The sequence below is a fragment of the Marinicella rhabdoformis genome, assembly GCF_009671245.1.
Classification (GTDB): domain Bacteria; phylum Pseudomonadota; class Gammaproteobacteria; order Xanthomonadales; family Marinicellaceae; genus Marinicella; species Marinicella rhabdoformis.
In genome coordinates, this window is sequence record NZ_VTFS01000001.1 from 519,041 (window position 1) to 576,711 (window position 57,671).

The 57,671-nt window shown below is 41.6% G+C and carries 45 protein-coding genes (2 of these 45 running past the window's edge); 8 read left to right on the forward strand and 37 right to left on the reverse strand.

All coding sequences use genetic code 11. From position 1 onward, the window contains the following. The 3 genes from FET73_RS02325 to FET73_RS02335 form a co-directional block, all read right to left on the reverse strand. Window positions 1–748: the beginning of an OsmC domain/YcaO domain-containing protein gene (locus FET73_RS02325; RefSeq protein WP_154222296.1), read on the reverse strand. 1,433 nt of this gene lie to the left of the window's left edge; 748 of the gene's 2,181 nt are visible here — the first part of the coding sequence; the start codon lies at window positions 746–748; its stop codon lies off the left edge, out of view. A 129-nt stretch (window positions 749–877) separates the two neighbouring features. After that, window positions 878–2,053 carry a putative bifunctional diguanylate cyclase/phosphodiesterase gene (locus FET73_RS02330; RefSeq protein WP_179952060.1) on the reverse strand — a complete coding sequence of 392 codons (1,176 nt, stop codon included), beginning with the start codon at window positions 2,051–2,053 and terminating at the stop codon, window positions 878–880. A 266-nt stretch (window positions 2,054–2,319) separates the two neighbouring features. Beyond that, window positions 2,320–3,672, reverse strand: coding sequence for a hypothetical protein (locus tag FET73_RS02335; protein WP_154222298.1), 1,353 nt, complete (start codon window positions 3,670–3,672; stop codon window positions 2,320–2,322). A gap of 323 nt (window positions 3,673–3,995) precedes the next feature. On the opposite strand from FET73_RS02335, the gene FET73_RS02340 reads away from it, so the two are divergent. After that, window positions 3,996–4,754, forward strand: coding sequence for a hypothetical protein (locus tag FET73_RS02340; protein ID WP_154222299.1), 759 nt, complete (start codon window positions 3,996–3,998; stop codon window positions 4,752–4,754). Window positions 4,755–4,846: 92 nt separating this feature from the next. Here the strand turns inward: FET73_RS02340 and FET73_RS02345 are convergent, their stop codons facing one another. The 3 genes from FET73_RS02345 to FET73_RS02355 all read right to left on the reverse strand — a co-directional run bounded on the left by FET73_RS02345 (window position 4,847) and on the right by FET73_RS02355 (window position 8,820). Beyond that, on the reverse strand, window positions 4,847–5,674 hold the full coding sequence (locus tag FET73_RS02345) for a nitrilase-related carbon-nitrogen hydrolase (protein WP_154222300.1): 828 nt from the start codon (window positions 5,672–5,674) through the stop codon (window positions 4,847–4,849). Continuing rightward, complete coding sequence (locus tag FET73_RS02350; RefSeq protein WP_246172660.1) at window positions 5,671–6,795, reverse strand: methionine aminotransferase; 1,125 nt, start codon at window positions 6,793–6,795, stop codon at window positions 5,671–5,673. The genes FET73_RS02345 and FET73_RS02350 overlap by 4 nt, the downstream gene beginning before the upstream one ends. 234 nt (window positions 6,796–7,029) lie before the next feature. Then, a complete protein-coding gene (locus tag FET73_RS02355) occupies window positions 7,030–8,820 on the reverse strand; it encodes a serine hydrolase (protein ID WP_179952062.1) in 1,791 nt (596 codons plus the stop codon). Between the two features lie 396 nt (window positions 8,821–9,216). Here FET73_RS02355 and FET73_RS02360 point away from each other — a divergent pair, with 396 nt between their 5' ends. Continuing rightward, entirely contained in the window at window positions 9,217–10,323 is a 1,107-nt protein-coding gene (locus tag FET73_RS02360; protein WP_154222303.1) for a Fic family protein, read from the forward strand. Window positions 10,324–10,524: 201 nt separating this feature from the next. Here FET73_RS02360 and FET73_RS02365 read toward each other — a convergent pair whose 3' ends face one another. The 11 genes from FET73_RS02365 to FET73_RS02415 form a co-directional block, all read right to left on the reverse strand. After that, window positions 10,525–11,403: an HNH endonuclease gene (locus FET73_RS02365; RefSeq protein ID WP_154222304.1), complete on the reverse strand. Its 879-nt coding sequence runs from the start codon at window positions 11,401–11,403 to the stop codon at window positions 10,525–10,527. Then, complete coding sequence (locus tag FET73_RS02370; protein WP_154222305.1) at window positions 11,404–11,973, reverse strand: hypothetical protein; 570 nt, start codon at window positions 11,971–11,973, stop codon at window positions 11,404–11,406. It abuts the gene before it with no gap. A 7-nt stretch (window positions 11,974–11,980) separates the two neighbouring features. After that, the gene (locus FET73_RS02375) at window positions 11,981–12,817 is read right to left on the reverse strand and encodes a GIY-YIG nuclease family protein (protein ID WP_154222306.1); all 837 of its coding nucleotides are present in this window, start codon (window positions 12,815–12,817) and stop codon (window positions 11,981–11,983) included. 15 nt (window positions 12,818–12,832) lie between these two features. Then, window positions 12,833–13,744, reverse strand: a complete 912-nt coding sequence (locus FET73_RS02380; RefSeq protein WP_154222307.1) for a hypothetical protein — start codon at window positions 13,742–13,744, stop codon at window positions 12,833–12,835. 130 nt (window positions 13,745–13,874) lie between these two features. Continuing rightward, window positions 13,875–15,017 (reverse strand): hypothetical protein, encoded by a 1,143-nt coding sequence (locus tag FET73_RS02385; protein ID WP_154222308.1) that lies wholly within the window; start codon window positions 15,015–15,017, stop codon window positions 13,875–13,877. Window positions 15,018–15,021: 4 nt separating this feature from the next. After that, on the reverse strand, window positions 15,022–17,046 hold the full coding sequence (locus tag FET73_RS02390; protein WP_218944249.1) for an N-6 DNA methylase: 2,025 nt from the start codon (window positions 17,044–17,046) through the stop codon (window positions 15,022–15,024). A 54-nt stretch (window positions 17,047–17,100) separates the two neighbouring features. After that, the gene (locus FET73_RS02395) at window positions 17,101–20,136 is read right to left on the reverse strand and encodes a type I restriction endonuclease subunit R (protein WP_246172632.1); all 3,036 of its coding nucleotides are present in this window, start codon (window positions 20,134–20,136) and stop codon (window positions 17,101–17,103) included. Next, window positions 20,076–21,230: a restriction endonuclease subunit S gene (locus tag FET73_RS02400; protein ID WP_179952063.1), complete on the reverse strand. Its 1,155-nt coding sequence runs from the start codon at window positions 21,228–21,230 to the stop codon at window positions 20,076–20,078. The genes FET73_RS02395 and FET73_RS02400 overlap by 61 nt, the downstream gene beginning before the upstream one ends. A 10-nt stretch (window positions 21,231–21,240) precedes the next feature. Continuing rightward, window positions 21,241–22,701 (reverse strand): type I restriction-modification system subunit M, encoded by a 1,461-nt coding sequence (locus FET73_RS02405; protein ID WP_154222311.1) that lies wholly within the window; start codon window positions 22,699–22,701, stop codon window positions 21,241–21,243. Then, window positions 22,698–23,318, reverse strand: a complete 621-nt coding sequence (locus FET73_RS02410; protein ID WP_154222312.1) for a hypothetical protein — start codon at window positions 23,316–23,318, stop codon at window positions 22,698–22,700. The genes FET73_RS02405 and FET73_RS02410 overlap by 4 nt, the downstream gene beginning before the upstream one ends. Continuing rightward, the gene (locus FET73_RS02415; RefSeq protein WP_154222313.1) at window positions 23,315–24,799 is read right to left on the reverse strand and encodes a type I restriction-modification system subunit M; all 1,485 of its coding nucleotides are present in this window, start codon (window positions 24,797–24,799) and stop codon (window positions 23,315–23,317) included. Before FET73_RS02415 ends, FET73_RS02410 begins: the two co-directional genes overlap by 4 nt. A gap of 985 nt (window positions 24,800–25,784) precedes the next feature. Here FET73_RS02415 and FET73_RS02420 point away from each other — a divergent pair. Further along, window positions 25,785–26,621: a crotonase/enoyl-CoA hydratase family protein gene (locus FET73_RS02420; RefSeq protein ID WP_154222314.1), complete on the forward strand. Its 837-nt coding sequence runs from the start codon at window positions 25,785–25,787 to the stop codon at window positions 26,619–26,621. A gap of 87 nt (window positions 26,622–26,708) precedes the next feature. On the opposite strand, the gene FET73_RS02425 is transcribed toward FET73_RS02420, so the two are convergent. The 8 genes from FET73_RS02425 to FET73_RS02460 all read right to left on the reverse strand — a co-directional run bounded on the left by FET73_RS02425 (window position 26,709) and on the right by FET73_RS02460 (window position 34,262). Beyond that, window positions 26,709–27,149 carry a hypothetical protein gene (locus FET73_RS02425; protein ID WP_154222315.1) on the reverse strand — a complete coding sequence of 147 codons (441 nt, stop codon included), beginning with the start codon at window positions 27,147–27,149 and terminating at the stop codon, window positions 26,709–26,711. Further along, entirely contained in the window at window positions 27,149–28,528 is a 1,380-nt protein-coding gene (locus tag FET73_RS02430) for a DUF1501 domain-containing protein (protein ID WP_154222316.1), read from the reverse strand. Before FET73_RS02430 ends, FET73_RS02425 begins: the two co-directional genes overlap by 1 nt. Window positions 28,529–28,543: 15 nt before the next feature. After that, window positions 28,544–30,223: a DUF1800 domain-containing protein gene (locus FET73_RS02435; RefSeq protein WP_154222317.1), complete on the reverse strand. Its 1,680-nt coding sequence runs from the start codon at window positions 30,221–30,223 to the stop codon at window positions 28,544–28,546. A gap of 134 nt (window positions 30,224–30,357) precedes the next feature. Next, a complete protein-coding gene (locus FET73_RS02440) occupies window positions 30,358–31,260 on the reverse strand; it encodes a TraB/GumN family protein (protein ID WP_154222318.1) in 903 nt (300 codons plus the stop codon). Between the two features lie 23 nt (window positions 31,261–31,283). Next, window positions 31,284–32,456: a 2-methylaconitate cis-trans isomerase PrpF gene (gene prpF / locus FET73_RS02445; protein WP_154222319.1), complete on the reverse strand. Its 1,173-nt coding sequence runs from the start codon at window positions 32,454–32,456 to the stop codon at window positions 31,284–31,286. After that, window positions 32,453–32,773, reverse strand: coding sequence for a type II toxin-antitoxin system RelE/ParE family toxin (locus FET73_RS02450; protein WP_154222320.1), 321 nt, complete (start codon window positions 32,771–32,773; stop codon window positions 32,453–32,455). Before FET73_RS02450 ends, prpF begins: the two co-directional genes overlap by 4 nt. Continuing rightward, on the reverse strand, window positions 32,760–33,002 hold the full coding sequence (locus tag FET73_RS02455) for a type II toxin -antitoxin system TacA 1-like antitoxin (RefSeq protein ID WP_154222321.1): 243 nt from the start codon (window positions 33,000–33,002) through the stop codon (window positions 32,760–32,762). The genes FET73_RS02450 and FET73_RS02455 overlap by 14 nt, the downstream gene beginning before the upstream one ends. 282 nt (window positions 33,003–33,284) lie before the next feature. Continuing rightward, window positions 33,285–34,262 carry a M28 family peptidase gene (locus FET73_RS02460; protein ID WP_179952064.1) on the reverse strand — a complete coding sequence of 326 codons (978 nt, stop codon included), beginning with the start codon at window positions 34,260–34,262 and terminating at the stop codon, window positions 33,285–33,287. 449 nt (window positions 34,263–34,711) lie between these two features. On the opposite strand from FET73_RS02460, the gene FET73_RS02465 reads away from it, so the two are divergent. Then, window positions 34,712–34,918: a cold-shock protein gene (locus FET73_RS02465; protein WP_154222322.1), complete on the forward strand. Its 207-nt coding sequence runs from the start codon at window positions 34,712–34,714 to the stop codon at window positions 34,916–34,918. A 75-nt stretch (window positions 34,919–34,993) separates the two neighbouring features. Here FET73_RS02465 and acnD read toward each other — a convergent pair whose 3' ends face one another. The 7 genes from acnD to hppD all read right to left on the reverse strand — a co-directional run bounded on the left by acnD (window position 34,994) and on the right by hppD (window position 46,010). Continuing rightward, complete coding sequence (gene acnD, locus FET73_RS02470) at window positions 34,994–37,582, reverse strand: Fe/S-dependent 2-methylisocitrate dehydratase AcnD (protein WP_154222323.1); 2,589 nt, start codon at window positions 37,580–37,582, stop codon at window positions 34,994–34,996. A gap of 184 nt (window positions 37,583–37,766) precedes the next feature. Continuing rightward, window positions 37,767–37,922, reverse strand: coding sequence for a hypothetical protein (locus tag FET73_RS02475; protein ID WP_154222324.1), 156 nt, complete (start codon window positions 37,920–37,922; stop codon window positions 37,767–37,769). A gap of 26 nt (window positions 37,923–37,948) precedes the next feature. Next, window positions 37,949–40,219 carry a TIGR03032 family protein gene (locus FET73_RS02480; RefSeq protein ID WP_154222325.1) on the reverse strand — a complete coding sequence of 757 codons (2,271 nt, stop codon included), beginning with the start codon at window positions 40,217–40,219 and terminating at the stop codon, window positions 37,949–37,951. Between the two features lie 126 nt (window positions 40,220–40,345). Continuing rightward, a complete protein-coding gene (locus tag FET73_RS02485) occupies window positions 40,346–42,616 on the reverse strand; it encodes a M36 family metallopeptidase (protein ID WP_154222326.1) in 2,271 nt (756 codons plus the stop codon). A 212-nt stretch (window positions 42,617–42,828) separates the two neighbouring features. After that, window positions 42,829–43,809: a fumarylacetoacetate hydrolase family protein gene (locus FET73_RS02490; RefSeq protein WP_154222327.1), complete on the reverse strand. Its 981-nt coding sequence runs from the start codon at window positions 43,807–43,809 to the stop codon at window positions 42,829–42,831. Window positions 43,810–43,848: 39 nt separating this feature from the next. Next, the gene (locus FET73_RS02495; protein WP_154222328.1) at window positions 43,849–44,979 is read right to left on the reverse strand and encodes a homogentisate 1,2-dioxygenase; all 1,131 of its coding nucleotides are present in this window, start codon (window positions 44,977–44,979) and stop codon (window positions 43,849–43,851) included. Beyond that, complete coding sequence (hppD, locus tag FET73_RS02500; RefSeq protein ID WP_154222329.1) at window positions 44,979–46,010, reverse strand: 4-hydroxyphenylpyruvate dioxygenase; 1,032 nt, start codon at window positions 46,008–46,010, stop codon at window positions 44,979–44,981. Before hppD ends, FET73_RS02495 begins: the two co-directional genes overlap by 1 nt. A 181-nt stretch (window positions 46,011–46,191) precedes the next feature. Here hppD and FET73_RS02505 point away from each other — a divergent pair, with 181 nt between their 5' ends. Then, window positions 46,192–46,614, forward strand: coding sequence for a MarR family winged helix-turn-helix transcriptional regulator (locus tag FET73_RS02505; protein WP_154222330.1), 423 nt, complete (start codon window positions 46,192–46,194; stop codon window positions 46,612–46,614). Between the two features lie 29 nt (window positions 46,615–46,643). Here FET73_RS02505 and FET73_RS02510 read toward each other — a convergent pair whose 3' ends face one another. Continuing rightward, a complete protein-coding gene (locus tag FET73_RS02510) occupies window positions 46,644–47,189 on the reverse strand; it encodes a hypothetical protein (protein WP_154222331.1) in 546 nt (181 codons plus the stop codon). 478 nt (window positions 47,190–47,667) lie between these two features. On the opposite strand from FET73_RS02510, the gene FET73_RS02515 reads away from it, so the two are divergent. Continuing rightward, entirely contained in the window at window positions 47,668–50,058 is a 2,391-nt protein-coding gene (locus FET73_RS02515; protein ID WP_154222332.1) for a S8 family serine peptidase, read from the forward strand. Between the two features lie 304 nt (window positions 50,059–50,362). Here FET73_RS02515 and FET73_RS02520 read toward each other — a convergent pair whose 3' ends face one another. Next, window positions 50,363–52,243, reverse strand: a complete 1,881-nt coding sequence (locus tag FET73_RS02520; RefSeq protein WP_154222333.1) for an ATP-binding cassette domain-containing protein — start codon at window positions 52,241–52,243, stop codon at window positions 50,363–50,365. A 158-nt stretch (window positions 52,244–52,401) separates the two neighbouring features. On the opposite strand from FET73_RS02520, the gene FET73_RS02525 reads away from it, so the two are divergent. Next, window positions 52,402–54,873: a bifunctional serine/threonine-protein kinase/formylglycine-generating enzyme family protein gene (locus FET73_RS02525; protein WP_154222334.1), complete on the forward strand. Its 2,472-nt coding sequence runs from the start codon at window positions 52,402–52,404 to the stop codon at window positions 54,871–54,873. On the opposite strand, the gene FET73_RS02530 is transcribed toward FET73_RS02525, so the two are convergent. Together FET73_RS02530 and FET73_RS02535 are read right to left on the reverse strand one after the other, a co-directional pair. After that, a complete protein-coding gene (locus FET73_RS02530; protein WP_154222335.1) occupies window positions 54,870–55,856 on the reverse strand; it encodes a serine/threonine dehydratase in 987 nt (328 codons plus the stop codon). The genes FET73_RS02525 and FET73_RS02530 overlap by 4 nt on opposite strands. Next, a complete protein-coding gene (locus FET73_RS02535) occupies window positions 55,850–56,470 on the reverse strand; it encodes a DUF938 domain-containing protein (RefSeq protein ID WP_154222336.1) in 621 nt (206 codons plus the stop codon). The genes FET73_RS02530 and FET73_RS02535 overlap by 7 nt, the downstream gene beginning before the upstream one ends. A gap of 53 nt (window positions 56,471–56,523) precedes the next feature. Between FET73_RS02535 and FET73_RS02540 the strand changes: the two genes are divergently transcribed. Beyond that, window positions 56,524–57,396 (forward strand): NHL repeat-containing protein, encoded by an 873-nt coding sequence (locus FET73_RS02540; protein WP_154222337.1) that lies wholly within the window; start codon window positions 56,524–56,526, stop codon window positions 57,394–57,396. Here FET73_RS02540 and FET73_RS02545 read toward each other — a convergent pair. Next, window positions 57,393–57,671, reverse strand: partial view of an MFS transporter gene (locus FET73_RS02545; RefSeq protein ID WP_154222338.1) — the 3' end only. Its footprint extends 957 nt past the window's final position; the window shows 279 of its 1,236 coding nt (coding positions 958–1,236); its start codon lies beyond the right edge, outside the window; it ends in the stop codon at window positions 57,393–57,395. The two genes, FET73_RS02540 and FET73_RS02545, sit on opposite strands and share 4 nt — an antisense overlap.

The window sequence follows — 57,671 nt, forward strand, 5'->3', positions numbered from 1 at the left end:
GATAATGCACGTATTCAGCATTGGCAATTTCTTCACCAAAATACTGGTCGTTGTAAAAGAAATTACAATTCAAACGCTCAATGAACTCACCCAAAGCCGAACATAAGGCGCTTTCTTGGGTCGAACCTTTGCCATTGGTGAAACACAAGGGCGATGCCGCATCACGGATATTCAAAGACCACACATTCGGCACGATATTCCGCCATGAAGTGATTTCTATCTTCATGCCCAGTTCAGCCAAAACACCCGTCATGGCTTCAATGGTTTTCTCAAGCGGCATGTCCTTGCCCAATATAAAGGTTTCATCGCCGTCACCTGTTGCATTCATCAACATGGCTTGGGCATCTTCTTCTAAGTTCTCAACCGTTTCCACTTTGAACTCTGGTCCTGTTTGTACCACTTTTTTAACCGTACAGCGGTCAATAGAACGCAAGATTCCAGCACGGTCTTTTTCGGAAATGCTTTCAGGCAACTCGACTTGAATTTGGAAAATTTGGTTGTAGCGGTTCTCAGGATCAACAATGTTATTCTGAGACAAGCGGATGTTTTCTGTAGGAATATCACGGCCATTACAGTAAACACGAACAAAATACGCCGCACACAAAGCAGAAGATGCCAAAAAATAATCAAACGGACTGGGCGCAGAACCATCGCCTTTGTAACGAATTGGTTGATCAGTCACCACCGTAAAATCATCAAACTTCGCCTCAAGTCTGAGGTTCTCAAGAAAATTGACCTTGATTTCCATAATTTGTCTAGTATCCTACACTTAGCTTAGATGCAATCATATAAAGCGGGTATTTTAACCTGTAATAATCAAAAGGGTTTTCAATTGGGGCTAATTAAATAATTTATCCAGATTTAACAGAAGCCATTCTTAATTTATTTGAGCTTCTAAATAGTTTTCAAACTCAGTTTTGGGGACTGGCTGGCTGAAAAAGTAGCCTTGAAATAATTTGCAGCCGATGCTTTGTAGAAATTTCAATTGCGCTTCAGTTTCTACACCTTCTGCAATGACCTCTAAACCCAAATCTTGACCCAATAAGATGGTCGATTCTACAATTTTGGCCCCTTTCCGACTTTTTGTCATGTGTGAAACAAAACTGCGATCAATTTTTAACTGACTGATGGGCAGTGCTTTTAAATAACTCAATGATGAAAAACCTGTACCAAAATCATCCAAAGAGAAAGTCACACCGTGGTTTTTGAGCACCTGTATTTTTTTGATGGTTTCTTCCGCATGCTGAATCAATATACTTTCAGTTATTTCTAACTTCAGTTTGGCTGCATCGATGCCAGTTTGCTTAATTGTGGCAAGCACATTGTCAACGAAATCGGCTTCATTGATTTCCTGAACACTGACATTAACAGACAACGACAATTCAGCCGTTGATGCTTCTGTAGACCATGTAGAAATTTGCTCACAAGCCTTGAAAAGCACTTGCCGACCCAAAGAAACAATTAAACCGGTTTTTTCTGCCAGCGGGATAAATTCAGTAGGTAAAACAACACCCAATTTAGGGTGCTTCCACCTGAGCAAAACTTCAGCCCCCTTCACCACCCCAACATCATTAACTTGGGCTTGATAATAGAGCTCCAATTGATTTCGAGGCAAAGCCAGACTTAAGTCTTTTTCAACCTGTGTTCTGAGTGAATAATCTGAGTAAAAAACATAAATAACCAAGCCAACCAGAACAGTAGCCAATATGCTGTTTATCCAAGCACCAACAACCCGACCAGCCTCAGCATCGGCAGTTTCTAGACTATCAATTGGAAACCCTATCAGTGAACTTGCAAATACAATAAATGCCGCCAAACACATCATGAGAATCGAAATTCTCAACAGTTTATGTTCACCCAACAACAGCCAATAAGACAAAATACCGATGGACAGGAAGTAATTATGCGCGGTACGTGGTGCAACATTGTTCGGAAGGTCAAGGAAAAGGCACAATATTAAAGTGCAAATAAACAAGCTAGATAACAACAAGTAAATCGCACAGCGTGTATATTTCTTGGCATTGAGGATTAAAGTGACAACCCCAACTGACATCAAAAATACTTCAAGCCATATAAATTTCCATGCGCCGTGATAGGCAAGAAGCACACTCCAAATAACAGCAATACCGATTAAAGCTTTACTAATTATCGATAACGCATTATGAACTCTGGTTTCATGTATTTGTTGTGGGGAGTGACTGGCGGTTCTATTGAGCATCTAGTGATTGTAGGGCTTAAACTCTATAAATTTCAAGAGAAAAATAGTCACTACATCGAAATCTAAAAAACCAGATTGTGTAGATCCATTTTGCTAAAAACTCAATCAAAACCATCCTCAAAAATCAAATCTGACATACTGACATCGACAGTCAGTGTAGCCGCTTCATCATCTGCACTGACATTACTCCAGCGGATTTTTTGTGTGCTTGATGGGTTGAGTCTGGGTGAAGTAAAAAACAAGGTTTGCGTTGATGAAGCAGTCGCAGGAACGGTAAGCACCACGCTGTCACCTGGTTTCAGTGTTGATAAATCGCCTGAACAGCCTTCGTTTGTACAGACTTCTATTTTATAAGGGCTGAAAGCGGCACCGGTGTTTTCTACCGTGACCTTGACGTGGCTCAAATCATGTCTGGTGACTGAGGTTGCTGTAAATTTATACCCTATGAGTTGCGATGCTGTGAGTAGGGTCGCTGCTGTGATGTTATTGTTATCAAAGGCAGGCGAACCCAACATGTAATTCAGCCCTATGCGCTGTGCTTGGTCACCAAGGCTTTCTCCATTGCCACAATCGTTCGGTGGTGTCGTCCATGAGCCATTGCTGTTACATCCACTCCAGTAAGCCTCCCCACCCCAGCCATGCTGCTTGTGTAAGGCCAGTTGCATGGCGGGTGCCAGGTCTTGTCGCCAGTTGTTAATTCCACCGTGGTTATTGGTGAGTAAGCTGTCATCGAAGAACCCAAATCGCAGGTTATCCAGTGAAGTATCTGCTGAACTGAAAAAGCCATGATCCTGTGCCGAATCAAGTGACAATGAAGTCTGTATATCAGATGGTGTGTGACCAAAGCCATCAATGAAATGTTCAATCATGGTTTTCTGGAACGTTTTAGTCGGAAAATTGACGGCCGTATAATTGGCGCCATCCAAGTGATGTTCACCCCACAATCCAGCCAAGCCCATTTGAACATATGCCACCCTTTGATCACCTTTATATCGCACCGCAAAAGCATCAATAAACTTCAAGATACATGCCTGCACGCTGGCTTCATTCCAAGCAGGATTGTCGTAAGTTGAAGAATCATAAACAAAAGCATTGACCAAAAGATCACTCGGTGCGAAATTTTCTTGGCCATAACCAGGCCCAAAAATAACCGGCCTGAGTATGCCTTGATGGCCACGCGCATCCACTGCTGAAAGGAAATCCTCAACAGAAGTCCAATCAAAGCCACCCGAACACAAAGGCAAGACATCACTCAGCCCAATAAAAGCCCATTCCATCGACATCACATCAGGATGATTACTTGTTTCCCAAGCCACACCACCTGTAAAGGGATTCACATGACCATGGTCAGCAAAAGTCAGTACTGGGGAATTGCCCCTGGCCTCAACAAGAATCACGTAACAACTGAGTGCGGTGAGTATAAATATTTTGAAAACCTGAGTGATAGACATCATGGATGTGACTTAAAAATAATGAAATCAAAAGCTTATCATGGAAAACAGTCGATTTTTGTAATCCTGTTTAAAAGTGTACACTGAATGAGTCTCAAACAGCCAACAACTCCGTTCCTAGTATGCTCAGATTTTATTCATTAAAAAGCATTTCATTTTGTGAAAATAATTGTCATATCACTAAGCTTAAATCTGATGTTCATACGTTTTAATGGACTTTTACCCTGAATGAGAAACTACTTTCTGGTCAAAAAAAATAATGCTTGTTGCTGAAATACCTTACTCCCTAAAATCATATGTTCAATTTATTAATCAGGGGAATGTGTGTGAAATTTAAAAACTATGTATTGATGATGACCTGTCTTTTAGGTGCTGATACCCAAGCACAAAGTTTGTGGGGTGCAGAAGCCAGTCAAGGTCAAACGGAAGGCCAGTTTGGCAACCCTTTTGTAGAAACTGGAGATTCGCAAAACTTATCAACAGACAGCTGGACGGCGCTGTCCATTTATGATTCAAGCCAAGCAGTGACGCCGGGATCGGCCTATTGGACCAGGAATTTAGAAGGTTATTCGCAAGGTGCTTATTGGGGTGGAACAACGCCAGTTAACTCACCGTCACAAGTGAATGGTGTGGCTTTATTTGACTCAGATTTTTTGGATAATGCAGGAATACCAGGCAACTTTGCTCAAGGCACATCACCAACAGTACACCGCGGGGAATTGATTTCTCCTGCTATCAACATCGAACCCAATACTGACAGCCTTATCATGTTGAAATTCTATACACATTACAGAGATTTTGCGATAGACAACTTCAGTATAGCATTTTCCATTGACAACAATTTATCATGGGGACCAGAGGTTGACATTCGCCAGTACCATCAAGATTTAACTGAAGGTTTTGTCTATGTGCCATTCCCAGTAGATACCCTTGCCGGAGCGGTAAACCTCGTCGATGTCAGATTCAAATTCATCTTTGAAGGTGATTACTACTTCGCTTTGGTGGATGATGTCACCCTCATGATTTACGACGAAGCCATTTTTGATACGATTTTTAAAGATGGATTTGAAAGCACGGTAAACTGATAGTTTAAAGTGAAGTAAAAAATGAAGTCAGAACACAATACTGACTTCATTTCATGGGCATCAATTAAAAGCTTCAACTTAGGCGAAATGGTTTACTTAAGCTTAAAATCATCAGCATCTAAGTAGGCAGGAAAATCTTTTTTGAATTGCACCAAGGCTGACATGTCCAATGACCAGCTGATGACTTGTTGTTTGTCATCTTCTGCTTGTACCAAAGGCTCGCCTTTGAAATCAATCACACAAGTGCCACCTGAATGTGCGACTCCTTTACCATCATCGCCCACACGATTGACGCCAATGACATAGGCTTGGTTCTCCATCGCCCGGGCTTTGAGCAAGGTGTCCCAGACGTTTCTTCTGACCGCTGGCCAATTAGCGACATTCACCATCACATCGTAATCGCTCCTGTCTTTTGACGTCACGTTCCTCTGTATCACATTCCTCTGAAATACGGGAAAACGCAGGTCGTAACAGACTTGTGGCAAGATTCGAATGCCTTTGATCTCGAATACTTTTCGCTCCATACCCTGTGCGACATAGCCACCTTCATTGCCCAATCGGAACAAATGGCGCTTGTCGTAATATTTAACATGGTCTTCTGGCGACACCCAATAAAAACGATTGGCTTTTTTATCGTGATGTTCTACAAACACGCTACCAGCCACCACGCAGTTGTATTTATTGGCCATTTTCTTTAACCAAAGCAGGTCTTCACCACCGTCTTCGGGTTCTTTGACACTGGCATCATCCAAACAAAAACCAGTCGAAAAAGTCTCGGGTAACAACAGCAAATCAACTTGGCCATCATAACCGGAAAAAAAATCCCTAATCATTGACTCAAGCTTCGCAAAGTTAGCCGCCTTGTCCAGCCATTGGATGTCATATTGCACCGCCGCAATGTTTAAAGTCTTGTCATTCATAAGCTGCACAAAATTTTAGCAGCTTTGAGCAACGTGTCGTCATTTTTAGCAAAGCACAAACGCAACACCTTGTTGTTTTGGTGATAGCTTTCCAACACATCGGCTTGGTAAAAAGGACTCAAGGGAATAGCCGCCACACCAATTTCTTGCGTCAACCAATGACAAAATTCAACATCGTTCTGGTCAGAAATGGCCGAATAATCAACCAACACAAAATACGTTCCTTTGGAAGGCAGCACCTTAAAACGCGACGCCTTCAAAGCATTGACCAATACGTCTCTTTTTTGTTGATAAAACGCCGCCAAATCATCCACATGTTGGGGGTGATTTTTTAGCATGGCAGCCACCGCGAACTGCGCTGGCGTAAAAGTACAGAACGTCGCGTACTGATGGATTTTTCTGAATTCAGCCGTCAAGTCCGCAGGCGCGATGCAATAACCCAACTTCCAGCCGGTGCAATGAAACGTTTTGCCAAAACTCGAAATCACAAAAGCCCGCTCGAACAATTCAGGATAGGCCAACACACTTTCATGGCGCAAACCATCGAAAGTCATGTGCTCATAAACCTCGTCACTGATGACATACAAATCATGCGCAATGACCAACTTTTGTAAAGCTTCCATGTCACTTTGGCTGAGTAAAGAACCCGTTGGATTGTGCGGAGAATTAATGACTATCGCACGCGTCTTGTCATTAATCGCCAGTTCGACCAAAGACCAATCGATGGCATAATCAGGCGCATTCATGGCGATGTGCCGACAAGTGCCGCCACACAACTCAACGCCAGGTTCATAAGCATCATAAGCCGGATCAAAAACAATCACCTCATCACCAGGCCTAACCAAAGCCTGAATCGCCACCATCAAAGCCTCAGTCGCACCGGAAGTCACCGTGATCTGATTCAAAGCATCCAAACGCCGCGCCTCATCTTTGATGTAGCACCTTTGGGTTAATTCACTGATTTCATGCAACAAATCCGGCAAGCCCGAAGATGGACAGTATTGATTCTTACCCTCACTGATGGCCTGATTGATCGCCGATTTCAAAAACTCAGGCGTATCGAACTCAGGAAAACCCTGAGACAAATTAATCGCCTGATATTCACTGGCCATCAAAGACATTTCGGTAAAAATACTGGTACCCAGATCGGGTAATTTGGATTGGAATGGTGATTTCACAACGTGTTTCCTTTGGTTTGAATGAATAATTTTCAGGCCACAGAGCCAACACTCATTCTACTCAAGATAATTGCTGATGTCTCCCTTGAAATCAAAGAGGTCAGGAACGTATCAATTTGTAAATCAACGAACCTGACCCAAAACCTGTGCCCTCAATAATTTATACAGAACAACAGATTAATCATCTTCTTCTAACTTGGTGTATTCATACACACCAGATGGCACTTTAAATTGCATGCCCTTTACTTCCTTATCTTTAAATACAAATTCAATTTGTATATCTGCAAATTTTTCAATCTTAAAAACATGCGGTTTATAAGGCATCAATACATCTTCAGTGGTTCCTAACAATGTCAGCTGACCTTCTTTAATTTTGAGTTCAATTTCGGAACCTGCATATTCAAATTTGCCTACATATTGCGCTAAAGTTTCTAAATTTGAAAGCGAGTCATCTGGCTTCTTATCAAATGTGATTTGGCCTTCATCTATAGACACTGTAGCAGAACTGATTTCGCCTTGAGGACTGATATTGAAGTTCAAACTCCATTTTCCAAAACTTTCATCGTTGGGTGTGTCAAACCGATTAAAATGATAATGTGTTAAAGGCAACACCGTTCTTCTGAAGTTAAAAAACAATTCATTGTTTTCAAAGCTGACAATAAATTCACCATAAGCTTCATGAGAGAAATGACCAGTGTAGTGTTCCAATTCATGCGTGGGCGAGGTGTTTTCAACCAAATCGAAGCCTGCTTTAGAACGACCTTCTTTTGACAAATCTTTTCTTTCAAGGTGGTCTTTTAAATACCTTTCACTCCAGTCTGTAGGCTCTAAATCTAATAATCGATCAACCAGTGTATAAGGAATGATGGTATTGCCTAAACGGGCACCTTGATTACCAATAGAAAATGTAATAATCCCAATGTCATCATAAGGCATGATAACAACTTGTGAATGGAATCCCGGCATCGCACCACCGTGTTTTGTTAGCACATGGCCTTTGTAAATTTCTATTTCTCTGCCCATGCCATAGATTGAATTTAAGCGCTCGTTATAGCCTTTGTCTTCAAGTTGTGAATTTCTGAATGCGATACCAGGTTTTAAGGTCTCGTGAATAATCGATGTTGGTATCACATTTTTATTTTTATAATCACCTTCATTCATTAAGGCAATAACCCAATGAGAAAGGTCATCAAGGCTGGTTATAATAGACCCTGCTGGCCCAACACCAGCACCGTCTTCTTTAATTTCTATTTTATATAGCTCAGTTGAATCTCTTTTTTCATCATAAGGAACGCCATGGTCTTTTGTTTTTTGCATTTCAGCAATAGAAAAAACCGTATCGTCCATATCCAGCGGTTCTAATATTTTCTCTGTAACAAAAGCTTCCCAAGTTTTACCCGTTCTTAATTCAATCGAGTAACCAACAGCTGAGTACATCAGGTTGTTGTAAATAAAATCTTGTCTTAATGGGATAGAAGGTTTTAAGAACTGGGTACGTTCAAACAGTTCCTTGCGATTGAAGTCGGATTGAAACCAAATCATATCGTGCCTAGAAATGCCCGTTTTATGTCCAAGCATGTCTCTTAATGTCACGTGATTGTTCAGGTGGTCATTGTAGAAATTCAGTTCTGGAACCGCTTCTTTCATTGGTTCATCCCATTTGAATGTACCTTCTTCAACCAGCATGCCAGCGGCTACTGTTGTAAATAATTTTGTATTTGAAGCAATTTGAAATAAAGTGTTTTTTGTCACTGGTAATTTGTTACCATAATCACGGTAACCAAAGCCTTCAACATAAACAAGCTTGCCTTTATGAATAATGGCGACCCCTGCGCCAGGTTCATTCCAGTCGGCTAAAACCTTTGCCATATATTCATCAAAACCAGTCATCGATTTTTTGACATTGAGGTCTTTAGCGTTGGTACATAGCGTAAAAAGTAAAAAGATAATTATTAAGATTTTTTTCATGTTTCCCCCTTTTTTTGTTGTAAAAAAGCAAAAAAAGTATTTGCTTAACAACAACATACATGACAGTTATTAAGCAGCACAAGTGATTTTCAATATTTCTCATGTGATTCTCCATGAAATAAATTATTAGAAAACTCTACTTTTGAAGTCAGCTATTTTTCGGGGAAATTACCTTACCAGGAGAACCATTGACCTTTTATTCAATTTATATTCCACTAAAGCATATTGCTTTCTTATCATCGCATTCTGTCAGATTTCCACATAGTTCTTTCTGCCCTTAATGCGGTGATTATATGACCTATTCACCGCTTATTTTGCGACGATTGTGCTTGAGGATCCTGCGGCTGCGCGCTACAATCACCTTATTTAATGCGGTGATTAATTTACTGAACTGGTATGTGGATACACGAAAACGACAACTGGCCTCACTTTACATGGGATGCCAAAGCACTCACACTCAAGTTGGCCAAACTGCGCCATCACCAAGGATTAATTCTTGGGCGCATGTCGGCACTTGGCTTTGAACTTAAACAAGAAGCCAGCCTGAACACCTTAACAGATGATGTGGTCAAATCTTGGGCAATAGAAGGTGAAAGCCTACACCCTGAAGAAGTACGCTCGTCTATAGCCAGAAGATTAGGCATTGAAATCGCGGGACTCATACCAGCCAGTCGTGATACCGAAGGCTTTGTCGAAATGATGCTGGATGCCACACAACAATTCAATAAACCACTGACACAAGGTCGTTTATTTGACTGGCATGCCGCACTGTTCCCAACAGGCAGGAGTGGAATGCACCGCATTACCGTGGGTGGTTGGCGCACCCAAGACTCAGGTCCAATGCAAGTGGTATCTGGGCCAATAATACATTTTGAAGCACCCGCGGCGACTCGACTGTCTGAAGAAATGACGTCTTTCTTAAATTGGTTTAATCAGAATTATGGAGAAATTGACCCCATCATAAAAGCCGGAATTGCCCACCTTTGGTTCATAAGCATCCATCCTTTTGAAGATGGTAATGGCCGAATCGCAAGAGCAATCAGCGACACGGCACTGGCGCAAGCTGACAATATGCCAGAACGCTTTTATAGCATGACCTCACAAATTGAGGCAGAACGTACGGCCTACTATACGCAACTAGAGCAACAACAACGCGGTAGCTGTGACATCACAGATTGGCTCGATTGGTTTCTCAATTGTTTATCACGCGCCATTTCAAAAGCCGACTCAACCCTTGATCACGTCTTCTATAAATCAAAGCTTTGGGATTTCATCAACAAAAATTCCATCAACGAACGGCAACGTCAAATCATCAACCGCATGCTTGCACCCGACTTTAAAGGTCACATGAATACTGGAAAATACGCCACGATGGCCAAATGTTCAAATGACACAGCACTTCGTGACATACAGGCCTTAAAAAAACACCGCATCTTCATTCAAAACCCCGGCCGTGGCCGAAGCACCAGCTACAGGCTTATCACCCAAGGTGAGCTTGGATAATTCAAAAACATACTGAGTAAAATCCAAACCTAACTTACCTGCTTCCATACTGTGATTAATAAATAAATCATTATTGGTTACAGCCGCCGCTAACTGTTTGCTTTACCCGCCGCGTAAAAACTTCAAGGGTAACGAGCATGATGTATAAATAATTACTACTATGCCGTGTTGAGAACGTGGGTATTACACTTTAATGCGACGTTAAATTAACTGCGTTCTGTGCCTTTCTAAGTATTTTTTATTGTATTGACTTAAATTGTTGACCTTTTCTTCGCCGGTGACACCTACTTTCAGGTAAGCCTTAATATCAATAGTGTCTGACAGTAAAATTCTACCATTGTCCTCAAAACTGATTAAATGCTTATCAAATAGGGCATCGTATGTCGGAGATAACAGTAAACCATTATCAACATCCAATCGTTCTTCATCGTTTGATTCAGCCCAAGGAACGATGTGAGATGCAATCAAAACATCTAACTTATTAAATTCGGTAACAGCACATTTGTATTGCCAGCGATGAATAATTCTTTTCCTGTATGCACCTTGGCCTACTCGGGAAGTCACTAAGCCAGTCCGCTCCGTCTCATTAGGCGGCGTGATTGTGTAGTCAGGCCTTGATTCTGCAACTTGTAATGATTCTTCAGGTATTTTAGGTAGAACAACACCCACTTTTTTAAAGAAAAATTTGATACCAATACGTGTACTTCCTGAAGTGTCATGCGTTTCAAAATAATCCACATCAAAGCTTTCCACTTCACTGACAAATTTTACAAACCCACTTTGCCCGGCACTTTCGAATAAGAATACACGCTTACCATTCGCTATGTGGTCTCTTAATGCCAAATTACCTCTCGTGAATGCCATATCACCAGCTTGACCTTCACCAGTGTAAGTGAATACACTGGGGTTATCCCAGCCATCCTCATAGCCATGTTGTTTACCCGATTTACCCGAGAAGATAAATATATAGGGGAATTTCGCAGATGGACATATACCGCTTTGTCTGTTTCCTCCAAACAGGTCATGAATGTCGCTTTGACGGCGATACACTTGACCAGGTATGAAGGGGGATTTTTGCATCTACTGCCTCAACAACTCATCTATAGACTCACATTCTTTTCCTGTGGTTTCTTTGTACTGCTCTAAGATAAATTGCTTTATTCCATAATGTAGTAGGTATAATTTATTTTGTATTTGCTTGTACTCAATCTGAATGATTTTATTTTGTTGATCCAGCTCTGAATTCAAGTCATTGCAACTATCCTTGGATACAGGATTAAATTCAATAAGCATTTCATGAACCAGTCTGTTGCGTTCAAATACCAACGTCTCAAATGTCTTTTTAAAATCGTATGTTTCCTCAGTTTCGGTATCAAATGAAAAAGATATCCATGACTCACCTTTTTTCACAGGCATGTCGTGTATGGGGCCAGTGTCTGAATTGAAGGTTTTGAAATACGCATTGGCCAGTTGACCCAAAGTCAAGGTCTCATACTGCTTCTTCTGCTTCGCCAATGTTGCTTCCAATTGACTGAATTCGCATTGAAAATTAACTCGACTCAAAAACAATTTCAACATGCCTTCGATTTTTGAAAGGTTTACAACATTTCTACCAATTTTTTGTAACACCAAATCTGATAAATCACTCATTAGTTATCTATTGCCTCAACAACGTATCCATAGTCTTACCACTCTTGTCTTTCCACTCAGCCCAACCATTCGAGCTTCTACCTAATACAGAGGAAGAAGCGGCTGATGGGGATTTAAATAATTGATCAGAAGTGAATTCAAATACATCGCCTTTTTGAACCAAAACTTCTTTTTCAATTAGCTCGGCTCTCAGCGCCTTAGGGCCAGTACCTATGGTTTTGGTGTTTTCAATGTTCGCTGTCGAACCTGCAAGCACCAAATAACCTTCATCGGTCACAATGCATTTGGCTTCGGCTTGTTTGCCTTTACAGAAAAACACTTTTCTTTGCTGGGCTTTGTCACCGCGTTTGTCTTCGAACAGCGGATAGCCCAAAGTCGCTAATAGAATTTTGATGGTATCGAAATGGTCGAGCAAATCGTATTTCCTCGATTCAGAAACTGAAGGTTCTAATGAACCTGTGCCGTTATCCGTTGCATAACGCCCTGCCTTTAATGCTTTATCCAAACAATAATGCTCAAGGAACTTCACATCAGTTTTAGTGAACTCATTAGTTTTTGCCACACAAATCACACAATGTGTCCAAAAGTCTTTGTTTCGGTTGTGCAGCCGCAAGCGCATCCAGCAGTTCTCGCCTTCCCCAATATAAACTTGAGGTTTTCCTTGGTGACCATCCCCAAAGAGAAAATATACACCGGTGTATTGCGAAATTTCTCGCTTAGCTGCTTTATCCATCGCCGTACGCGGAAACCAAATGGTATTGATCAGGCGATTGGTGAGCTCGGCTTCTTTAACAGAAGTCGGTGAGCCTTCGGGGAGAAATATTTGGATGGTTTGGGGTTTCATTTAGAAAAAGTAATATTATTTCTCAAATTCTGTGACAGTCATTAATTGCGAACCAAAATAAAATGAAGCGTAATACGCTAATAACTCTATAGGGTGTTTATTGGAAAATTTATTTTCAACCATATTCTCATGATTCATTAACAATTCCTTATTTATCAACAATTTTTCTATTGTTTTACCTTCTTCTTTTTCTTTCTCAATTTCTTTAATTTCTTCATCAATTCTAGGAATTTTCACACCGAATCGTAGACCGCTATCGTACTCAGGAAAATCATCAACTCTTTCCTTCGCCAATCTTTTAATTTTTTTCACCAATTCGTCAAGAGAATTCCTTGAAAGTGCATATTCTTTTCTTTCTTCAAAGGCGCTATATATTTCATTTTGAAAACTTTCAAATGATAAATCTTTTTTGATTTCTTTTGGCTCAGAACAGAAATAATGAGGTTTGGGTAATTTAAAAACCACACAATGTTCTTTGTTGTCTGTTATATCACCTATGTAAGTTGGTTTTACCCAAAGCGACCTGTTTTTTACTTTTTGTTTTAAATATGCATCATTCAGTTCGCCGGGCTCATGAAAACCTGGTGCAGAATAGTAAACTTCATTTCCATCGCGTTCTAACTTTAAAAGTAATTCGTGCTGTCTAGAATACTTTTTCGATCGAATATGCATCCTATAATATGGCAAAGAAATTTTTCCTTTCTTATACTCCAAAGCACTCTTCGTTTTCAAATAATCAGAAAGCTTGAACTGTAAAAATAAGGGTATCCCACCTTTATCTAACTTAACATCCCAGCCTCCACCATCTTTACCCTCTTGATATAAAGAAGGAAAAACTGGTGAACTTGTTAATTTATTTCCAAACCCCATAACAAGCTCTTCAGTAAGAGCATAACCATAACTAAATTCTGATATATTTGGCTTCATCTATCACTCCTTATATTTCCCAATTAATAACATCATAATTACAGAATTAACGGATTTATCAAGTATCGTGCCAAGTTATTAAGTTTGTTAAATCAGTAGATTAATTAAAATTCAATATTAGTCATCATTATTAACAAATTATATTTTTTATTTCACCATTTGATATTCTTGAATATAAATCATCAATCACGTTTATAATAGATTTTATTGTGTCGAATACCAGCTCTCTATTCTCAATAAATTCTTTCAAACTTTTACCATCAAAAACTTCAACCTCCATCGCACTCCCGGATAAATGAATTAAATTATTTCTAATTTCTTTAACCGGTGAATCAAGGTCCAACGGAAAAACATGCCTTTTTATTAACATCTCTTCATTACGTGCTATTTTCAACGCTGCTCCAAGGCCACTTATTTTTTTAACTGCCCTTGTAGTTACTATATCTTTTGTTAAATAGTCCATTATTATTTCAGATCCAGCAGTGACTTTTATAGACCATTTTCCATTTCTATTTTCTCTTTTAATATTCACATCCACATAGTCTTTTCCATTTTCATTTATAAAGTTTTCTACTTTACTTGGCACCGAATCTAAAGGTTTTAAAGTTAGTTGATTTTCAAATTGTGCAACTCGCACTTTACTCATCTCGTATATATTTTCTGAAGATCCAAAAGCCTTATAATCATAACCAAGTAATATTAATGAATCTCTCAAAGCACTTTCAAGTGAGATAGAAAGTAAAGACAATGAAACACCATTGGAGTTATTTGTAAATGCAAATATTCCTTGCTCTAGATTCTCAATCACATACTTTGGTACGATAGATCTACTTTGTAAACCTCCTGCCCGGAGTGACACCTCAAGCATTTCAACTTCACCTTCTATTTCAACTTTCCAACAAATTTTCCAAATACTTTCTATCGTAAGGTATAGATAACTAGTTTCACTTAATTTAATTTCCAATGTTTTTAATAACCCTTCAATGGCTATCCCTGACAATGGTTTTTTATTTAGATCTAAAAACAACTGTTCTGCTAAGTTGATAAATAAAGAAAACCCTTTTCTATCACCTCTTCTAGAAGCTTTGATACTTAATTCTGTGAGTTGATTCTCTGCTGGTTTTGTATCATCATATTCAAAGCTAAGTTCTATTTTTTTTGCTGCTAGCTCTGCAGAATGTAGTAACTCATATGGATAGTCTTCGTACAGTTGGTAAAGCTTTACCAATACATCTTTTATTTCGTTATTAACAACAGATGGGAAATTATTCATAATTTTATTTTCCAATATTGTTAATTAATTCTTTAATATTTCTTTTCATGCCAGAGACTTCTTTTTTGGCTTTTTCTAAGTTATTTTTTTGTGAAATATACTGGGCTCTAATTTCTTTTTGTTCATTCAAACTAGGTAATGGAATTAATAAGTTCTTAATATTTTTTAATGTAAGAGATGGAATTACTGACCCAGTTGAAAAATCAAACAATTGTTTTCTGACTTGATCACTATTAATAATCATTGCTAAGAAATAAGGATCAACCAAATTTTTGTTAGGCCTAAGAATTATGACATGACGATTTGCTCCGAGACCTACTAAACTTCTATCTTCAACAACTGCTGCACTGCCTCTGTGACTTGAAATTGCATTTATGAGTACATCGTGCATTTCAATTTCGAAAAACTTAATCATTGAATTGTTCTTAGCATATAACAAATTATCAAGCTTGAGATCCATTTCTCTGATGTTAGATGGGCTAATATATGCTAATTTTCCATTTTTATTTGAAACAAAACCTGACCCTTTACCTATTCTGGTTGTTAACTCTTTAAGCGGAACTAATGTAATATTTTCTGAATATGAATCTTTGATATTTGAAAATAATTCAAACGCATACTTTGAATGATGCCAATTTTCATCGTCTATTTGATTAATAAAAAAAGAATTTTTATTTTGATCGAATTTGCTGTTACTTTTATGAGATTTATAGTTTTCTAATATTAAATCAGTTTCAGAAGTGGTTTTTTTAGTATTACTATCATTATTAATTTTTCCAATGAAAATTGAATCATTTTTTATAGACTCTCCCTTATGCAGAACTATTAAACTAGAAGAAACAAATGAATATGAACTAAATGTTGTTTTTGGCAAACTGATTATTGCTTTTATTCTGGCAGATTTCCTCAAAATAGTTCGAGAATTCTTTGCGGATGAACTAAAGAGAAACCCATCTGGAACTACAATTGCTAGAACACCACCTGGCTTAAGTATATTAAGGCATTCCATTGCAAACACACCACTACTATCTAATTTACTATAATATCCATGTTTTTGATTAATTTCATTATTAAATTTCACATTAAAAGGTGGTGCAATGATAATTGAATCAATATGATTATCTTTTACATTAAAATTCCCTTTATGTATTCCCCTAACAAGTTGAATTTGTTCTGATGAATGGTTTAGTAAAATAGCTCTTAATCTAGCCCATAAAAGAGATTTGTTATCTGAATCAACCAAGGTGATATTTGAAATACCAAGATTTTTTGCCTCCTCTAAAATTGAACCATCCCTACAGAAAAAATTATAAATTTTATCTGTAGTGTCAATAATTGACATTTTCAACATAAATAAATACAGCCATTTAGGAACAAATAACTCACGATTTCTTGCTGATAATAATTCATCTATAAATGATAATATTTTATGACAGCTCCTTACCTCTTGGATGTCTAGCTTCGATATTATTCTTATTGCTTCATCTATTACTTCAAATTGATTAACAGGACATTTTTCATATAATGAAGCAAAATATGGCTCCACTAAATAATTAGTTTGTTCATCAAACTTTTTAAGCAAAACATACAGTAAATCCATTTCATAATTAGTATTGTGTGAATTAGCTCTAAGAAATTCCAATGTCCTTATAAGTATATTTTGCACTTGATTTTCTTTATTCCCCTCATCCTTATTTTCTCTATTTACAAATTTTTCAGGAATTATTAAAACTCTTCCTGTTGAACCAGTTTTCATCCATTTAAAATCCACACCGTTGTAGATAATAAAAAAATCACAGCCTAATTCATCTGCAACACTCTGTGCCTTTCTTATATTTCTGTTGTAAGGTAACTCATCAACTTCCTTTAAATTGAGCTTGGAAGGTGAAATTATTTCTAAAATACCCAATATTTTAGTACCTTCAAATATCGCTAAATCAATAAATCTGCCAGATTCAAGTCTATAGTCTAAAACCAATGACTTGTCTGAGTAACCGAGAGTTTGCAAATAAATTTTTGCTTTATTCATTAATGAATGTTCCGACATAATGTTTTTATTTATCATTTTTTTCTTTTACCACCATCAATAATATTCCTTAATATAAGCATACGCATTTTCAAAAAGAATTTGGTCTTTGTGTAGTTTGTAGTCAAACAGGGTTTTGCGCAGGGCTTTTTGTACTTCTCTTTCGCCGGATGAGGTGGTTTGCCAGCTGGGGAATCTGACGATTCGGACGATGGCATCGATGTCTGAGACGATTCTTTCCACCACTGCGGGTGTTTTATCGGTTTTGAGCTCTAGGAACAGTTCTGTCAGGGCTGCTTTGGGTGTTTTTTCTTCGACCAAGGATTCCATTTCTTTTTCGGCTTGGACGGTTTCTTTGGCGATTTTGCAGAGTTCTTTAACGAATTCGATTGAAGTGATTAAACCTTGTTCAGCTCGGTTTCTGAGTTCTTCTAGGCGTTCGCTGAGTTTTTTGAATTTTAGATTGCCTTTGTGTTTCTTGAAACGTTCGACCAACTCTTTTTCTAGTTTTTTGGCTTTCTTTTTATCTGGGTTGTTGAAGATGTCTTCGATGACATCGGCATCGAGGATAAATTCCTCTAAGTGATGAACTTCACCGACATGAATGTTCTGGTGAATTAATTCTGTGGTTTGAGCGCCTAAAGTGAACCACAATAATTTTCCGACATTATCCGCGGCAGGTTTGACTGATTCGTAGACTTGAGATAACCAGCGATAATCTTTGTTGTAAACATCCAAGAGGCGGTCGGGTGACAATGATTCCCACAGCTTTGAGAGGAATTTAAAGTCTCTGGCGAAGGCGTCTTTTTTCTTGTCGGTGTTGATGGCGTTTTGTGCTTGTTCTAAGCCTTCGAAGCCATCTATGGTTTTATCTACCCCTTCGAAGTGAGACAAAGCATCGCGCATCGCACCTGGTAGCTCACCTCTTAATTCAGATAAATTGGTGATGACTTGTTGCACACTTTCTTCATCGAACTGTAAAGCTTTAGCAGCATCATCGAAGACACCGAAATAATCCACAATGCGACCGAAGGTTTTATTCGGGAACAAGCGATTGGTGCGGCAGATGGCTTGTAATAGCGTGTGGTCCTTGATGGATTTATCCAGGTACATGGTTTGTAATATCGGCGCATCGAATCCGGTTAACAGTTTGGCAGTGACAATGATGAATTTCAGTTCACTGTTGGCATCGTTGAATTCATCGACGATTTTTTCTTGTTGGCTTTTATCGATGCCCCACTTTTGTTTGAACTCATAATCATCATTGGCTGAGGTTGATATTACCACCCGACTGGCTTCCGTTGGAAAGTAGGCATCCAAGGCTTCTTTGTATTGCACACAGGCATAACGATCTGGTGTGACGATCATCGCTTTGAAACCATGTGGCTGCACTTTGGCTTTGAAATGATCAGCGATGTCTTTAACGATGGTTTCGACCCGTTCAGGTGATTTCAGGAATTCTGACATCTTGGCTGATTTTTTATTCAAAGCATCGGCTTCTTCGTCTGACAGCGCGGCGCTTTCGCGAAAGTCTTTCATCGCCTGGTCGATGGTTTCGGTGTCCACATGCACATCGACCAACCGCGGTTCGAAATGCAATGGTAAGGTCGCACCATCTCTGATCGAGTCATGGAAGGTGTAACGAGACATGTATCCACCTTCGTCTTGTTCAGCGCCGAAAGCCCAAAAGGTGTTTTTATCGGCTTTATTCACTGGCGTACCCGTCAGGCCGAATAAAAATGCATTGGGTAAGGCCGCGCGCATTTGGCGACCGAGGTCGCCTTCTTGGGTGCGATGGGCTTCATCGACCAGCACAATGATGTTATCGCGATCATTCATGTTCGGTTTGGCATCGCGGAACTTGTGAATCATCGAGATGATGATTTTTCGGGTGTCTCGTTCTAATAAGGTTTGGAGTTCTTTGATGCTTTCTGTGGATTCGACATTGGCCACATCGGCGGCATTGAAGGTGCCACTGATCTGGGTATCTAAGTCGGTGCGATCGACCAGCACAATCACGGTTGGACTTTTCAGTTCAGGTGCTTTGCGTAACTTCTGCGCAGCGAACACCATTAACAAGGATTTACCAGAACCTTGGAAATGCCAAATCAGGCCTTTTTTGATTTGCCCTGCTTTGACCCGTTCGACGATTTTATTGGCACCTTCGTATTGTTGGAACCTGGGGATGATTTTTATTCTTTGTTTTTTGTTGTTGGTTGAGAAGAGAGAAAAGTTTTTTAACAGGTCCAATAAACGAGCCGGACTTGACAAGTCAGTCAGCTCCTTACCGATTTCAGACAAGCCCAAAGCTTGACTTAAGGTGTCTTTATTATCAGCATCATCTAAACGCCAAGGGGCCCAAAATTCCAAAGGACAACGCACCGAACCATAATACAAGTCTTTACCTTCGGTCGCGAAAGACAAAATATTAGGCACAAATAACTGCGGTACGGCATGTTCATAGATATTGTGAATTTCATGCGCACCATCTAACCAACTGACCGAAGGCCTGATCGGTGTTTTGGCCTCTCCCACCACCACAGGCAAGCCATTGATCAGCATCACCACATCAGGAATCTTGGTTTCGCGGTGGTGAATACGGTATTGGTTGGTGATGATGTAGCTGTTGTTATTTAAATCGTCGAAGTCAATTAAGCGAACCGGCACATGGCGATTATTCTCACCGAACGGCATGGTTTTTTCACCGGTCATCCACTGAAAAAACTCTTCATTGGCTTTGACTAAACCCACGTGATTAACCGCAATCAACACCGCCCTGAGTTTATAAATAACCTCATCAGCCAAATCAGGATTGGCCGCTATCTCAGGATTCAAACGAACCAAGGCATCTTTCAACTCAGACTCAATCAGTACTTCATTAACACCACGTTGGATTTGCTCAGCCGATCGATAGACCCATTGCGCACCATAAGCTTTGGTGGATTCTTGAATCACATCGTTGTTTAAGTTCACGCCACTGAGTTGGTGAATGATGTAATGTTCTACGCTGTTGAGTTCGTTGAATCCCATGGTTAAAACACCTGATTGATTAAGGATTTTTGCAGAGATTTTGATGCTTCGATATTTAAACATGATTTGTTAATTGAATTTTTTATCCCTTGCACCTTTAGTTTTATCAATTTTTGCTCATGAATATCTGGTCGAAAAATCTTTAAATTTAAAAGGTCATCTTTAGTTATTCCTTTTATCGTAGTACCTCTTAGAAAAGGCTTAATCCTTGATTGGAATGAAACTGAATTTAATTGATGTATAAGAAATTCTATATCAATATATTTTTTATCAATCTCCAAACCAGTAATGTCCTGACTGAATGAAACATCTATATCATTTATAGAAAACTTTCCAACTCCAACACGTGTACCTGCCACAATATTTCCTTTCGCTAATATTTTAGCTGCCGACTCAGAAACTGCTTTATGAGTTATTAACTTCTCTCCAATCCCAATTCGATCACCACTTAGAATTTTTGAAGTAATCCAGGAAATTTTTCCATCTAAATAATACTCAAAATTTTTAGTATCTGGTGTACCGCCTGATAGTGTTTTTAATACGACATCATTAAGTTTGGAATTAAGTTCCTTTGAAAAATTACATTTTTCTTCAACTTTAAGTTGGATTTCCAACTTCAATAACAAAGAAATATTTTTCTCAATCACCTCATCCATAGCCAAAAGCAATTCAGCCAATTGGGCTTGTTGGTCTTTGGGTGGGAGGAGGAATTCTTGTTGCTTTAAGTCACCCCAATTGATGGTAGGCGAAAGACCACCTACAGAAATATCCACCATGCGGTGCATAAATTCATCGGAATGGAAAAAGAAAGGTAACAGTTTAGGGTCTATGACTTCTGGTTTTGCTCTGAATACAAAGGCATGTGCAGAACATATACCATCAAAATCAACAATCGCTGCTTTCCTTTGGTAGGCACGTCTTTTCCCGAAGATAATATCGCCAGGGTAACACCTTAACTTACCACCTTTGACATCTGCTGGCACACCATGGCGGCGAATATGAATGTCTTCTCGGTCTAAGTGTTCTAAACCCACATAAATATCCACATCAGCTTCTTCAGGTTTTACCGTTTCAGAAATTTTTTCAACGATTTCTTCGAACTTGAAAGGTTGCCAATTGCTTTTATCTAAATGCTTCAAATCTATTTTTTGTTTCATCATTTCCCTATCATTCTAAGACTTGAAAGAGTTGATTCATGCTTTGCTTCAGCTTTTCTGACTGCGTATTCCAATCTAAAAGCGCATCATCAATCGTTTTCGTATTATGACCAACATCCACATTGCTTACGTATTGTGCGATATTTAAACTGCCTTTATTTTCAAGGACATCTTGAATTGATACGACCTTTGAGAAAGCATCTACATTTTTAAATTGTTTGTAGTTAATAAAAATCTTATCTATGTGCTTTTGTTCAAGGTAAGCGATGTTCTTTTCTTGTTTAACTTCCTTAACCGCATTAATGATTAAAACCTTTCCTTTTCTGTCTGCTGGTTTATTGGTACTGGTAATCAGCAAACAGGCTTCCATCGGTGAGTTATAAAATAAATTTGGCCCCAGACCAATCACACATTCCACCAAGTCTTCTTCTATCATCTTTCTGCGCATCTCGGCTTCGGCATCACGGAATAGAACGCCGTGTGGCCACAATGAGATTGAACGTCCATTGTTTTCATCAAGGCTTTTCTGGATGTGCTGTTGAAAAGCATAGTCGGCACAACCTTGTGGTGGCACGCCCCACAAGTTACGGCCGTAAGGGTCATTGGCAAAGGCTTTCTGGTCCCAGGATTTAATCGAATACGGTGGATTGGCGAGGATGACATTGAATTTCTTTAAAGCGTCATTTTCCAGCAAACCTGGATTGGCCAAAGTGTCACCACGGACGATTTGGAACTCTTCTATGCCGTGCATAAACATGTTCATACGGGCGATGGCCGAGGTCAGCAGGTTTATTTCTTGGCCATAGAGTTTCAGGTTGCGGTATTCCTTGCCCTCTTCTTTCAGGTGCAAGGCACAATTCAATAATAAACCACCCGAACCACAGGTCGGGTCATAAACTGATTCGCCGGGTTGTGGGTCCATGATCAGGGTCATGAGTTTAACCACGGTGCGGTTGGTATAGAATTCAGCCGCGGTGTGACCACTGTCATCAGCAAACTCTTTAATCAGGTATTCATAGGCATTACCCAACTGATCATCGGGCACGTTGTTTAAGTCTAATTTGTGTTGTGAATAATGCTCAATCAAGTTGGTCAACATGGCATCAGACAAGCGGTCTTTATTTGTCCATGACGCATCACCAAAAATACCGTATAAAGTATCCGGGTTGGCCTGTTCGATGGCGCGCATGGCATCTTGTAGAGCCAAACCGACATTAGTGGTGGTTTCACGCACGTCATTCCAGTGCGCCCCTTTGGGTATCTGAAAATGGTGATTCTCCGCAAAAGCCGCATATTCCACATCACCATCACTGGCCGCCATGGCCTCGGCAAATTCCTGGTCATAAACATCAGATATGCGCTTAAAGAACAGCAAAGGAAAAATGTACTGCTTATAATCCCCCGCATCAATGGTCCCCCGCAAAGCGGTGGCCGCACCCCAAAGGTATTTTTCTAGTTCTTTTTGGTTCATGATTTAACTGTCTCTAACAATTTGTCAAAATCATGGTGATTAATAACATAGCCTTTATTACTAGCAGCCACTTTATTCAAAATATAAACATCGACATAGGGTATTTCAATCGCTTTTTCTAAGTTTTCTTTTAGCAATTTGGGATTTATATTACCACCATATATCACTACCATTTGAAATCTTAAATTGGACGAAATTTTTATATGATTAACTGTTTTGTTATCACTAAAATAAATCCAAGCTGGTTTCCCTCTTAAACTTTCAATAAATTTACTTTTCTCTTTTAAGTAATCTACAAATGTCCTGTTCCAACCTAAGTTAGTTTTTAGATCGAAATAGTGTGTCATTGTTGTATCTTTAATCATTGATAAGTCAGGTTTAAATGATTTGGCTTTTTCTTCAGGTGCAAACCTGATTGAAGTCACTTTATCCACATGGTATTCAATTGACTGATCGCCAATATATTTTGCCAGAAAAAGGGCAAACAAGTCTTCCACGTAACCAGAAACTACATGAGACATACCTCTTTTTATATTATAGCCACCATCACCTTCAATTAAGTCAGCAGCTTTAGTAACGTGATTGTCTATCTTGCTCAAAAAGTCTTCCTTCTTCACGATATGAACTCCTTTAGTTTATTTTTAAACTTATCTTCAGCTTTTAAACTGGCTTGCCAAGCTTGTTTTAAATCTGCCATGGCTTCATCTACTGTTGGTAAATTGTCTTCAATGATTTTTTCTACATACAGCAGTATGTTTAAGTTGAAGTCGTTTTCTTCGATGTCTGCCATGTTGGCGACTTTGACGTGATTTTCTACGTCTTGATAATCGAGGTACCAATCATGGATTTGTTTCACATGTTCGGCTTCGAGGAAGTTTTGTGCACGGCCGACTCTGACTTGGTCTGAGGCATCGATGAAGAGTATGTTGTTTTGTTTGTTGGCTGCTTTTTGCTGTTTGAACACCATGACACAAGCGGCTAATTGGGTTCCGTAAAAAATATTGGGACCAAGACCAATGACCGCTTCTAATAAGTCATGTTCGATGATGGCTTTTCTGATCTTTCCTTCGGCTCCTTTTCTGAATAAGGCGCCATGGGGTAAGACAACGGCCATGCGGCCTGTGTCATTCATGGACTTGATCATGTGTTGGACCCAGGCCATGTCGCCGTTGCCTTTCGGTGGTGTGCCTGCAAAGTTCCTGCCGAATGGATCGTTGACCCAATTTTCAGCGCCCCATGCTTTTAACGAGAATGGCGGGTTGGCAATCACACAATCAAACTGCTTCAGACCATCAGCGGCAAAGAAACCTGGATTATTTAATGTGTCTCCACGAATGATTTCAAAATCTTCGATATCATGCAGAAACATGTTCATTCTGGCGATTGAACTGGAGGTCAGGTTTTTTTCCTGACCAAATAATTTAAGTGTGCGGTAATCTTCACTGTTGTCTTTCAGGTGATTAACACATTCGAGCAACATGCCACCGGTGCCACATGCTGGGTCATAGATGCTTTGGCCTTCATGAGGATCTAGGATTAAGCCTAATAGGTGCACCACTGAACGAGGGGTGTAAAATTCACCGGCTTTTTTATTGGTCAAATCAGCGAAGTGTTTAATCAGGTATTCGTAAGATTGACCCAGGATATCGGTATCGACCAAGCTGTTAGCTAATTTGTATTGTGAAAAATGTTCAATCAGGTCAATCAATAAACGATCAGATAACTTGTTCTTGTTACTCCATTGGGCATCACCAAAAATACCATAAAGGAATTCTTGATTTGCTTGTTCAATGCCACGCAACGCTTTTTCTATCGCTAAACCCACATTTTCTGTGGTTTCTCGCACGTCATTCCAATGACAGCCTTGCGGTATGATAAAGCGATGGAACTCAGGCAAAGAAGCATACTCATCGTCACCATCCGATTCACTTAATGCGTTCTGATATTCTTCGTCATAAACATCTGAGATGCGTTTAAAGAATAGCAACGGAAAGATGTAAACTTTAAAGTCAGAAGCATCAACTGGGCCTTTTAAAATCCAAGCCGCTTTAGATAAATATTGTTCTAGTTGTGAGAGTGTAATTTTTTGATCATTCATACATTTGTGTGAGCTTTTAATTCCTTTAGTAATCAATATACCAGTTCTGAATAATTATTCAATAATGAAATCTAGATATTGTTCTTTTTTGTCTGTTGATTAATTAGAACACTTTGCGTTGTTTGCTTCTTACGCGAAATACCCGCATTCGCATATATGGCGAATCGGGTTAGTTTTTTGGTTGCTGTCAAATTTTGTCAGTATTTTCTGTTTTTATGTTTTGTGTTTGAGGTACCTCCACTGGGTTTTTCTGGGTTGGGAATTCGTTCGGGTTTTTGGGTTATTTACTGAAGTGATGGGTGTGCTTTTTTGGGTTGGTCGGTATGACGGTAGTGAGGGTTTTTGGTGGTAATACAATTGTTTAAGCTGATGATTGAGTTCATTTATTTGGAACGCTTCGCGTTGTTTACTGTGTAAATGAGACCCCACGGCTTGGCGGGGTGACTGTGTGTTTTTTTGGTATTTTTTGCGTTTATTTTACGCTCTGGGCCAAGCTAGGGCTTGAGGTGTCATTGATTTATTGAGGGGATATAGCTATACAGGCTGTGGTATATCTGGTTTTGTGGTGGTTTAAGGTGGTTTAAGCAGTTTTGTGTATATGGACTGAGGTTCTCGGGTCAAAGCCCGAGAATGACGGGATGTGAGTTGGCTTTGTTTTCTGGGTGGAGATTCTCGGGTCAAGCCCGAGAATGACGGGGTTGTGTTTTAATGACGGGATGTGAGGTGGCTTTGTTTACTGGGTTGGGGTTCTCGGGTCAAGCCCGAGAATGACGAGGTTGTGTTAGTAGATTACTGGTTGAGGTGCTCGGGTCATGCTTGAGAATGACGGGATGTGAGTTGGCTTTGTTTTCTGGGTGGAGATTCTCGGGTCAAAGCCCGAGAATGACGGGATGCGGTGGTTATGATTATGGACAGGATTAGCAACATACGCTATAGTATGGCCAGCGTTTTTTCTATATTTTTTAATGATTTTTAAGGATTCCCCATGACCACTGACAGCCTAAACAACCAATCAAGCGATGCGCGAGTCAGCGTAGAGATTAAGAATCAGGTGGCTTATGTGCGTTTGTCACGGCCGGCCAAACGCAATGCTTTGGATATGGCGATGTTTGATGCGATTGTGAAGGCTGTTAAAGCTTTGCGTCGGGACCGTTCAATTCGGGCGGTGATTGTTTCCGGTGAGGGTGAGGATTTTTGTTCGGGTTTGGATGTGAAGTCTGTTTTGAAGTCGATGAAGGGGCCTTTGCGTTTGATGTATAAGTTTTTTCCTTGGCGTTCAAATATGGCACAGCGGGTTTCGACTGATTGGCAGCGGATTGGTGCACCGGTCATCATGGCGATTCATGGTCGTTGTTGGGGCGGTGGTTTGCACATTGCTTTGGGTGCGGACATTCGCATCGCGACACCTGATGCGTCTTTGTCGATCATGGAAGGCCGTTGGGGCTTGATTCCTGACATGGGCGGTTTGGTGGCTTTGCGCCAGCATTGTCGTTTGGACATTGCCAAGGAGTTGACCATGACGGCCAAAATCATCAGTGGAACAGAAGCGCAACAATTGGGCCTGGTCACGCACATCAGCCAAGAACCTATGGTACAAGCAGAAGCTTTGGCCAATGACATCATCAGTCAATCTCCAGATTCGGTCGCGGCCGTCAAAAAACTCTACAACAAGAGCTGGCACGGCAGTAAAGCCATGCTGCTTATGCGCGAATCGTGGTATCAAGTAAAAATCATTTTAGGCAAGAACAGTAAGATTAAAGCCTATAACCAAACCCATGATGAAGACAAACAGAAACCTTTCAATAACAGGAAGCGCTGGTAAGGCCTGAAAACTGAGTGCTTCGTGTTATTTGCTTCGCAAATGTGTCAGTTTTGGTAAAAAGAAAGCGCATTTATTTACCCATATTCTTCACTCAAAACCATTTTTGTATATCAGGATTTGATTGATCCAATCCCTGATCAATGCTTGATCTTGCAGACTCAATGGTGGTGCGTCTCTCGGCATGCGGTCACCTGATAACTGACTGCTGCAATTGATTTTTAAGAACAAATAACTGAATGATGCATCTCCAGGTTCGATTCGATTGATTTCAGTGAATTGAAAACTGGGTACATTGATTAAATCTTGGTGACCTAAAGTTAAATCCATGAAAGCGATGGGGTCAGGTGGTCCATGACATTGAATGCAGTTGTCATCAAATATAGGTTGAATTTCTGTGGTGAAGTCAACCATTGGCGTTTCGTCAATGTGAGACAAATCGTCACAACCACTCAACCCTGCTGATGCAGGATTGAGACTGGTCAATAACAAAAAGATGAAGACCAACAGGCTACATAAAGCCAAACGCATTAGGACATGAAACCCAAGTCGCTGCTGTTAAAGCGGCCGATGTTAGGAAATACATCCCCAACCTGCCCCGGAGCCACACCAAACCACTGAGCCAGTGTGGCTGCATATTCATCGACAGCTATGGTCGGAATCACCCGGCCATGATCGCTGACTGTATCGGTACTGCCGATTTCAATCGTCGGCATGTCACCATATATGTCTCCACCGTTTACAGCACCACCAACAACAAAGTGACTGGCACCCCAACCATGGTCTGAGCCTTGGCCATTGGATACCCAGGTTCTTGAAAAGTCTGACGCGGTGAACAAGGTCACCTCATTTTCCATATTCAACTCTGCCATGGCCGCCTGAAAAGCTGTAATCGCACCGTCTATGTTTTGCATGCCGATGGCGTGGTCGTTGAGGTGGTTGTCATGGTTATCAAAACCGCCCACTTTACAGAAAAAGACCTGACGATTCATACCCACCACACTTTGTATGCTGATCATACGAGCAACCATCTCTAATTGTGATGAGAGGGTGTTATAACCTTCTTGTTGCGGAAATACCGTGTTGAGTTCTGTTGCACCTGCAAGGCCTGCTGAGATCACCTGGTCCAAGTCTATAGAGCGGTTGAATATGTCACTGTAGGCTTGCTGAAAAAGATTACTTTGTGGTGTTTCAAGTAAACTTTGTAAAGCGGCCAGCCTGTTTGGGCCATCACCCCAAGTGGTGCCATTTAAACTGACACTGCCTTGGTTTGTCAGGTGGTATTGGTTAATCATATCGCCCACTTGTAAAATGTTATTACCTGCCAATGAGATGTTCATCGAGAGGTCATTGCTGTTGTTCACTGCGTTGTGTAGTAAATCAGCAATGCGCCCTGTCCAGCCCGAGGCTGATGCTTGATCTGCTACTGAAGTTTGCCATTGAGACTGTTGATCAGAATGTGAAAACAGATTGGGTGGAATTGGAACTGATCCGTTATTGAATTCGATTTGGTCGATAGGATAAGCCAGCGAACCTATGTTACTCACCAAAGCCGCTTGGTTGTTATTGAACAAACCTTGTAGTCCTGTGAGGTTGGGATGCAGTCCCCAGCTTCGGCCACCGTTATTGGCCGGTGAAATCGGCAACAAATCACCACTTGGGATGGCTAAATCACCACGTACTTGGGCATAAGCTGCATGTTCACTGGCACCACGCGGCACCACCATATTGGCGCTGTCGTTACCACCATCCATAAAGACACAGACCAAGGCTTTATATCCAGTTCCCATGATGCCACTGTTTTGTAAAGCCGCGGCTTTGGCCACTTGTAACATACCGCTGGCTGAGAATAAGCCGCCTGTCGCCATGGCACTGTATAAAGAGCGGTTTAAAAATTTTCTTCTGTTCATTGTTTCATCCTCTCTTTATTTTTGTACCACATATTCAGGTGACAGCACCAAAACATATAATAGGGAAGCCAGTTGGTTAATCTCAGAGCCATCGTCTAGATCATCATATAAATCACCGACAACCGTTCTGGTGTTAACCGACATGTGACCTGAAAACAGCATCAAGTCTAGGTGATCTAACAAAGCATTTTTGTCATTGTAGATTTGTAATTCTCGCTGTAGCTGCAATAAAGGCATGCTTTCATTCCAGTGTGTGAATTCATGGTGGCCTCGCAAGGTAGCCTCATACATTTCATTGGCAATGCTCACGACTGTGGTTTCACTGGTGATTTGAAACTCAGGAGATACCAAGCTTTGGTCCCTGATGGCTCCGGGTTGTTGAAAACCGGGTTTGTAGAAATTAAATACTGAAGGTGAACCCAATGCGCGTTGTAAATAGCTAAATTCGGGGTTCCAATTCCCATAGCGGCCTGTTGGACTCACTGCTTCAAAAGCCCGAATCAGGCCCATGTATCGTATCAATGGTTCTTTCAGCTTGCCGTAATTATTGTCAGCCAAGAAACTGACATTGCGCGCCTCATCATCAAGCAAGACAGCACGAAGCACTGCACCCATGTCGCCGCGAACAGCGCTGCCATTGTCTACAAAAACTTCGGCCACACGTTGTACATAGGCAGGTGATGGATTACTGGTAACAAAACGTTGAATCAGCTGTTTACTGATAAAAGGTGGTACATTGGGATGGTTAAAAATGTTGTCCAAAGCGCCTGTTAAGTCTTGTTGTGCACTTTGATTGGCAGCCAAAACTTGACCGTTAAGTAACGTTTTGATGCCAATGTCATGATAACTTTCAAAAGGTTCCATAGGTGCGTAACCATCAACTTCTGGTTGAGATGGATTGCACCAATCCCAGTTGTTTTGAGGACAACCGGCATAATTCCAACCGGTAAAAACTCTGGCAAAATTTTCTATGTCACTTTGGTCATAGGTGGGGATTGGGTTGTTGTCTATGTCGAGAATTTCTGTGCCATCCATGTTCAATTGATGCAAACCTATGGTGAACAGTTGAAGTATTTCTCTGGCGTAATTTTCATCAGGCTGTGTGCCTAACAATGGATTGGCTTTGGCGTTCTTGAACATGCCCAAATAAAATCCCATCATGGTGTTTTTGGTGATGTCCTCCATCTGGTCACGGAAATTACCAAAAGCATTAATCGCCAAATAATCATAGTATTTGGCCAAGCCCATGACTTCATTCCCCAAACTGGCCGCATCTGAAACCACAAACAGTTGTGATAAAGTAAAGGCCATGCGTTGTCGTAACTGATCTGCTCCTTCAGCTGAATTTAAGAACCACGCTTCTTGCCGGGAATTTTGATAAAGGGGTAAATCAGGGTCATCCAAAACGGCTTGCATACATGTTTCTTGAAGTGTTGCAGGCATGGCCATTTGTTCATCTAACCAAGCCTCATAACCCGTGACTTGTAAACGTCTTATTTCGGACAGCTTCGGACCGAAAGTGGCTTGAGTCAAAAACCGTGCAGCTTCATTTTCTGAAATCACGGGTGAACTAGGTATGCTTGGAAACAAAGATTCCATACCGGACTGGTATATTGAGTCTGATGGACAATAAGCATCAACTGCGTTTATCCAACCGAATAATGCCAGTAAAATGATAGATTTTTTTGATTTCATAACCACTTTGCGTTCTTATCGAGCCGATATACTAGAACCACAGTCGTTAAAATTTTGGACTTATTTCACAGTTTTCTATTTTTGAGGGACCAGTGGTTAATTTTTAATGCTCAGTGGTAGTGCTGGCCATCAGTTTAAAGGGGCGTAACTTGATACCCCTGTTCTTTGAACTGATTTATCAGCCCCTTTTCACCATTCAAATACAATATATTTACAGACACTAAAGTACTGTCATTGTGCATGAAAGTTTTAATCTTTTCTGACCATTTCAAGGTATCTAAATCAAAAACACTTGCATCCAATACATCAGAATCCACAGAATCATTCATTAAAAACTGGTGGTAAAGCCTTTTCATTTTATCGGCATCTTCATCCATGTAATAAGCCAGCATGATGTCCTTCACTTTTTCTTGCTGCGATTTCATGTGTGTCAAATGGTGTAACAAACTGTCTTCACTCATGAAGTTTGAATTTTGAAGACCGTTCCAAATTTCCTTTCTACTGCCAAAACTTGCAATTGGACTTTCGTCTTTTTTGAAGTGATTGAACATCATTTTGTCAAAAGATCCTAATTTGTGGCACCCTTTGATATATGAATGTGTAGAAGAAAAGAATACTTCAATAGGTTTCATTCTTTTCACCAACGGCATCACGCGTTTAAGGCGATCAACTTTCAAGTCCATGTGCTCATCAATGAGCTTGAGGATTTTTTTTCGCTTTTTACGGTCCTTGATTTTGTAAATTGGAACGCCTTTATTCAGTCTGTCATTGGTCTTTTGTCTGTCGTAATAATCTTCCTGAGACAAATATGTGAAGTAATTTTGAAAAATAAATTGTTTACTGTCCGCAATGGCCAACTTGACCTTGTCTTTGAATATGACCTGACTGCGGCACAACATATGCCAATTCCCAAAAATGTAAGAGGGTTTTTCTAGACCATTCCCAGAAACTTGCCACAACATGGACTGCTTCACTTGCTCTGCTTGACACCACTGTGACAACATCAAAGTAACAATCATTAAAACATATTTTTTCATTATTAAATCCTTTTAATCTTTTCTTAAAAAATATCAGGAATCCTGACCGTACCTTCCATCAGTACACGTGCGCTGCGGCTCATGCCGACTTTTTGTGCTTTCCATTCACCAGCAATCTCGCTCACTTCTGCACCGACTTTTAATGTTCCTGAAGGGTGACCAAAGCGCACTTGATTTCTTTCGCCTCCGCCAGCAGTTAGATTCACCAGCGTGCCCGGTATCGCTGAGGCCGTAGCAATCGCGACAGCCGCTGTGCCCATCATGGCATGGTGTAACAAGCCCATAGACAAGGCGCGAACATTCAAATCAATGTCGCTGGCCAATATGGCTTTGCCACTTGATGAGGTGTAATCTGCGGGCGGTGCGACAAAAGCCACTTTCGGCGTGTGCTGTCTGCCCTTCGCTTCTTCAACGTCTTTGATCAAACCCATCTTAATCGCACCATGTGCACGAATCGTTTCAAACATCGCCAAAGTTTCTGGGTTGCTGTTGATGTCACCTTGTAACTCTGTACCTTTGAAGCCGATGTCTTCGGCATTGAGGAATATCGTTGGAATACCTGCTGCAATCATGGTGGCTTTGAAGGTGCCGACTCCAGGCACTTCTAGGTCATCGACCAAGTTACCAGTTGGAAACATCGCTGCGTCGCCAACTGGATCAACAAATTCCACTTTCACTTCTGCAGCAGGGAAAGTCACACCGTCTAATTCAAAGTCGCCGGTTTCTTGTACCTGACCATCAGTGATTGGCACATGGGCAATGATGGTTTTTTTGATGTTAGCTTGCCAAATACGCACCACAGCAATACCATTTTCAGGAATGCGTGAAGCATCAACCAAACCATTGCTGATGGCGAAAGAACCCACCGCCGCGGTCAAATTACCACAGTTACCGCTCCAATCAACAAAAGGCCGGTCTATCGCTACTTGGCCAAACAAGTAATCCACGTCATGATCTGGCTGCGTGCTTTTCGACAATATCACCGTCTTGCTGGTACTCGATGTCGCACCACCCATGCCATCGGTCTGTTTACCATAAGGATCAGGGCTGCCGATAACACGTAATAACATGTTATCGCGAGCCTCGCCCGGCACCTGTGCTTCGGCTGGTAAATCAGTCAAGTTAAAAAAAACGCCCTTAGACGTACCGCCACGCATGTAAGTGGCTGGAATTTTAATTTGTGGTTTGTGTTTCATGGAGTTAATCTTGTCATTAATTGAGAAACCAAATCTCTTTGCTCATGAATCACAGCAATGATAACAGGTACCTCGTTTTGTAAAATATAAAAAATAAAGTGTTTTTGGCTTTTTGTCACATGAACATCAGACAATTGGGGTAATGGTTGCCTATTCAAAGCTGGTCCATTCGCAATAGCATGAAAACTACTTGTTAATTCTTTTTGATAGCGAAGAAGCGCAGCTTTTCCCCAGTTTTGTAATGTATATCGAGCAATTTCAACCAAATCATTTTCAGCGTCTTTGGTTAGAAGATAATTCGCTTTATTTAGCGCCATCTAAAACCTTTTGAAAAATTTCTGCAACGCTTTTACTGCTGAGTTTTTCCTTAGATGCAGCTTTGACACGTGGTTGTAAGAAAGATTCCAAATGCGCCAAGGCTTCATTCTCATCAACATCAGGCAAAGCCCTTTTTAGCACATAACTTTTAATTGTCTCACCTTGCAAAGCAGCTGCCACTTTAAGCAATTGATGCTGTTCAGGTGTAATTTCTATTGAGAGTCGCATAATTAAAACACTTGTAATAACTTAACCCCAGAATACAACAAAGCCCACAAAACAACAAATGTTGTCTTTGATTTTTTAGTGAAAAACATGAAGTTAAGCTCAACTTTTCAAACTTTAGTTGGCCGCTTTAGAATCTCTGGACCTCAGCCCAATCATGTCAACCCTCTGCTTTCCAAAAATATAAATCTAGCAATCACCCGCAACAACATGTTTTCACTCGCCACGTATGCAGGTGGCTGGGATTTTAATTTGTGGTTTGTGTTTCATTATCTTTTCTCTTAATTATTCTTTGCTGGCCAAAGCTTCAACATGTTTGAACACACCATAGACCACTTTAGCCATGGCTTGGTAATCTAATTTTTCAAAAGTGTCTTCGGTTGTGTGGTAGTTTAAGTTACGGTAGAAAGATGTGTCTGTGACCATCACTGCGGGGAAGCCAAAGTGCCAGTAGTTTCTGTGGTCAGAAAAGTCTATCCCTTGTATGGCTGTGGGTGCATTGGTTGAATAGGCTGGCAAATCGGTGTGTTTGTTGATGCTGTCTTTCAGTCTTTTGGCTGCGTTTGAAAACACTTGATCTACTATTGATATGAAGTTACCTGTTGTTGGGTAGATCCATTCCATTGGCTTGATGGGAAAATATTGTGAGCCAGGCTCATCAGAAAAGTAGCCAATCATTTCCAAAGAAATCATCAACTGAACATCTCGGCCTTTAACCGATTCGGCGTGAATGAAACTGCCCATTTTGTTACTGGCAAAATAAGGTGGCTCTTCTAAAGTGTAGGCAACCAATTCGACGCTTTGATTCAATTCAATGGCGCTCAATAAACGTGCCAGCTCCAACAATCCAGCAACACCGCTGGCATTGTCATCCGCACCTGCATGCTCACCCATCACATCATAATGTGCACCGACCACAATCAATTCTTCTGTATCAGGCCCAAATTTGGCCACCACATTGCTGTAGATTTGCTCTTTAACAGGATAATTTTGAAATTTAACCCGATCGCTGAATTGCAGTAACTCCTTTTGAATGTACTCAGCAGTCGCATGTAAATTTTCAATGTCTTTGTGACTGCGCGGCGATAAGTTTTCGCTCAAGTGTTTGACGTGATTTTGTAAGGCTTCTGGATTGGCTGTTATGGTTCTGGTGTCAGTTTGAGCATTAAAGGGTGATGGTCGGACAACAGCATAAGCGACCAAGACAATTCCAATTAACAGAATCAATAAAAGCCGTACCAATTTAACCATCAATTTTTTCATGCCTTTTTATATGCCCTGTCCATCAAGTTTTTTGTATTTTTTATTCAACTGAGCCAGTTCCACCTATCTGACAGTTGAAAGCCGTTAGTTTATCAGCTTATCAGTCACGCACAAACAGAGAATTCAGAGAACATTTAAAGTACTTAATCATCAATAATTATGTTTTTATTGGTTCATTCAGGTAATTTTCAGTATTATAGGTTATAATGGGCGCAAATCAGACGTTGAAGCAGTTTAATTATTGCTGATTCGGTTTGAGAATATAAGCACTTATACATCCTAACAAGTCTATCTTGTGATCAATAACTCCTTCTGTTCTAAACTTCTGCGTTACCTATTTAATACTTTGTAATATTGAATTCTGATTTATTTTAAAATTCTTGCATCGAAACGGTGAATTCGATTGTTGGATTATTTATTTTTCACCAAAACAAAGAAGATATTATATTATGAGTAAAGGTACAGTAAAGTGGTTCAACCCAGAAAAAGGTTTCGGTTTTATCACTCCAGAAGGTGGCAGTAAAGATTTGTTTGTTCATCACACAGCCATTCAAAGTGGCGGCGGATTCGCTACATTAGACGAAGGTCAAGCCGTTGAATTTGAAGTTGGAGAAGGCCAAAAAGGTCCTTGCGCCAACAATGTAATTCCTCTATAAGAGCACGTTACAAATTCAGTAAAGAAAAGCCGGTCTTGTACCGGCTTTTTTATGCGCTATATTTTTAACTGTGGCTTAATTTTCTGCTAAGAAATCGTTGGCAAAACGTTGTAACACCCCACCGGCTTCATAAATCAACACTTCTTCGGCTGTGTCTAGGCGGTTTTTCACTGGAATGGTGGCGGTCTCACCATTTTTTCTGGTCATCAGCACTTGCATGTCAGAACCTGGCGTGATTTCACCTTGGACATCGTATGTTTCGCTGCCATCAATAGCGTATGTTTTGCGGGTCTCATCATTGGTAAATTCCAAAGGCAAGATACCCATGCCAATCAAGTTTTGTCTGTGGATTCTTTCAAAGCCTTCTGCCACAATCACTTCAACACCAGCCAAACGAACACCTTTGGCGGCCCAATCTCGTGATGAGCCTTGGCCGTAATCGGCACCGGCGATAATAATCAAAGGTTGTTTACGGTTCATGTAGGTTTCAATCGTTTCCCACATGCGCATTTCAGTACCCTCTGGCTCTAGACGTGCCAGCGAACCTTGTTTGATGTCGCCGTTTTCATCCCTCACCATTTCGTTCAATAACTTAGGATTAGCAAAAGTCGCTCGCTGTGCGGTTAAGTGATCACCTCGGTGGGTTGCATAGGAATTAAAGTCTTCCTCTGGCAAGCCCATTTTGTGAAGATAAGCACCGGCTGCACTGGACATTTGAATGGCGTTAGATGGCGACAAATGGTCGGTGGTGATGTTATCACCCAGAACAGCCAATGGCCTCATGCCTTTCATGGTTCGTGGCGCTGCCAGCGCACCTTCCCAATAAGGTGGTCTTTGAATGTAAGTGGACTTCACATCCCAGTCGTATAAAGGCTTGGTGTGCTTGGCAATGATGTCTTGGACATTGAACATTGGCTCGTACACTTGGCTGAAATGTTCTGGCTTCACGCTTTGTTTGATCACCGCGTTGACTTCTTCATCTGAAGGCCAAATGTCTTTCAAGCGAATGTCATTGCCATCGGCATCTTGTCCCAACACGTCTTTTTCGATGTCAAAACGAATCGAGCCCGCTATTGCATATGCCACCACCAACGGCGGCGATGCCAAAAACGCTTGATCGGCGTGTGGATGAATGCGGCCATCGAAATTTCTGTTACCTGACAGTACCGCTGTTGAGTACAGGTCGCGCTCTTCAATTTCTTGTTTAATCTTTGGATCAAGCGCACCACTCATACCATTACAGGAAGTGCAGGCGTATCCAACCACACCGAAGCCCAATTGTTCTAATTCAGGCAATAATTTGGACTCTTCTAAATACAAGGTCACGGCTTTAGAACCAGGTGCCAATGATGTCTTAACCCAAGGTTTACGGGTTAGACCCAACTTATTGGCATTGCGGGCGATTAAACCGGCGGCAACCATGTTTTTTGGATTTGAAGTGTTGGTACATGAAGTAATCGCCGCAATAATACAAGCACCATCTGGCATCAAGCCATCTTTCGAAGAATAATCACCAGCAATCCCCTTGGCTGCCAAATCATCAACAGACAAACGTGCATGCGGATTAGAGGGGCCGGCTAAATTTCTGCCCACTGATGACATATCAAAAGTTAAAACCCGCTCGTATTCGGCACCTTTCAAGTCATCTGACCACAAACCAGTGGCTTTGGCATAAGTTTCCACCAATTTCACCTGTTCAGGATCACGACCAGTCAAGGTCAAATACTCCAAAGTTTGTTCATCAATCGAAAACATCGCTGCCGATGCGCCAAACTCTGGCGTCATGTTTGAAATCGTGGCACGGTCTCCCAAGGTCAAGGCTGATGCACCTTCACCATAAAATTCAATGTACGATGAAACCACTTTTTCATTGCGTAAAAACTCAGTCAAAGCCAATACCATGTCGGTACTGGTGATGCCTGGCTGCGGTTTGCCGGTTAATTCAACGCCAATGATGTCTGGTAAACGCATGTATGAAGCTCGGCCTAACATCACACTTTCTGCTTCCAAACCACCCACACCCAATGCGATCACACCCAAGGCATCGACCATCGGTGTGTGACTGTCGGTACCCACCAAAGTATCAGGAAAAGCCACTCCATCGCGTGATTGAATCACTGGCGACATGCGTTCTAAATTAATTTGGTGCATGATGCCGTTACCTGGCGGCACCACATTGACGTTTTTGAATGCGGTTTTACACCAGTTAATGAAATGGAAACGGTCTTTGTTTCTGCGGTCTTCAATGGCGCGGTTTTTCTCAAATGCATCTTTTTCAAAACCGGCATGTTCGACAGCCAAAGAATGGTCAACAATCAATTGTGTCGGCACAACCGGATTAATCTGCGATGGGTCACCACCTTTTTCAGCAATCGCATCACGCAATCCCGCCAAATCTACAAAAGCCGTTTGGCCCAAGATGTCATGACACACCACCCGTGCTGGGAACCATGGAAAATCCAAATCGCGTTTACGCTCAATGATTTGTTTCAAAGAATCAGTCAACTGTTCCGCAGGACAACGCCTGACCAAATTTTCTGCCAACACCTTTGAGGTGTAAGGCAGTTTGGCATATGCGCCAGCTTCAATGGCATCGACGGCTGCTTGTGTGTCAAAGTAATCCAGTTCAGTACCGGGTAATTTCTTGCAGAATTTTGTATTCATATTGGGTCCCTGTATTGTTATTGACCATGATCGGATTGTAATTAGGTCGTCATCAGATCTAAAGAGTTTTCAAGCCATGAATTTTACACTTTTAAGTAAAATATTTCAGCAACCATAAAACATTCGACAAACATAAAAAAAGCCCAATAAAGTCGGGGCTTTTCATGTTTAAGTTTAGTTTTGGCTATTCAAAACCATCTTTGAATATGACATCTGTGTATTCAAAAGCACACACATCACAATCTGCTGTGCCATCGACAATGATCGTACCAGCACATGCGGCAGATGACAACTCCAGCAACAAAGCCGCAATTTTGCAACAAAAGACTGACTTAACCAAGCGCCTTTTTTCAAGTACTTTATTCTCTATTTAAAAGATGCATCCACAACATCTAAAATTGACTGCCAATTTTGGCCACTTTTTTTCCTGAACAGTTTAACTGACGGATACCATGGGCTTAGTTCCGTATCGGTATGCCAACGCCAATCAGCGTGATCACATAAGAGCACATAAGTCGGTTTACCCAAAGCTGCCGCTAAATGCGCGATGGCTGTATCTACCGTAATGACCAAATCCAACTGTTCAATCAATGCCGCCGTTCTGGCATAACCCGGCAATTCTGGCTCTAAATCCAAAACATCATGTTGCTTCAACAGTTCACGCTCATCCGCTTTGATGGGCATTTGCAAAGAATAAAATGTGTGATCAGAATTTCTAGTGACTGAAAGTAATTCAGCCAATGGTATAGACCTGCTTTCATTATTGGCATGGGTAAAAGCGCCCGTCCAAGACAGGCCAATTTTTTTGCCCGTGCTGTTTTTGGCTTTCAATTGACTGACCACCACTTGAGGTGGCACAGTGACGTATTTTTCGGGCGCAGGTATATTGTCTATTGTCACACCTAAATATCGCGGCACCGACATCAATGGCACAAACACATCGAATAAATCAGAACTGAGCGCACCGGGAATGCGACTTTGGCTGACGCCAGGAATTTCGGCCACCAAAGGTGCTAAGTTTTCAGGGCCAAAATAAATCAATTCTTTACAGCGTTTTGACAGCTCGGTCAAAAATCGCCAAAACATGATGTGGTCACCATTGCCCTGTTCTGAGTGTACCAACAGTATTTTGTCACTGATGTCTTCACCTTGCCATTGTGGCTTGTCACACTTGAATGGCACAAACTGCGGTGTTTGCCAACGCCAATCATATTCAACCCAACCTTCGGTATATTGCTTTTGCTTCAATAACAACATGCCTTTGTTCATGTGTGCTTTGGCAAACTGCTGATCTGCTTCTATGGACTTATTGAAACATTGCATGGCCTGAACATCATCGCCCATGGCCGCATGGGCATTACCCAAAGAATTCATGGCTTCGGCATTATTAGGGCTTGATTTCAACACCTTTCCTAATTGAATTACGGCATCAGACCAAGCCTTGGAATCAACAAGACAAAGTCCATACTGGTGATTTGTTTGTTCATGATCAGGAAAATGCTTCAAAGTTTCTTGGTATAAACTGATGGCTTCTTTTAATTCCCCGTTCACATGCGCCCGCGAAGCTGCATCAAGCATACCTTGAACAGGATCAACTGGTGCCAAATTATTCAATACCGCATCTGACAACTCATAAGATTGCGCCAAAAATGGACTTTGTTCATCAACAATGGCAGCAAATTGATGTGGCAGCACTTTGATTTCAAAAACCTCTTGGACATTGCCCGTAAAGACAAGAAAAGCCACAATTTGGCCATTCGTGGTATCCACAACCCAAACACCACTTTGACGTTCTTCCACTCGCTTGGTCAAAGGTAATCCTGCAAAAGTGGCGCTTTCTCTGATTTGTGACAAGCCAATGATGGCATAGCGGTCAATAAAGTCTAATCCACGTGCAAAACCGGGAAGCTCTGAAACCACTTCAGGCGCTTTTCCTGTTTCCATGCGCATCAATTGTCCGGAGCCTGATGACAAAAACCACAAGGCGTTGTTAAACCAACGAGGCGAATGCGGCATACACAAACCATCGACAAGCACTTTATTGGTGGTGATGTCCATGATTTGGCCGCCGGAAATTTTATTCTTGCGCCAGCCACCAGGTTCATCTGATGCGCCCAACATGCTGACATATCGAGGCACACCATCACGAAAACCCAAGCCATTCAAGTGACAGCGGTCTGTTAAATCATAAGCAGAGATAAAGGGCGGTCGCCATTCAGGTTTAAAACTGTTGTCATTATCTAAGGTCGCCAAGCAAGACATTTTGGTATTGATAAACCACAACTTATCAAATTTGTCATAGCCCATTTCATGGATATCTATGGCGCCAGTGATGTGCTTTTTCCTTGGTAAATAACAGGCATCAACCTGTTCACCCTGTCCCACTTTGGGACCTACCGCTGCTAAATTTCTGAAGGTCGATATACTGGCAGCACCACCAATCGCTAATTCATTGTTGCGTTTGGCAATGCCCATAGGTCGGTCAAAAGCCATAAAGTGTGTGTTCACACCTTGGGCATGAGGTCTGACCATAACCACCTGACCTGCTTGATATGTGGTCACCAAGAGATTACATTTCCCTAAAGTGAGTAACTGGCGGAAAGAGTCGGTTGATTGACTGGAAAATGTTTCTGTCATGATCTGCTTGGATGCTATAAATATCAGATAATTATGCCATGCATTTTTTATGAATTAAACCTCAATGTTTATGACACAAAAAAACCCGAGGCCATGCTCGGGTTTTTTTGTGAAGTGCATGCTTATTCAATCGACATTGAATTCAAAGCCATGTTTAAAGATGATGTCAGTTGGCCCTTCACACTCAGCAGGAATGTCAAATGATTCAGTTTCATCTCCAGTGGCATTAACGTTGCCACTGTCAGCACCAACGCCCAATCCACGCTTGGCGAAGCCTTTCCAGATTTCACACTGGTTGGCACCGGCATTATTTTGTTGATCCGCCAACAAAATGCCGTCACGTCCATCTATAAAACCAGGGTTACAGCCTTGCAATTTCAACCCATCCATAACCAACTGCAATGCCATGTTATTGCCGCCTGTTCCTTGATATAAATCTGCATCAAATCCATACTTATCTACCAAGTTCCAGTAAACCTCCCAAAGCATCACGGCCCATATTGAACCTACATAATGCGGACTGCCATTGGCAAATTCTAAATCTTCAAATGTGTGCGGGTTAACTTGCATGTCACGACTGTAAGGGTATGTACGTATGCCCCTGTTGTTTTGTGTGGCATATGAACCCATGGTCATGGCCTGGTCTGCAGTGTCACTGCTGTCAGCAGTCATGAAGAGTGCAAAATAATCACTCCAACCTTCACCCATCTGTTCAGCAGTTTGTAAACAACTGGCATTACCTGCACCACCGGTTAAACGATTCGAAATGCCATGACCATACTCATGAATAATGATGCCATTGTCAAAGTCACTGTCGCGATCTACATTGGCTTTTTTCATGGTAACGTTCACACCATTGACCAATTCATTTTTTAATATATCACCATTGCTTTGTCCCAAGGACAAAGTAGGAATGGTGACTTGGCCGCCATTGGTTCCTTCGCCCATGCTCATCGCTTCGTCACCTGCATTATTGACAATAATTACAGCAGAAGCTCCGGCATTTTCGGCATTCAAAGCTTTGTCACCAAATTCGCATGAACCGCGATCAATCAAAGCAATATTGCCTGGGGTGAATCCATTAATAGCTGTACAAGCATCAGAAGTTGTGTCTGTACCGTCATCTACCAATTCCAAATCACCGGTGACTCCTGTTGGCGTGACTTCACCACCAAATCCCGCACCAGCTGTATATGGGCCTGCAATGTTAGCAGGGGCATTGACCAGAAAACTCAAAGGTGCATTGAAATAATACATTTGCATGCGAGGGCGAGAACCGTCAGGAGGGGTGCCAAAATTGGCGTTATTGGTACCATTACCATCTTGTGCATCTGCATTGACTGCATCTCCATCATTACCACTGTTGCCATAGTTTTTTTCTTGGAAATTACCTGATGCTTCGTCAAAACCATAGTGGTACATCAAGTCATGTATGATGTTATTCCAGTAAAATAAATTCACAATGGCTGAGTCTAAATTTTGTTCTTGATCAGGGTTCACAGCAGGATTCCATGGCACGTCAAACACCAAACCAGCACCACCATCAGGCCTCGAACCACCTGAATTATTGGCATCCAAATCATCTTGAGCGAATACATTATTTCCTCGCGTATCTGTGTATTCAGCCCCAGCAATTCCATCTGTATCATGCCAACCGTAAGGCGATGCATCCATGTCTTCAGGGTTGGTTACGGTAGCCAAAGCATAGCCAGTGTCTGTTGGCGATTCACTTGGAAAAGGAATCACATCATAAGATGCATGTGCTGACCAGTTATATTGGCTCAGGATGTCACCGGTGTTGGCATCAACCCTGATGCTCCACCAATTTTCACCTTCTTGAATTTGCATATCCCACGCCAACCTGGGTTGTTGGTTTTTATCAGCTTGATAAACCAATTTAACCGGAATATCTTCTCTAGATATACCGTCACCTAAATAGGTTGTTGCACGATTCACACCTTGCTCTGTATTCAAGCGGTAAGTAGGCATGGTGGTTTGCAAACCCAATTGATTGGCCACAGACATAATGGCTTGGTCCGCAGATATGGTGGTTCGAGTGTCATTGGCTTTAGTAGCTGCTTGTGGAATGAAACGGTTGTGGATATTGATGACCTGACCATTTTTATCCAAGTTGACCTCAACATCAGCACCTTCAACTTCAATCCCGTTAATATGCTGTCGAAGAACTATATGTGAAATACCATTGTGCTGACTTTTGAAACTGCTTAAAACTTGTGCTTCAGACAAGTCTTGATCTGAAATATTTAACTCAGCTGAACGACTGGTTAATTGTGATTTCGCCCATGCCAATTCTTGCGACATATTGGAATCAATCCCTGCTGAGGTAGGCCCATACAATGCAGCCAATACAGCTGCCACCATGGTTTTCTTTATCATTCTTACTCCTCTCTATTTTACTTACCCTTTTTATATGGGCTTAAAAAAACAGCGGCCGATAGTATACAAGTTCACCACAAATAGCCACCTAAACATCCAAATAATGACTAAAGCGCGCAAAAAGCTTACAAATGTACGCCCAAACCACATCTCAAGACAAAAAAAAGCCTGAATTGAATTCAGGCTAATTTAAGTCATTTAACTTTAGGGTATTAATATTTGACTATTTTTTGCTCAATTGTGCCAAAAATATTGTGATTTGACTCATCTGTGATTTCAATCTTCACAGAATCACCAAATTGCATGAACGGCGTACTAGGCTTGCCATCGGCGATCACTTCCAGAACGCGTTTTTCAGCCAAACAAGTCGAGCCTTTGGCCATGTCTTGGTTGGCAATCGTACCTGAACCGATGATGGCACCAGCGGCCAATGGCCGTGTTTTTGCTGCATGCGCGACCAATTGTGCAAAATCAAACTGCATGTCAACGCCACAATTGGGCTCACCGAACCATTCGCCATTCAACCAAGTGCGCATCGGTAAATGAATCTTATTGTCACGCCACGCATCACCCAACTCATCAGGTGTTACAAAGAAAGGCGATAAAGCCGTGCGGGGTTTAGATTGCATGAACCCAAAGCCTTTGGCTAATTCTGCTGGTATCAAATTACGCAAAGAGACGTCATTCAAAATACAAATCAGTTGAATATATTGACCGGCATCCTCGCTTGACACATTCATAGGCACATCTGATGTAATCACAGCCGCCTCTGCTTCAAAGTCGATGCCGTACTCTTCGCTGACCACTTCGATGTCTTGGTTGTGTGCCAAAAAGCCATCACTGACCGCTTGGTACATCAAAGGGTCTTCCAAGAAACTCGGTGGCATATCTGCACCACGGGCGCGACGTACACGTTCCACATGCGCTAAATAGGCACTGCCATCAAGAAACTGAAAAGCACGTGGCAATGGTGCCAACAGCTGATTAAAATCAATCTCAAAAGCATCATTCACACCGCCGTCATTCAAGTGCTGAGAAACCGTATTCAGTTGTGGTGCGATGTTATTCCAATCATCCAAGGCCGCCTGCATGGTCATGGCGATTTGTGGCACTTTGACTGCATGTGTGCCGGCTTTGTTGACGACGATCAATTGACCGTCTCTGGTTTGGTTGTTAATGGTTGCTAGTTTCATTTTATATTCCTTATTAGTTTTCCTGCTATTGAGGAACTGTTATTTATCTTCTTTCCAAGAATCCACATAATCAGGCCACTCGACCTGTTCTGCCGCATCGCACACTTCCAATGGATCACGTGTGTCTATCATCACAGCGACTTCTTCAGTCATGGCATTTTTCTGTTTGAAAGCATTTTTCATGGCTTTCGGGTGTGGACCATGTGTGAATCCTGTTGGGTGCAATGTGATCATGCCTGGGTGTATGTTATCACGTGAGAAAAAATTTCCTGAGTGGTAAAACAGCACTTCATCAAAGTCGTCATTGTTGTGATAAAAAGGCACTTTCAATGCCTCTGGGTCTGTTTCAAACAGTCGCGGTACAAAAGTACAGACAATAAATCGGTTACCCAGGAACGTGGTGTGTGCCGAAGGCGGCACATGAAAACGGTGGCTCATGACTGGAGAAATATCACGCCAATTCAAAGCCAAAGGCATCAAATCACCTTGCCAACCAATCGCATCCAATGGATTGAAAGGGTATTCTATGGTGGATAATTTCTGTAATCGCTTAACGAATACGGTTGTGTCAGTATCACTGTATTGCGCCTTGAATTCATCGTTGATTTCTGGCGTGCGGTAAACGGCATTATCAACAATGGCATTCGGGCCTAACAAACCTTTGTCAGGCGATTGGTAGTGGCCATTGGTCGCTTCTATCATCAAAATTTGACATGGATTTTGCATTTCCAATCGCCACATGGTGCCTTTGGGCAACATCAGATAGTCACCTTCTTTGATGGTCAAATGACCATAGTCACAAAACAAATCAGCCGTGCCTTGATGAAAGAACAACAAATCATCGCCGTCGGCATTGCGTACCAGATGATTCATGCTTTGGTCCATTTGCATGAAGCGTATCTTCACACTGTTATTTTTCAATAGCACATGGGCATCCCATGGCGTACTTTGTTGTGAACCAAACAGGTTTGCATCGAAAGCACGCGGCCTGATGTCACCTTCAAAATGTGTCCAGCCGGTGTGTTTGTGTGTGTGGTAAAAATGTGAAACCGGCCCAAAAAAACCTTCTTTGCCCATTTCACGTTCATAACTGTTTTCTGGAAAGCCAATGTGGGCTTGTTTTGCCACCTTGCCTTGCTTTTTATAGAATTTAAACCACTTACCATTCATTATAGGTACCCACGTTTTTTCTGATCCAACTCAATCGACTCAAACAAAGCTTGGAAATTACCTTCACCGAAACCTTCATTGCCTTTGCGCTGAATGATTTCAAAAAAGATGGGGCCAATGTTGGTTTTGGTAAAAATTTGTAACAATTGTTGCTTTCCTGTTTCTTGGTCAGCATCAATCAATATGTGGTTCTTTTGCATGCGTTCAACATCTTCGTCATGCTCAGGCACACGTCGATCAATGATGCTGTAATAAGTATCTGGAGTTTCCAAAAAGTCCATCCCACAAGCGCGCATGGATTCTACAGTTTCATAAATATTTTCAGTGTACAAAGCGATGTGCTGAATGCCTTCACCTTGGTATTCATCCAAGTATTCATTGATTTGTGACTTGGGGTCTTCTGATTCGTTCAAAGGAATTTTAACAGAGCCGTTTGGGCTGGTCATGGCTTTAGAAACCAAACCTGTTTTTGCGCCTTTGATGTCAAAATAACGAATCTCTGTAAAATCAAACAAGTCTTCATAGTACTTGCTCCACTTTTCCATGTTGCCAAAATAAACGTTGTGCGTCAGGTGATCAATAAAAGTCACACCAAAACCAGTAGGTGTTTGATTGGCTCCAACGATGTCATCAAACTCAGCAACCAAAACATCAGCATAAGATTCAGGCGTCAATAAATACAATGCCGCATCACCAATCCCTTTAATCGCAGGGAAATTCAGTCCATTGTTCACGGTTAATTTTTCAGAACCACCTTTTAATGTGTGTGCCAAAGCCGCCTCGGCATCATCAAAAAAGATAGAAAAGCCACAGGCACACGGGCCATGTGCTTCACTGAAATCATGAGCAAAGCCATTAACAGACTCATTAACAAATAAGTCAATGCCATTTTGGCGGTATAATGTAATCGGTAATTCTTTGTGCTTTTTTACTGCGACAAAACCCATTTGACGAAATAATTGGTGCAAGCCTTCGGCATTGTTATTGGCTGCAAATTCGATAAAACCGAAACCATTGATGGTAACTGACATGTGCTTCCTCTGTGTAATTATTTAATGGATGATATTATAGCGGCATTTAGTTTCATTTGAAACCATTTGGTTTCAAATGAAACCTTATATACTTAAAAATTATATATTTACAATGTGAAATAGCATCAAAACCACCTTTCTGTCGCTTCGCTATTGTTAGATTTTGTGTTTTAATATACTGATGGAACTGAATGATTTTTTACCTTACCGCCTGTCTATCTTGAGTTTAAAGGTGTCTAAGGGCATCGCCAAACATTATGAAAGTCGATTTGGCATCAACACGTCAGAATGGCGCATCTTGGTGATTTTGTATAAAAACCCAGAGATCAATGCCAAAGAAATTGGCCAATTAAGCCAAATGGACAAAGTCCGCATCAGCCGTACGGTAAAATCATTAGTGATTAAGTCGTATTTAGAACAAACCACAGACCCCAATGATGCCCGCTCAAGGATTTACCAACTCAGCCAGTCAGGAAAAATTTTGATGCGAGCCGTGATTCCAGATGCCTTGCGTTATGAAGAACAGCTGCTGGCTCAGTTAACCAAAACCGAACAACAACAGCTGCATCATTTGATTGAAAAACTGGAATCTTTGACAGAATAAACTACCATAACATTCTCAATTTCAGTTCTTTATTTTAATTCTTCGTAAAACAAACACAAAGCCACATCACGAGCGGCATTACTGACCGCGCCCCAAAGTGAATCTGCCATGACTAAAAGGCAACCATTATCACATTGTGTTGTTGGGGCTGGCGGTTTAGAAACAAAGCTCAACCAACTTGCATATGCCATTCCAAGTGCAGCAAAATGTTGTCCACAATTTCCTCTTGTTGCGACAGGTGGAACCCATGTGCTGTCCATTGACGAATAATAACCCTTCTGACCTTCCCAAAACTTTAATTCTTTTTCAGACACTTCTATATCAAATTTCTCAAATAAAGTTGTTTCTAGTCGCTCATTACTGCTAGACCTGAGAGAATAACTACCTTCTAAAAAATTCAATTCCGCAAAATACTCTTTGCTTTGTTTGTCATCAAACTGATGAAACTTAAAAACAGGCCCCTCGATTTCAAAATGATTAGATTCAGAAGACTTAAGTTCACCGGGACTACAGGTTATTGCATCGGCAAATGATGCCAAGTACAAGAACAAAAAACATATAAATAATTTATTCATTTACAATCTCTTTAAAATTTTATTAATACTCAGCTTCATCACATCAATAAAGTGACAAAACCACTTGATGCATCCGCTACAAACTTGAAAGAAATAGAAATAGAAATGGTGCCACATTCCTTGCTATTATTTTGATTGAGCGCGTGTGTGATGCGCTTATCACTCTAACAAGATAATTTATGAGCATCTATACTTGTCTAGACTTTTTATCCGAACTCAAACTATCAGAATAAAGCCCTGATTCCAGATGCTATGATATATAAAAACACCTGATATATTTGATTGAAAAACTGAGTGATTTGAACGTTTAAACTGAGCCTTTGGCGTTGCTGTTTTAAACACGGACCTCTTGATTCAAAGCCACATACATAAGAATATCTAATCCTCCTAAATACTTTTTTAATAGGTAGTGCTGTTTTTTGTTGCATTTTGCACTAAAAACCACTATTTTCCCAACTCCAACAATAATGAGATAACTATGAATTTCAATCCACTGAAACTCACTACGATTGCAATTTGTGGTCTCGGCGCCAGCAGTTTATGTTTAGCCCAAGACGATAAATCTGTCTATATGATTCAATTTAATGACGCACCTTTACTAGAATACAAAGGCGACAATGCAAAATTTCAGGCCACCAGCCCTGCCATAACAAAAGAAAGAAAACCCAACCTACAATCTAGAGCATCGCAAACTTATTTGTCTTACCTGGAACAAGTTCAAAGCGAACAATTAAGTCAAATTTCTCAACAGATTGGACGAGAAATCAATTATAAATTTCAATATAAACTAGCACAAAACGGTGCGGCTTTAGAGTTATCGGCAGGTGAAGCTGCTCAACTGGCTAATATGCCAGGTATCAAAGCAATTGCCAAAGATGTTATTTATGAAATCAACACAGATGCTGGCCCAAGTTTCATTGGTGCTGACTCTTTGTGGAGTGGCAGCAGCATGCCAAACAACATGCCTAACAAAGGTGAAGGTGTTGTGATTGCCGTATTGGATACAGGCATAAACATGGATCATGCCTCTTATTCTGACACACCAGAAGATGGTTATGACTTTGCTTCAGCCAACCCACTTGGGGCAGGTAATTTCTTAGGAGAATGCGCCGGAGTCAACCCAACAGTAACATGTAACAACAAACTTATCGGTGCTTATGACTTTGCAGGTGATGGACCTGAAGACACCAACGGTCATGGTTCACACACAGCAGGAACTGCTGCTGGTAACCACATCACTGCACCTCAAGGTGGTTTTGTAACAACCAGCAATGTCACTTTGGATGCTCCGAGTATTTCAGGTGTGGCTCCTCATGCCCATATCATTGCCTATGATGTATGTACATCTGGCTGTGCGGGTGCGGCTATTTCCGGCGCAATTGATCAAGCCATTACCGATGGCGTTGACGTACTCAGCTTTTCAATTTCAGGCGGCACCAGCCCATGGTCATCTTTTGACAATGACCGTTTATTCCTGAATGCTTTGAATGCGGGTATCGTCGTTTCGGCATCTGCAGGTAATACCAGAGACAATAATCCCAACCCTGAAACTGATGTCAATCACAAAGGTCCATGGTTATTGTCTGTTGCCAACTCAACACACAACCGCGCCAATTCCAATACAGTTAATATCACTGGCCCAGGACAAATTCCAGCTCAGTTAGTAAACATGTACGGTTTATTAGGAGTTCGTGATAATTTTGTTCAAGATGTTGATGCAGACATCATTTATGCTGGTGATGTTGACGTCAATAATTTTGAAGGCTGTACTGCGTGGACAGGAACACCATTTACCGGCTCTATTGCTTTGATTAGCCGTGGTAGCTGCAACTTTTCAGCCAAAATTGACAATGCAGCAGCAGCTGGTGCAGAGGCTGTAATTATATACAACAACCAAAGCCCTGTTCCTATCGTCATGGGTGGCATCGAAACTACCACAATTCCAGCTGTTATGGTTGGCTTAACCGACGGTAATAATATGGTTGACTGGATTGCCAATGCCGTGACACAAGCCACTGCCAGTATACTGGGAACCTCAGAGTATCGCTTGATTGATGCAGTGGGAGATACTTTAGCTGCCAGCAGTTTGCGTGGCCCTAACTTGACATTTGATGTGACTAAACCTGACATCAACGGTCCTGGTTCTAACATTTTAGCCGCCTACCAAGATGCTGGAGCAGCGGCACCACAACTTGAATTTCTTTCAGGTACATCAATGTCAGCACCTCACATTTCTGGTGCGGCAGCCCTGATGGTTGCAGCACATCCTGACTGGAGTCCTTCTGAAATCAAGTCAGCCATGATGATGACTGCAAGTTATGCCACAAATAAGAAAGATAACGGTACAGATCCTGCTGATGCAGATGACATCGGTAGTGGTACTGTTGACTTAACTCAAGCAGCTTTGGCTGGTTTGGTGATGGATGAAACGTTTGCCAATTATTTAGCGGCTGATCCTGCTGCCTTGGGTGGTGATCCAAAAACCTTGAACATCCCCAGTGCCAGAAACCAAAATTGTAACCCAGATTGCTCATGGACTCGCACAGTAAAAACTACCATGGCTGAAGGAACAACATGGGATATCAGCACAGAAACAGATGGTAATTTCACTTTGTCTGTAAGTGCCAATGAATTTTCATTCGATCCGGAAGATTTGATCTTTGCAGACTCTTTTGATGACACGCCACCACCACCTAGCACACGTGATGTAGAATTTACATTTACATTCACTGCCAGCGCGGTAGCTGACATAGAAGCCGGCATGGCTTTTGGTAAAGTTATTCTTACTGAACGTGATGGAAAAGCACCAGATGCACACATCACTGTTACGGTGAACCTGAATGAACCAACTGGTTTTACTGTTCCTTAAGAGGAATCGCATGTTTCAATGCCCTGTTTTCGCAGGGTATTGAACTGTAAAAATATCCCCTCTCTATTTGAGGGGATAATTTATGCTTTGTATTAAAGTGAGCCTAGCTCAGTTAACAGACCAGCAAACCCAATTCACCCTGATAAAATACCTAAGGATTGACATTCTAATCCACCAGTCTAATGCAAAATTATTTGCAGCAAGCACAACAATTGGTAGCTTACCAATCACAGGATTGTGAAATCACAAAAAAATACACAAAATATATCACTTAAGATTGGATTACTTTTTCTGGTTTATTGTATTAACCTTTGGCTTCCAATTCATCCCAGCGACTGAATTTTTTATTCAGTTCTGCTTCTACTTCTGCCAATTCGGTGGTGACTTTCTTGATGGTGTCACCGTCTTGTTGATAAAAAGCGGGATCTGCCACTTGGGCTGACAAGGCTTCCATTTGTGTTTCTAAGACATCAATTTCAGCAGGCAGTTGTTCAAGCTCATGTTTTTCTTTGAAGCTCAATTTGACTTTATCACTTTTTGGCTTTTCCTTCGCTGGCTTGACATCAGATTTGGGCTTGGCTTCAACTGGCTTGGCTTTGATTTCTGGTCGTTTGGTTTGACGCAGGTAATCTTCATAACCACCGACGTATTCATTGACTTGGTACTGACCGTCCTCTGGGTATTCAAAAACTATGGTTTGTGTACAGACACTGTCGATGAAGTCCCTGTCATGGCTGATTAGCAGGACGGTGCCTTGAAAATCGAACAGCAAATCCTGTAACAAATCCAATGTTTCCATGTCCAAATCATTGGTCGGTTCGTCCATCACCAGTAGATTAGCCGGCCTTGCGAATAAACGTGCCAGTAACAAACGCGAACGCTCACCACCGGACAACACTGAAGCTGGCCCACGGATTTTTTCTGCTGTGAACAAGAAGTCTTGAAGGTATGAAATCACATGGCGTGGTTTACCATTGATGGTAACAAAGTCGGTGCCCAACTGAAGGTTGTTTTCAACCGTGTCATCGTCATTGATGGCTTGTTTTAATTGATCAAAATAAGCCACTTCTAGGTTGGTCCCTAGTTTGATGCTGCCCGCTTGTGGTTCCAGCTCCCCCAACAGCAAATTGACCAGCGTGGTTTTACCGACACCATTGGGGCCGATGATGCCCACTTTGTCGCCACGCATGATTTTGGTTGAAAAATCGTTGAGTATTTTTTTGTCTGGGTAATTGAAGTCAACTTTATGCGCAACCACCACTTTTTTACCACTCGCATCGGCGACATTAATTTCAGCTTTTGAACTGCCTGACTGTGTTCGGCGACCGGCTTTGGCTTCACGCAAAGCAATCAAATCTTTGACTCGACTTTGACTTCTGGTGCGGCGGGCTTTCACGCCTTGTCTGACCCACACTTCTTCTTGACTGAGTTTTTTGTCAGAACGCTCCCACTCTTTTATTTGTGACTGTAACCGTTCTTCTCGGCGCACCAAATAAGTATCATAATCGCAATCATAGGAAACAATGTCTCCACGATCCAATTCTAAAATACCGTTGGCAATTTGTTTCAAAAAGGTCCTGTCATGGGTCACGAAAACCACAGCACAATGCAATTTATTGATAAACCCTTGTAACCACACAATGCTTTCAATGTCCAAATGATTGGTCGGCTCATCCAGTAACAATATATCTGGATTCTGAACCAGTGCAGCAGCTAAGTTCACACGCCTGCGCACACCACCGGACAAACTCTTGATATTAAGGCTTTCAGATAAGTTAAGCCGAGAAACAACAGACTCAATGCGTTGCAGCGCTTCCCAGCCATCATTTTCATCAATGATTTGTTGCCACTGACCCATTTTATCCATGTCGGTTTCAGTTTCATAAGCAGCCAGTGCTTCACCCACTTTACCCAAGGATCGCAATAAAAATTGATGTACTGTGAGGTCATCTCTTTTGGCAGCATCTTGTACCATCATGGCCACTTTAATACCATCTTGGCGTACGACTTGACCATCATCTATAGGCAAATCACCTGACAATATTTGTAACAATGTGGATTTTCCTTCACCATTTCTACCAATAAGGGCCAATTTCTGACCTTTTTCGATAGAAAAGCTGACGTTGTCTAAGATGGGTTTGGCACCGAAGTCAATCGACACCTGATCAAAGCTGAGTAAGGGCATGGGCTAGAAAAATAAGGGCATTGTAACAAATAGACTGCATTAATTGATATCATCCTTTGTCTTTTTCAATACCCAGAAATTTGAAGCCAATCACAAAAGGATAAAATTTAAAAAACACAATAAATAGGGTAAAATCATTATATGCAAGCAAAGCCATTATGTTGAAATCAGTTCCCAGTGCCAATATACACATACCAGACCACACCATCATTGAAAAGATTGGTTCAGGCGGCATGTCTTCGGTCTATTTGGGCAGACAAATATCTTTGCAAAGAAAGGTCGCGATCAAAGTATTAAAAACCTTGGTCATGGACAACCAAGATTTGGCAGAACGGTTTGTTCATGAAGCCAAAACCATTGCTTCTTTGGACCACCCTCACATCATCACCATTTATGAAGCCAAGAAATTATCTTCAGGCCTGACTTACTTCACCATGCCTTATTTGAATCATGGTAATTTTGGTGACATCATTTGCACCAATGCAGATCACTTGATTGATTTGTTGTGTCAAATATGTGAAGGGTTGGCTTTCGCCCATAACCGTGGTGTGATTCATAGAGACCTCAAGCCTGACAACATCCTGTTTGATCAGTTTGGTCAACTTAAAATTGCTGACTTTGGTATTGCATTGAGTAAAGACACCGAACGTCGGACGAAGGATGAACAAATTTTGGGCAGTGCACATTTCATGAGCCCCGAGCAAATTCAAACACGTGACATCAATTACCTGAGTGACATCTACAGCTTGGGTTGTATCATTTATGAAAAATTGACCGGTGACCACGTTTATGAGGCCAACAACGATTTTGCGGTTTTATTAGCACACATCAATAAGGCCCCACCAGAACTGCCTAAGGCTTTGTCAAAGTGGCAACCGATTTTAAATCGCTGTCTGGCAAAAAAACCAGAAGACCGATACCAATCCGCACTGGAATTAAAAGAAGATTTATTGGCCATCAGAAGCCACAAAGGCAATACCGTTTCAAAACAAAAACGCCAACCACTGTCTTTACCTGCTTGGCTTAAACCTTGGCAGGCAGGGGCAGTTTGTGCAACCTTGTTGGTGATGGTTTTGGCCGTTGTTCTTTGGCCCAGCAACAAAACCGGCACACAACAACCCTTAAATAATGCCAGTTTACCCAGCCCCCTAGACAACATACTAGATAATACCATCACTGAAGTCGAGTCGGCACAAGCCCTGAATAACAATGAGCCTGACTCAACAAATACCACAACCCAGGCTGACAGCAGTGCTGTCGTTCCAGCTGAAACAACAGAAGAAGCTGAAACTGCCCAACTGGTGGCGCTTGAGTCATCCGCTGTTGTCACTGAAGTCAATCCATTTGAAGCTACCATCTTGCCTGATGAAATTGAAGCATTTGAAGCATTTTCAGATGAGGCTCCAGAAACAACTGCCGAAGCCGTTTTATCAGATGACCCATTGGCCATAGACATCAGCTCAATGGTTGTGCTGGATGAAAATGGTCAAGTCATTGACTCACCCGAAAATTACGTGGATTTGCTATTGGCCCAGGGACAAGCGTTGTTGAAAAAATACCGTCTGACTAAACCATCCGGCGAAAGCGCCATTGATCGATTTAAAGCGGTTTTAGCCATTGAACCAGAGAATATTTCCGCCAAAGAAGGCATCAATCAAATCGCAAGGTATTACCTCAGGTTGGTTCAAAGTAAACAAAAATCAGGTGATTTAGCTAAAGCACAAGTTTATGCCAAAGCCATGGTCAGTTTTGCCGATGCTGAAGGTGTTGATATCAATTTGTTTGAGTATGATATTAAAAAGATTTCTGATTCAGCCACAGCAGCCATTACTGAAGCGATTGCTGATCGTCGCAAAAATAAAAGTGTTGAAGCGTTATTTGCTTTGAACATGGTTTTTGATTCCAGCCCTGAATCGCAAGCGTTATTCACACAATACCAACAAATTCCACAGTTGGGCCTGGTTATTAACTCTGAATCAAGCCACAACATGGTTTTTGTTCCCGGTCAAACCAGCAAACAAGATTTCATGGTTTCCCAAAACGAAGTCACCGTGGCGCAATACAAAGCGTTCGCAGGAGAAAACGCCAGCAAAGACAAATGTGAACACTTGGGTAGCAAAGGAATTTTTAAAAGATACTCTTGGCTCAAGCCTCCCTTCGACCAAACCAACACCCACCCTGTTGTTTGTATTACAGCAACTGAAGCACAGGCTTATGCCAACTGGTTAAGCCAAAAAACGGGTCACAATTATCGACTCCCTACTGCTACCGAATGGCAAACTTTAAACAAGGTTTCTGGCCAAGCTAACAACTGTCAGCAAGCCAATCTGGCTGGAACAGAAACAAACAGCAAATCTAAAATCACAGACAACCCACTTTCATGTCAAGACGCCCACATGTACACCGCAGCGGCAGGTAGCTTTGCCGCCCAAAATAACATCAACGACATCAATGGCAATGTGGCTGAATGGACCTTAGATTGCACCACAGGAGCTGACTGTCAACAATTTGCTTTGGCCGGTAATTCTTGGTCTAGTGGGCAAGGTGAAAAAAACACCCGCATCAATAAAACCAGCAAAGACACACGTGTATCACATGCTGGATTTCGATTGGTCAGAACTTTTGATTAAAGCCGTGGTGGATTAGCCAAATGGTCATCGGCCCAAACCTTACGCATGTGTGATTCATCGATGTTTCCACCTGACAAAATCACCAACACTTTTTGTCGTTTCTGCTTATTTTTCAGCCACTGACAAACCGCACCCATGGTCATGGCAGACGTCGGTTCCACATGCAGTTTCAACACATGCTGTAACCATTGCGTCCAATAGGCAATGTCATGCTCGTCCACTTCATAGAAGGCATCTAAAGCCATTAAATGTTCAAAGGTTTTATCACCCACCGACAAAGTCATCGCACCATCAGCCAGAGTGTCCGGACTGCTACCTAAAACTTGTATCGCTCCTGCCCTGATGGATTCTGCCGCATCATTACCATTCAATGGCTCTGCTCCCACCACTTGGCACGTGGCCGACAATCCACGCACTGCCGCCAAAGTACCAGACAACAATCCACCGCCGCCACAAGGGGCAAACACCGCATTAGGCTCGTCTTTCATTTGTGACCAAGCTTCTAGGGCTGCCGTGCCTTGACCTGCCATCACCGCTTCGTCATTAAATGGTGGAATCCAAAAGGTGCCTGGTTCTTCAGCCGCTTCCGACACAAGTTGATCGACTTCTTGTCGCGTGTCAGCCAAAACCACTTCCGCACCATAGGCACGAGTCGCCTGTGCTTTGACTTGTGATGCAAAGCTCGGCATGTAAATGGTGGCATCTATACCAAAAGTTCTGGCACTCCAAGCCACTGCTTGGGCGTGGTTGCCAGAAGAGTTAGCAACGACCCTTTTGACCTCACCATGCGCTTCCATCAGCTTTTGAACTGCATTACAGCCACCACGCGCTTTAAAAGCACCCACTTTTTGAAAACATTCGGCTTTGAAATACACTTCATGACCCAACCATTGATTGAGCAAAGACGAAGTCACCACAGGTGTTTTATTGATATAAGGTGTTATTCGTTCGGCTGCACGTTGTATGTCAGTTAGTTTTAACATTTATTAAATACCAAACAGCGGTTGTTGGCCGGCATGGTAACGTCTTTTAATAATTTTATTTGCTCAGCCTGCATCAATTCACAAACCGCTTCAAAATCTCTGATACCGCTCAAGGCATCTTTGTTTTTTAACCAAATATCAAAATCTGCATTAGAATCTGATGTGAATTCACCATCATAATTGAACGGCCCATAAATTAACACACGAGCCCCTGCCTTCAAATGTTGACCCAAGTCTTTGATCAATGTTTGCACACATGCCCAAGACATGATGTGCAATGTATTCACGGTCATGACAACATCTGGAACGAAATCGGCATCGACCCCAGGAAAAGCTGTTGAACCTGCCTGATAGTGCAGTGGCGGCTTGATGTTTTGAGCGTCAGATTCAGCCAACCATTGCTTGATACCTTGGTGATTTTCCAACAATTCACTGGTATGCCAAGTAACGTTCGGCAATTGCGGCGCCATAAAGACGGCATGTTGCCCAGTTCCAGAACCCAGCTCCAAGATGTGCTTATCATCTGTTCTGATGATTGAATTCAACACATCAAAAATCACTTGTTGGTTGCGCTCACAGGATGGTGCGAATGGTTTTTCTGTGACTTTTGTCATCTGACTTTTTGACTGGTTTTTGATAAGCTGATAATTTTAACGGAATTGTTGTTATGCGTGTCACTGTCTTTTTACTTTTATCCACATTATTTTTCAATGCAACAGCCAACCAAAACACCACATGTGACTCACAGCTACTGGTCAGTTCCTGGAAAAACAACAATGTCAAAATCTATGATGGATGCGATTACCGCTTCATCAAAGACTTGGACACAAAAGGCACACTCAAAGGGCCGCAAGCCATTTTCCAAGACCACAACGGTGATGTCATCGTCATCAGCGAGGGCAATCACCAAATCGTTAAATATGATGGTAAAACGCTGAAAGAAATAAACATTGTCATTCCAGCGGGTCATATCGAAAATCCCATCAGTGCAGTTCTTGAGGGTGAATTCCATGTTTTGATACACAGTTATGCAGAAAACAGCATCTACCGTTACGACATGCGCGACTGGCAGCGCACCGACACTTTGCTTGCCAAAGGCAATAAGCACATCAAGGGCATAGACTTGGGGCCAAACTTCGGCCCTGAAGGCATGCTTTATGTGCCAGGTTATGACTCAAATAACATCATCAAAATTGACCCAAAAACCAAGCATGTCAGTGAATTTATTTCAGCTGACCTTGGCATCAATCGACCCAGAACCATTTTATGGCGCGGCAATAAAGCCTATGTTTCAGGATGGGGCAATGCCAACATCTTTGAACTGAATATACAAGGTCAAATCACACGCATCATGTTTCCGACAGTGACAGGAGCATCTGCGTTACTGTTGGATGGCACTGACCACATGCTTATTTCCAGCGACCGCAAAAACAGCATTTATCGCTATGGATTCAAAGACGGTAAAGCAGAAGTATTGATTCAAGAAGACAAGGAACATTTAGATGCAAGCACCTATGTCTATCGTCTGATCAATCATTAAACCGCAGGACCCAGTAAAGCGTTTTGGCTGTGTCTTTGATTCCAAAGTAAACAAACTGCACTCAAAACCAATACACCACCCAACAACAAGGTGTACTTACTGCTGATGATGGTCAAAGGCCCACCAATGACAGCAATGATGAAATTGGCTATACAGAATGTTGACGTTTGTAAACCCATCACTTTGCCTTGGCCTAAGTGACCAAAGGCAGTCGACAAGAATGTCGGCACCATGCTGTTACCGACAGCAATCGCACAACCTATCGCCACAAAAAT

Excerpts from the sequence above, each read along its gene's own strand:
- FET73_RS02330 (WP_179952060.1), bottom strand. The coding sequence starts at position 2,053 with ATGTCAGTTGGGGTTGTCACTTTAATCCTCAATGCCAAGAAATATACA.
- FET73_RS02335 (WP_154222298.1), bottom strand. The coding sequence starts at position 3,672 with ATGATGTCTATCACTCAGGTTTTCAAAATATTTATACTCACCGCACTC.
- FET73_RS02345 (WP_154222300.1), bottom strand. The coding sequence starts at position 5,674 with ATGAATGACAAGACTTTAAACATTGCGGCGGTGCAATATGACATCCAA.
- FET73_RS02350 (WP_246172660.1), bottom strand. The coding sequence starts at position 6,795 with ATGTCTTTGATGGCCAGTGAATATCAGGCGATTAATTTGTCTCAGGGT.
- FET73_RS02355 (WP_179952062.1), bottom strand. The coding sequence starts at position 8,820 with ATGAAAAAAATCTTAATAATTATCTTTTTACTTTTTACGCTATGTACC.
- FET73_RS02360 (WP_154222303.1), top strand. The coding sequence starts at position 9,217 with ATGTGGATACACGAAAACGACAACTGGCCTCACTTTACATGGGATGCC.
- FET73_RS02365 (WP_154222304.1), bottom strand. The coding sequence starts at position 11,403 with ATGCAAAAATCCCCCTTCATACCTGGTCAAGTGTATCGCCGTCAAAGC.
- FET73_RS02370 (WP_154222305.1), bottom strand. The coding sequence starts at position 11,973 with ATGAGTGATTTATCAGATTTGGTGTTACAAAAAATTGGTAGAAATGTT.
- FET73_RS02375 (WP_154222306.1), bottom strand. The coding sequence starts at position 12,817 with ATGAAACCCCAAACCATCCAAATATTTCTCCCCGAAGGCTCACCGACT.
- FET73_RS02380 (WP_154222307.1), bottom strand. The coding sequence starts at position 13,744 with ATGAAGCCAAATATATCAGAATTTAGTTATGGTTATGCTCTTACTGAA.
- FET73_RS02385 (WP_154222308.1), bottom strand. The coding sequence starts at position 15,017 with ATGAATAATTTCCCATCTGTTGTTAATAACGAAATAAAAGATGTATTG.
- FET73_RS02390 (WP_218944249.1), bottom strand. The coding sequence starts at position 17,046 with ATGAATAAAGCAAAAATTTATTTGCAAACTCTCGGTTACTCAGACAAG.
- FET73_RS02395 (WP_246172632.1), bottom strand. The coding sequence starts at position 20,136 with ATGTTTAAATATCGAAGCATCAAAATCTCTGCAAAAATCCTTAATCAA.
- FET73_RS02400 (WP_179952063.1), bottom strand. The coding sequence starts at position 21,230 with ATGAAACAAAAAATAGATTTGAAGCATTTAGATAAAAGCAATTGGCAA.
- FET73_RS02405 (WP_154222311.1), bottom strand. The coding sequence starts at position 22,701 with ATGAACCAAAAAGAACTAGAAAAATACCTTTGGGGTGCGGCCACCGCT.
- FET73_RS02415 (WP_154222313.1), bottom strand. The coding sequence starts at position 24,799 with ATGAATGATCAAAAAATTACACTCTCACAACTAGAACAATATTTATCT.
- FET73_RS02420 (WP_154222314.1), top strand. The coding sequence starts at position 25,785 with ATGACCACTGACAGCCTAAACAACCAATCAAGCGATGCGCGAGTCAGC.
- FET73_RS02425 (WP_154222315.1), bottom strand. The coding sequence starts at position 27,149 with ATGCGTTTGGCTTTATGTAGCCTGTTGGTCTTCATCTTTTTGTTATTG.
- FET73_RS02430 (WP_154222316.1), bottom strand. The coding sequence starts at position 28,528 with ATGAACAGAAGAAAATTTTTAAACCGCTCTTTATACAGTGCCATGGCG.
- FET73_RS02435 (WP_154222317.1), bottom strand. The coding sequence starts at position 30,223 with ATGAAATCAAAAAAATCTATCATTTTACTGGCATTATTCGGTTGGATA.
- FET73_RS02440 (WP_154222318.1), bottom strand. The coding sequence starts at position 31,260 with ATGAAAAAATATGTTTTAATGATTGTTACTTTGATGTTGTCACAGTGG.
- prpF (WP_154222319.1), bottom strand. The coding sequence starts at position 32,456 with ATGAAACACAAACCACAAATTAAAATTCCAGCCACTTACATGCGTGGC.
- FET73_RS02450 (WP_154222320.1), bottom strand. The coding sequence starts at position 32,773 with ATGGCGCTAAATAAAGCGAATTATCTTCTAACCAAAGACGCTGAAAAT.
- FET73_RS02455 (WP_154222321.1), bottom strand. The coding sequence starts at position 33,002 with ATGCGACTCTCAATAGAAATTACACCTGAACAGCATCAATTGCTTAAA.
- FET73_RS02460 (WP_179952064.1), bottom strand. The coding sequence starts at position 34,262 with ATGAAAAAATTGATGGTTAAATTGGTACGGCTTTTATTGATTCTGTTA.
- FET73_RS02465 (WP_154222322.1), top strand. The coding sequence starts at position 34,712 with ATGAGTAAAGGTACAGTAAAGTGGTTCAACCCAGAAAAAGGTTTCGGT.
- acnD (WP_154222323.1), bottom strand. The coding sequence starts at position 37,582 with ATGAATACAAAATTCTGCAAGAAATTACCCGGTACTGAACTGGATTAC.
- FET73_RS02480 (WP_154222325.1), bottom strand. The coding sequence starts at position 40,219 with ATGACAGAAACATTTTCCAGTCAATCAACCGACTCTTTCCGCCAGTTA.
- FET73_RS02485 (WP_154222326.1), bottom strand. The coding sequence starts at position 42,616 with ATGATAAAGAAAACCATGGTGGCAGCTGTATTGGCTGCATTGTATGGG.
- FET73_RS02490 (WP_154222327.1), bottom strand. The coding sequence starts at position 43,809 with ATGAAACTAGCAACCATTAACAACCAAACCAGAGACGGTCAATTGATC.
- FET73_RS02495 (WP_154222328.1), bottom strand. The coding sequence starts at position 44,979 with ATGAATGGTAAGTGGTTTAAATTCTATAAAAAGCAAGGCAAGGTGGCA.
- hppD (WP_154222329.1), bottom strand. The coding sequence starts at position 46,010 with ATGTCAGTTACCATCAATGGTTTCGGTTTTATCGAATTTGCAGCCAAT.
- FET73_RS02505 (WP_154222330.1), top strand. The coding sequence starts at position 46,192 with ATGGAACTGAATGATTTTTTACCTTACCGCCTGTCTATCTTGAGTTTA.
- FET73_RS02510 (WP_154222331.1), bottom strand. The coding sequence starts at position 47,189 with ATGAATAAATTATTTATATGTTTTTTGTTCTTGTACTTGGCATCATTT.
- FET73_RS02515 (WP_154222332.1), top strand. The coding sequence starts at position 47,668 with ATGAATTTCAATCCACTGAAACTCACTACGATTGCAATTTGTGGTCTC.
- FET73_RS02520 (WP_154222333.1), bottom strand. The coding sequence starts at position 52,243 with ATGCCCTTACTCAGCTTTGATCAGGTGTCGATTGACTTCGGTGCCAAA.
- FET73_RS02525 (WP_154222334.1), top strand. The coding sequence starts at position 52,402 with ATGTTGAAATCAGTTCCCAGTGCCAATATACACATACCAGACCACACC.
- FET73_RS02530 (WP_154222335.1), bottom strand. The coding sequence starts at position 55,856 with ATGTTAAAACTAACTGACATACAACGTGCAGCCGAACGAATAACACCT.
- FET73_RS02535 (WP_154222336.1), bottom strand. The coding sequence starts at position 56,470 with ATGACAAAAGTCACAGAAAAACCATTCGCACCATCCTGTGAGCGCAAC.
- FET73_RS02540 (WP_154222337.1), top strand. The coding sequence starts at position 56,524 with ATGCGTGTCACTGTCTTTTTACTTTTATCCACATTATTTTTCAATGCA.